The organism is uncultured Microbacterium sp., assembly GCF_964244775.1.
GTDB lineage: Bacteria > Actinomycetota > Actinomycetes > Actinomycetales > Microbacteriaceae > Microbacterium.
Genome location: NZ_CAXTJR010000001.1, coordinates 127,086 through 180,215 on the forward strand (window position 1 = coordinate 127,086; position 53,130 = coordinate 180,215).

At 69.5% G+C, this 53,130-nt stretch carries 49 protein-coding genes and 1 tRNA gene (1 of these 50 cut by a window edge); 38 read left to right on the forward strand and 12 right to left on the reverse strand.

Annotation, left to right across the window (positions count from 1 at the left end; genetic code table 11):
- From ACFE6Z_RS00585 to ACFE6Z_RS00605, 5 genes are all read left to right on the forward strand, one after another.
- On the forward strand, nt 1–401 hold the final stretch of the coding sequence (locus tag ACFE6Z_RS00585) for a ribose-phosphate diphosphokinase (protein WP_375383756.1). It extends 634 nt beyond the left edge of the window; only the last 401 of its 1,035 coding nucleotides appear in the window; its start codon lies beyond the left edge, outside the window; the stop codon is at nt 399–401.
- A gap of 123 nt (nt 402–524) precedes the next feature.
- Nucleotides 525–1,043, forward strand: coding sequence for a hypothetical protein (locus tag ACFE6Z_RS00590; protein WP_375383757.1), 519 nt, complete (start codon nt 525–527; stop codon nt 1,041–1,043).
- Entirely contained in the window at nt 1,043–1,921 is an 879-nt protein-coding gene (locus tag ACFE6Z_RS00595) for an FAD:protein FMN transferase (RefSeq protein ID WP_375383758.1), read from the forward strand. Before ACFE6Z_RS00590 ends, ACFE6Z_RS00595 begins: the two co-directional genes overlap by 1 nt.
- A complete protein-coding gene (locus ACFE6Z_RS00600; RefSeq protein ID WP_375383759.1) occupies nt 1,918–3,486 on the forward strand; it encodes an FAD-dependent oxidoreductase in 1,569 nt (522 codons plus the stop codon). The genes ACFE6Z_RS00595 and ACFE6Z_RS00600 overlap by 4 nt, the downstream gene beginning before the upstream one ends.
- Nucleotides 3,486–4,136, forward strand: coding sequence for a hypothetical protein (locus ACFE6Z_RS00605; RefSeq protein ID WP_375383760.1), 651 nt, complete (start codon nt 3,486–3,488; stop codon nt 4,134–4,136). The genes ACFE6Z_RS00600 and ACFE6Z_RS00605 overlap by 1 nt, the downstream gene beginning before the upstream one ends.
- 163 nt (nt 4,137–4,299) lie before the next feature.
- On the opposite strand, the gene ACFE6Z_RS00610 is transcribed toward ACFE6Z_RS00605, so the two are convergent.
- Complete coding sequence (locus ACFE6Z_RS00610) at nt 4,300–5,772, reverse strand: sensor histidine kinase (RefSeq protein WP_375383761.1); 1,473 nt, start codon at nt 5,770–5,772, stop codon at nt 4,300–4,302.
- Between the two features lie 110 nt (nt 5,773–5,882).
- Nucleotides 5,883–6,617, reverse strand: coding sequence for a response regulator transcription factor (locus tag ACFE6Z_RS00615; RefSeq protein ID WP_375383762.1), 735 nt, complete (start codon nt 6,615–6,617; stop codon nt 5,883–5,885).
- Nucleotides 6,618–6,787: 170 nt separating this feature from the next.
- Here ACFE6Z_RS00615 and ACFE6Z_RS00620 point away from each other — a divergent pair, with 170 nt between their 5' ends.
- The 3 genes from ACFE6Z_RS00620 to ACFE6Z_RS00630 all read left to right on the forward strand — a co-directional run bounded on the left by ACFE6Z_RS00620 (nt 6,788) and on the right by ACFE6Z_RS00630 (nt 10,114).
- Nucleotides 6,788–8,236, forward strand: a complete 1,449-nt coding sequence (locus ACFE6Z_RS00620) for an ABC transporter permease (RefSeq protein ID WP_375383763.1) — start codon at nt 6,788–6,790, stop codon at nt 8,234–8,236.
- Nucleotides 8,237–8,269: 33 nt separating this feature from the next.
- Nucleotides 8,270–8,998 carry an ABC transporter ATP-binding protein gene (locus tag ACFE6Z_RS00625; RefSeq protein WP_375383764.1) on the forward strand — a complete coding sequence of 243 codons (729 nt, stop codon included), beginning with the start codon at nt 8,270–8,272 and terminating at the stop codon, nt 8,996–8,998.
- A 102-nt stretch (nt 8,999–9,100) separates the two neighbouring features.
- Nucleotides 9,101–10,114 (forward strand): magnesium and cobalt transport protein CorA, encoded by a 1,014-nt coding sequence (locus tag ACFE6Z_RS00630; protein WP_375383765.1) that lies wholly within the window; start codon nt 9,101–9,103, stop codon nt 10,112–10,114.
- Here ACFE6Z_RS00630 and ACFE6Z_RS00635 read toward each other — a convergent pair.
- Nucleotides 10,111–11,136 carry an SDR family oxidoreductase gene (locus ACFE6Z_RS00635; RefSeq protein ID WP_375383766.1) on the reverse strand — a complete coding sequence of 342 codons (1,026 nt, stop codon included), beginning with the start codon at nt 11,134–11,136 and terminating at the stop codon, nt 10,111–10,113. The genes ACFE6Z_RS00630 and ACFE6Z_RS00635 overlap by 4 nt on opposite strands.
- Nucleotides 11,137–11,198: 62 nt before the next feature.
- On the reverse strand, nt 11,199–12,689 hold the full coding sequence (gene gndA / locus ACFE6Z_RS00640) for an NADP-dependent phosphogluconate dehydrogenase (protein WP_375383767.1): 1,491 nt from the start codon (nt 12,687–12,689) through the stop codon (nt 11,199–11,201).
- Nucleotides 12,690–12,963: 274 nt separating this feature from the next.
- Between gndA and ACFE6Z_RS00645 the strand changes: the two genes are divergently transcribed.
- The 3 genes from ACFE6Z_RS00645 to ACFE6Z_RS00655 are packed head-to-tail and all read left to right on the forward strand — an operon-like array spanning nt 12,964 to nt 15,889.
- Entirely contained in the window at nt 12,964–14,133 is a 1,170-nt protein-coding gene (locus tag ACFE6Z_RS00645) for a mannitol dehydrogenase family protein (RefSeq protein WP_375383768.1), read from the forward strand.
- Nucleotides 14,130–15,368: a D-mannonate dehydratase ManD gene (gene manD / locus ACFE6Z_RS00650; RefSeq protein ID WP_375383769.1), complete on the forward strand. Its 1,239-nt coding sequence runs from the start codon at nt 14,130–14,132 to the stop codon at nt 15,366–15,368. The genes ACFE6Z_RS00645 and manD overlap by 4 nt, the downstream gene beginning before the upstream one ends.
- Before the next feature lie 14 nt (nt 15,369–15,382).
- A complete protein-coding gene (locus ACFE6Z_RS00655; protein ID WP_375384616.1) occupies nt 15,383–15,889 on the forward strand; it encodes a gluconokinase in 507 nt (168 codons plus the stop codon).
- On the opposite strand, the gene ACFE6Z_RS00660 is transcribed toward ACFE6Z_RS00655, so the two are convergent.
- Nucleotides 15,874–15,996 (reverse strand): hypothetical protein, encoded by a 123-nt coding sequence (locus ACFE6Z_RS00660; protein WP_375383770.1) that lies wholly within the window; start codon nt 15,994–15,996, stop codon nt 15,874–15,876. The genes ACFE6Z_RS00655 and ACFE6Z_RS00660 overlap by 16 nt on opposite strands.
- A 223-nt stretch (nt 15,997–16,219) precedes the next feature.
- Between ACFE6Z_RS00660 and ACFE6Z_RS00665 the strand changes: the two genes are divergently transcribed.
- Together ACFE6Z_RS00665 and pth are read left to right on the forward strand one after the other, a co-directional pair.
- Nucleotides 16,220–16,840 carry a 50S ribosomal protein L25/general stress protein Ctc gene (locus ACFE6Z_RS00665; protein WP_375383771.1) on the forward strand — a complete coding sequence of 207 codons (621 nt, stop codon included), beginning with the start codon at nt 16,220–16,222 and terminating at the stop codon, nt 16,838–16,840.
- 87 nt (nt 16,841–16,927) lie between these two features.
- The gene (gene pth, locus ACFE6Z_RS00670) at nt 16,928–17,512 is read left to right on the forward strand and encodes an aminoacyl-tRNA hydrolase (protein ID WP_375383772.1); all 585 of its coding nucleotides are present in this window, start codon (nt 16,928–16,930) and stop codon (nt 17,510–17,512) included.
- A 234-nt stretch (nt 17,513–17,746) separates the two neighbouring features.
- Here pth and ACFE6Z_RS00675 read toward each other — a convergent pair whose 3' ends face one another.
- Nucleotides 17,747–18,424 (reverse strand): hypothetical protein, encoded by a 678-nt coding sequence (locus ACFE6Z_RS00675; RefSeq protein WP_375383773.1) that lies wholly within the window; start codon nt 18,422–18,424, stop codon nt 17,747–17,749.
- Nucleotides 18,425–18,503: 79 nt separating this feature from the next.
- On the opposite strand from ACFE6Z_RS00675, the gene mfd reads away from it, so the two are divergent.
- Nucleotides 18,504–22,142, forward strand: a complete 3,639-nt coding sequence (gene mfd, locus ACFE6Z_RS00680) for a transcription-repair coupling factor (RefSeq protein WP_375383774.1) — start codon at nt 18,504–18,506, stop codon at nt 22,140–22,142.
- A gap of 66 nt (nt 22,143–22,208) precedes the next feature.
- Nucleotides 22,209–22,511 (forward strand): hypothetical protein, encoded by a 303-nt coding sequence (locus tag ACFE6Z_RS00685; protein WP_375383775.1) that lies wholly within the window; start codon nt 22,209–22,211, stop codon nt 22,509–22,511.
- A gap of 60 nt (nt 22,512–22,571) precedes the next feature.
- On the opposite strand, the gene ACFE6Z_RS00690 is transcribed toward ACFE6Z_RS00685, so the two are convergent.
- Nucleotides 22,572–25,238 carry a phosphoenolpyruvate carboxylase gene (locus ACFE6Z_RS00690; RefSeq protein WP_375383776.1) on the reverse strand — a complete coding sequence of 889 codons (2,667 nt, stop codon included), beginning with the start codon at nt 25,236–25,238 and terminating at the stop codon, nt 22,572–22,574.
- 96 nt (nt 25,239–25,334) lie between these two features.
- Between ACFE6Z_RS00690 and ACFE6Z_RS00695 the strand changes: the two genes are divergently transcribed.
- The 3 genes from ACFE6Z_RS00695 to hisS all read left to right on the forward strand — a co-directional run bounded on the left by ACFE6Z_RS00695 (nt 25,335) and on the right by hisS (nt 28,628).
- Nucleotides 25,335–26,504, forward strand: a complete 1,170-nt coding sequence (locus ACFE6Z_RS00695) for a Na+/H+ antiporter NhaA (RefSeq protein ID WP_375383777.1) — start codon at nt 25,335–25,337, stop codon at nt 26,502–26,504.
- Complete coding sequence (locus ACFE6Z_RS00700) at nt 26,501–27,199, forward strand: MazG family protein (RefSeq protein WP_375383778.1); 699 nt, start codon at nt 26,501–26,503, stop codon at nt 27,197–27,199. The genes ACFE6Z_RS00695 and ACFE6Z_RS00700 overlap by 4 nt, the downstream gene beginning before the upstream one ends.
- A gap of 163 nt (nt 27,200–27,362) precedes the next feature.
- Nucleotides 27,363–28,628, forward strand: a complete 1,266-nt coding sequence (gene hisS / locus ACFE6Z_RS00705; RefSeq protein WP_375384617.1) for a histidine--tRNA ligase — start codon at nt 27,363–27,365, stop codon at nt 28,626–28,628.
- Here hisS and ACFE6Z_RS00710 read toward each other — a convergent pair.
- Nucleotides 28,612–29,853, reverse strand: coding sequence for an APC family permease (locus tag ACFE6Z_RS00710; RefSeq protein ID WP_375383779.1), 1,242 nt, complete (start codon nt 29,851–29,853; stop codon nt 28,612–28,614). The two genes, hisS and ACFE6Z_RS00710, sit on opposite strands and share 17 nt — an antisense overlap.
- 103 nt (nt 29,854–29,956) lie before the next feature.
- Between ACFE6Z_RS00710 and ACFE6Z_RS00715 the strand changes: the two genes are divergently transcribed.
- The 13 genes from ACFE6Z_RS00715 (at nt 29,957) to ACFE6Z_RS00775 (ending at nt 42,487) form a co-directional block, all read left to right on the forward strand.
- Nucleotides 29,957–30,754 (forward strand): SGNH/GDSL hydrolase family protein, encoded by a 798-nt coding sequence (locus ACFE6Z_RS00715; protein WP_375383780.1) that lies wholly within the window; start codon nt 29,957–29,959, stop codon nt 30,752–30,754.
- A 139-nt stretch (nt 30,755–30,893) separates the two neighbouring features.
- Entirely contained in the window at nt 30,894–31,586 is a 693-nt protein-coding gene (locus ACFE6Z_RS00720; protein WP_375383781.1) for an O-methyltransferase, read from the forward strand.
- Nucleotides 31,587–31,674: 88 nt separating this feature from the next.
- Entirely contained in the window at nt 31,675–32,955 is a 1,281-nt protein-coding gene (gene eno, locus ACFE6Z_RS00725; protein WP_375383782.1) for a phosphopyruvate hydratase, read from the forward strand.
- 23 nt (nt 32,956–32,978) lie between these two features.
- Entirely contained in the window at nt 32,979–33,512 is a 534-nt protein-coding gene (locus tag ACFE6Z_RS00730; RefSeq protein WP_375383783.1) for a septum formation initiator family protein, read from the forward strand.
- A 63-nt stretch (nt 33,513–33,575) separates the two neighbouring features.
- Nucleotides 33,576–34,094: a DUF501 domain-containing protein gene (locus ACFE6Z_RS00735; protein ID WP_375383784.1), complete on the forward strand. Its 519-nt coding sequence runs from the start codon at nt 33,576–33,578 to the stop codon at nt 34,092–34,094.
- A complete protein-coding gene (locus tag ACFE6Z_RS00740; protein ID WP_375383785.1) occupies nt 34,091–35,407 on the forward strand; it encodes a S8 family serine peptidase in 1,317 nt (438 codons plus the stop codon). Before ACFE6Z_RS00735 ends, ACFE6Z_RS00740 begins: the two co-directional genes overlap by 4 nt.
- Nucleotides 35,408–35,429: 22 nt before the next feature.
- Nucleotides 35,430–36,893, forward strand: a complete 1,464-nt coding sequence (locus ACFE6Z_RS00745) for an NAD(P)/FAD-dependent oxidoreductase (RefSeq protein WP_375383786.1) — start codon at nt 35,430–35,432, stop codon at nt 36,891–36,893.
- A 78-nt stretch (nt 36,894–36,971) separates the two neighbouring features.
- Nucleotides 36,972–37,045 (forward strand) — tRNA-Leu (locus tag ACFE6Z_RS00750).
- An 84-nt stretch (nt 37,046–37,129) separates the two neighbouring features.
- A complete protein-coding gene (locus ACFE6Z_RS00755; protein ID WP_375383787.1) occupies nt 37,130–38,377 on the forward strand; it encodes an alanine racemase in 1,248 nt (415 codons plus the stop codon).
- A complete protein-coding gene (locus ACFE6Z_RS00760; protein ID WP_375383788.1) occupies nt 38,374–39,687 on the forward strand; it encodes a D-arabinono-1,4-lactone oxidase in 1,314 nt (437 codons plus the stop codon). Before ACFE6Z_RS00755 ends, ACFE6Z_RS00760 begins: the two co-directional genes overlap by 4 nt.
- Nucleotides 39,688–39,770: 83 nt before the next feature.
- Nucleotides 39,771–40,340, forward strand: coding sequence for a LemA family protein (locus tag ACFE6Z_RS00765; RefSeq protein WP_375383789.1), 570 nt, complete (start codon nt 39,771–39,773; stop codon nt 40,338–40,340).
- A 105-nt stretch (nt 40,341–40,445) separates the two neighbouring features.
- Nucleotides 40,446–41,336 carry a M48 family metalloprotease gene (locus ACFE6Z_RS00770; protein WP_375383790.1) on the forward strand — a complete coding sequence of 297 codons (891 nt, stop codon included), beginning with the start codon at nt 40,446–40,448 and terminating at the stop codon, nt 41,334–41,336.
- Between the two features lie 41 nt (nt 41,337–41,377).
- Nucleotides 41,378–42,487: a DNA glycosylase AlkZ-like family protein gene (locus ACFE6Z_RS00775; protein ID WP_375383791.1), complete on the forward strand. Its 1,110-nt coding sequence runs from the start codon at nt 41,378–41,380 to the stop codon at nt 42,485–42,487.
- Nucleotides 42,488–42,496: 9 nt separating this feature from the next.
- On the opposite strand, the gene ACFE6Z_RS00780 is transcribed toward ACFE6Z_RS00775, so the two are convergent.
- On the reverse strand, nt 42,497–43,822 hold the full coding sequence (locus ACFE6Z_RS00780) for a winged helix-turn-helix domain-containing protein (protein ID WP_375383792.1): 1,326 nt from the start codon (nt 43,820–43,822) through the stop codon (nt 42,497–42,499).
- A 106-nt stretch (nt 43,823–43,928) separates the two neighbouring features.
- Here ACFE6Z_RS00780 and ACFE6Z_RS00785 point away from each other — a divergent pair, with 106 nt between their 5' ends.
- The gene (locus ACFE6Z_RS00785; protein ID WP_375383793.1) at nt 43,929–45,113 is read left to right on the forward strand and encodes an AI-2E family transporter; all 1,185 of its coding nucleotides are present in this window, start codon (nt 43,929–43,931) and stop codon (nt 45,111–45,113) included.
- Between the two features lie 44 nt (nt 45,114–45,157).
- Nucleotides 45,158–46,378: a threonine ammonia-lyase gene (gene ilvA / locus ACFE6Z_RS00790; RefSeq protein WP_375384618.1), complete on the forward strand. Its 1,221-nt coding sequence runs from the start codon at nt 45,158–45,160 to the stop codon at nt 46,376–46,378.
- 14 nt (nt 46,379–46,392) lie between these two features.
- Here ilvA and greA read toward each other — a convergent pair whose 3' ends face one another.
- On the reverse strand, nt 46,393–46,884 hold the full coding sequence (greA, locus tag ACFE6Z_RS00795) for a transcription elongation factor GreA (protein ID WP_375383794.1): 492 nt from the start codon (nt 46,882–46,884) through the stop codon (nt 46,393–46,395).
- Nucleotides 46,885–46,969: 85 nt separating this feature from the next.
- On the reverse strand, nt 46,970–47,362 hold the full coding sequence (locus ACFE6Z_RS00800; RefSeq protein ID WP_375383795.1) for a DUF4307 domain-containing protein: 393 nt from the start codon (nt 47,360–47,362) through the stop codon (nt 46,970–46,972).
- Between the two features lie 104 nt (nt 47,363–47,466).
- On the opposite strand from ACFE6Z_RS00800, the gene ACFE6Z_RS00805 reads away from it, so the two are divergent.
- Nucleotides 47,467–47,787, forward strand: coding sequence for a hypothetical protein (locus ACFE6Z_RS00805; protein WP_375383796.1), 321 nt, complete (start codon nt 47,467–47,469; stop codon nt 47,785–47,787).
- An 8-nt stretch (nt 47,788–47,795) separates the two neighbouring features.
- On the opposite strand, the gene ACFE6Z_RS00810 is transcribed toward ACFE6Z_RS00805, so the two are convergent.
- Nucleotides 47,796–48,500 (reverse strand): hemolysin III family protein, encoded by a 705-nt coding sequence (locus ACFE6Z_RS00810; protein ID WP_375384619.1) that lies wholly within the window; start codon nt 48,498–48,500, stop codon nt 47,796–47,798.
- A 114-nt stretch (nt 48,501–48,614) separates the two neighbouring features.
- Here ACFE6Z_RS00810 and ACFE6Z_RS00815 point away from each other — a divergent pair, with 114 nt between their 5' ends.
- The 4 genes from ACFE6Z_RS00815 (at nt 48,615) to ACFE6Z_RS00830 (ending at nt 52,926) form a co-directional block, all read left to right on the forward strand.
- Nucleotides 48,615–49,400: an isoprenyl transferase gene (locus ACFE6Z_RS00815; protein ID WP_375383797.1), complete on the forward strand. Its 786-nt coding sequence runs from the start codon at nt 48,615–48,617 to the stop codon at nt 49,398–49,400.
- Nucleotides 49,401–49,454: 54 nt separating this feature from the next.
- Nucleotides 49,455–50,636: an aminotransferase class V-fold PLP-dependent enzyme gene (locus ACFE6Z_RS00820; RefSeq protein ID WP_375383798.1), complete on the forward strand. Its 1,182-nt coding sequence runs from the start codon at nt 49,455–49,457 to the stop codon at nt 50,634–50,636.
- Nucleotides 50,637–50,821: 185 nt separating this feature from the next.
- Entirely contained in the window at nt 50,822–52,171 is a 1,350-nt protein-coding gene (locus ACFE6Z_RS00825) for a PhoH family protein (RefSeq protein WP_375383799.1), read from the forward strand.
- A 155-nt stretch (nt 52,172–52,326) separates the two neighbouring features.
- Complete coding sequence (locus ACFE6Z_RS00830; RefSeq protein ID WP_375383800.1) at nt 52,327–52,926, forward strand: hypothetical protein; 600 nt, start codon at nt 52,327–52,329, stop codon at nt 52,924–52,926.
- Nucleotides 52,927–53,130: the final 204 nt, after the last annotated feature.

The following is a 53,130-nucleotide window of genomic DNA, read 5'->3' on the forward strand; positions in this document are numbered from 1 at the left end:
GTGCGCCGTTGGCGATCATCCACAAGCGTCGCGACCCGAACGTGGCCAATCAGGTCACCGTGAACGAGATCGTCGGCCACGTCGACGGCCGCGTGTGCCTCCTCGTCGACGACATGATCGACACCGGCGGCACGATCGTGAAGGCTGCCGAGGCGCTCAAGAAGAACGGCGCCGAGCGCGTGATCGTCGCCGCGACGCACGCCATCCTCAGCGACCCGGCGGTAGCCCGGCTCCAGTCGCCGGCGATCGACGAGGTCGTGGTCACCGACACCGTCCCCATCCCCGAAGAGAAGCGGTTCGGCTCGCTCACGATCCTGCCGATCGCGCCTCTCCTTGCCCGCGCGATCCATGAGGTCTTCGAGGACGGCTCCGTCACGAGCATGTTCGACGGCGCCGCCTAGCCCCTTCTCCCCTCCTGCGGTCATAGCGACCTCATAGCCTGAACCGGTCGCCCTCCGAATCCGTGTCGTTAGCGTGGGCATACGTCCCACACGACATCCGGGCACCGCACAAGGAGGACCATCATGCTCCGCACCACCGCAGTACCCCGCCCCGTCCGCACCGGGGCAGCAATCGCAGGAGTCGCAGGAATGCTGGCGCTGGCCGGCTGCGCGGCGACCCCCACCACCACCGGAGGAGCCGCGACCAGCGCGGCGGCACCCCCAACGACCTCCGCGGAGTCGTCGGCCGCGGCGTCCGGCGCCGCGTCCGATGCCGCCACCGAGGCCCCCGCCGCGAGCTCCTCGACGTACAAGGACGGCAGCTACACGGCGGAGGGGTCGTACGTGACGCCCGAGTCCGTCGAGTCGATCACCGTGACCGTCACCCTCGCCGACGACGTCATCACGGCCGTGGAGATCGTGGGCGAACCTCAGAAGGCGGATTCGAAGCAGTACCAGTCGCAGTTCATCGGCGGGGTCTCGGAGGCCGTCGTCGGCAAGGACATCGACGAGATCTCGGTCAGCCGCGTGGCGGGCTCGTCGCTGACCAGCGGCGGATTCAACCAGGCGATCGAGCAGATCAAGGCCGAAGCGGCGGCGTGATGGCCATGGCTTCTGCGCCGCCTCGCGCGAGCTGGCGGTTCGAGGCGATCGGCACCGGGTGGGAGATCGAGACCTCGACCCTCCTGGGGAGCGACGCGCGCAACGCGATAGGGGCGTCGATCGCCGCATTCGATGCAGCCTGGTCGCGCTTCCGGCCCGATTCGCTCGTGTCGCAGCTCGCTCGGGATGCCGGCACAGTGCCCGCTCCCGTCGACGCGGTCGACATGCTCGAGGCCTACGGGGCGCTCGCGGATGCGACCGCCGGTGCGGTCAATCCGCTGATCGGCGCGGCCCTCGAGAGCCGCGGCTACGACGCGGCGTACTCGTTCATCGACCGCGGCCCGCTCGCCACCCCGGCCGACTGGCGTGACCGCCTCACCTGGACGGACGGCGTGCTCACGCTCGATCAGCCCGCGACGATAGACGTCGGTGCGCTCGGCAAGGGCAGGCTGGTCGACCGCGTCGCCGAGATCGTCCGCTCGTTCGTCGACGACGACATCGTGGTAGACGCCAGCGGCGACCTGGCGGTGCGCGGAGCGGGCGTGCGCGTCGGGCTCGAGCATCCCTACGATCCGAAGCGTGCGATCGGGGTGTGGGAAGTGACGGATGCCGCGCTCTGCGCCTCGGCGGTCAACCGGCGCGCCTGGGGCGATGGCCTGCACCACGTGCTCGACGCCCGCACCGGCGCGCCCGTGCACACCGTCGCCGCGACCTGGGCGGTGGCGGGGACCGCGATGCGCGCCGACGCGATCGCGACCGCTCTGTTCTTCGACGGCGGCGAGGCGCTCGCCGCAGAGTGGGGCGTCGAGTGGGTGCGCATGACGACGGACGGGCGCGTGGAGTGGTCGCGCGGGAGTAAGGCAGAGTTGTTCGTGTGATCGGATCCCTCACCTCGCTCTGGAACCGCGTCTTCGCGGTGCTCGGACGCGTCTCGATGTACCGCCTGGTCTACCTCGCGCTCGCGGCGCTGGCGATCGTGGCCTTCGTGCTCTCGTTCTTCGCGCTGGTCTCGCCCGAACCGCGCGAGCTGGTCGTCACGCTCGTCGTGCTCTCGGTGGTGTGCGTGGGGGTGGATGCTGGTGCCCAGCGCGTGCTCAAGCTGCCCTGGCGCCTCGAGTCGTCGCTGATCACCGCCTTGATCCTGCTGTTCGTGCTGCGTCCGTCGCTCGAGCCGCTCGCGCTGCTCGGGATCGCGCTGGCCGCGGCTGTCGCCTCGCTGTCGAAGTACGTGCTCGCGTGGCAGGGGCGGCACATCTTCAATCCCGCCGCCGTGGGTGCCGCGGTGCTCGCCGTCGTCGCGATCTGGGTGCCCGCGCTCGGCACCCCGGGGTGGTGGGTGGGAACGCCCGCGATGGCCGCCCCCGTGATCGTGGCGGGGCTGGCCGTACTGTGGCGCACCGGGAAGGTGCGCGTGATCCTCGTCTTCCTCGTCGTCGCGGTCGCCGTGGCGCTGGTGCGCGCCTCCGCCCAATATCAGGCGGCCGGCGTGGACATCGACGGTCTCACACTGTTCTGGCAGGTGCTCTGGTCGTCGCCGTTCCTGTTCCTCGGAGCGTTCATGCTGTCCGAGCCGCTCACACTCCCGCCGCGGCGCTGGCAGCAGTTCACAGTCGCGGTGGTGGTCGGAGCCCTCGCAGGCTGGCCGATCGATCTGGGCGTCATCAGCCTCGGACAGGAGCGGGCCCTCCTCATCGGCAACGCCATCGCGTTCGCGTTCGCCCTGCGCACCGCGGTCGAGCTGGTCCTGGTCCGGCGCGCGATGCGCACCGACACGGTGCAGGAGCTGACGTTCCGCGCGCGTCGGCCGCTGCGCTTCGTGGCGGGTCAGTATCTCGAGCTCGAGGTGCCCCACCCGCATCCCGACGCCCGCGGCACTCGCCGCGAATTCAGCATCGCGTCCGCCCCGGAAGACCTGCCGATGCTCCGGATCGCGTTTCGTGAGAGCGCCCCCGCCTCCAAAACGCAGAGCAGCTACAAGAGGGCGCTCGCCGAGGTGCCCGACGGCGGCCAGCTGGCCGTGACCGGCATCTGGGGCGACTTCGTGCTGCCCAAGCGGTCGGCGCATGCGCTCCTCATGGTCGCCGCCGGCATCGGGATCACGCCGTTCGTATCGCAGCTGAACCACATCAGGCTCGCCCAAGAGGACCGCGACATCGTGCTCGTCTACGTCGCGACCTCGGCCGCCGAACTGGCATTCCGCGAGGAGCTGGAGGCCTCCGGCATCCCAGTCGTCGTATTCACCCGCGATCGCCCGGCAGACCTGCCCCGGCATTGGGTCTGGGCACAGGGCGTGCGCCTGAATGCCGACGGACTGCTCAAGGTCGTCCCCGACATCTCGGCGCGGCACGCATACATCTCCGGGCCGCCCGGACTCATCGCGGATCTGGCGCCCGCCCTCGAGCGGGCACGCTCGATGACCACCGACGCGTTCAGCGGGTACTGATGGCCGACCGGCGCCTTCGCCTGCGGCGCGAGGCCTCGGCGTTCGGGGTCGGCTCGCTGCTGTTCATGCTCGGCGCGGTGCCGTTGTACGCGACCGCGGTAGGGCCGGTCATCGATTCGCTCACCTTCTTCATCGGCTCGATCTTCTTCACCCTCGGCGGTGCCATCCAGCTCGCCCTGAGCGGTCGCCGCGTGCCACGACGCGACACGAACACCCCCGATCGCCTCGACTGGTGGTCTGCGGCCGTGCAGTCGCTCGGGACGCTCTTCTTCAACGTCAGCACCGCCGCGGTCCTCGTGACCGCACTGAACGCCGACCCGGATGCCCCGAGCGGCTGGCGACCCGATGCGTTCGGCTCGATCGCGTTCCTGGTCTCGGGGGTGTTCGCGGTGGTCGCGACGACCGAGCGCGACCGCCTGTGGGATCCGCACGCGCGCACCTGGCGGTGCAGCTGGATCGGGCTCGCCGGCTGCATCCTGTTCGCGGTCTCCGCCGTCGGCGCCTACGTGATGCCCCTCACCGGCGACCCGGTGAGCCTGTTCTGGGCCAACTTCGGTACATTCACCGGCGCGGCCTGCTTCCTGACCGCGGCGATCCTGAGCCGGCGCGAGGTCGCCGACGCAGAATCCGCCGCGGAAGTCAGTGCGTGAAGAACGGCACCAGACCCTCGGTGCGGAGTGCCCCTGCGTCAGCCGGTGCAGGCGCGCGGTTCGCGGTGCGGATCATCCGCGAGGGATGACGAGAAACCGGATCGCCGTCGAGACACCGCGCGTCGCGTGTTGTCTCGACGCGGATGTGGTTGCTCGCGCCCGGTCAGTCTGCCGCCTCGGCATCGGCGGGGTCGACGGTCGGCTCATCAGCGACAGGAGCGGACGGGTCGGCCGGCCGAGCAGGCAGGGTGACGGTGAACGTCGTATCACCCGGCGCGCTCTGCACCGAGAGGGTGCCGTGGTGGGCCTCGACGATCGCGCGGGCGATCGAGAGTCCCAGGCCCGTCCCGCCGGTCTTGCGCGCCCGAGAGCGGTCGGCGCGCGAGAACCGCTCGAACAGTTCGGGGGCGACATCGGGGTCGACGCCGGGGCCGTCGTCGTGCACGCGCAGGGCGGCGTGAGTGCCCTCGCGCTCGAGCGTCACCGTGACGGTGGTGCCTGGCGGGGTGTGGGTGCGGGCGTTGGCGAGGAGATTGACCGCGACCTGGTGCAGCCGCGCTGTGTCGCCGGCTATCACGATCGGCTGATCGCCGACGTCGATGACCCAGTTGTGGTCGAGGCCGGCGGGGCGTGCGTCGTCCACGGCCTCGATCGCGAGCCTGGTGAGGTCGACCGAGCCGTAGACGAGCTCCTGGCCCTCGTCGAGCCGGGCCAGCAGAAGCAGGTCCTCGACCAGGCTGGTCATGCGGATCGACTGCGCCTGGATGCGCTCCAATGCCGATTCGCTGGTCTCGCTGAGCGTGGGATCCCGGAGCGACAGCTCGGAATACCCCCGGATCGAGGCGAGTGGCGTGCGCAGCTCGTGACTCGCGTCGGCGACGAATCGCCGCATCCGCTCCTCGTTGAGCTGGCGCTCGTCCAGCGAGGCGTCGACGTGGTCCAGCAGTGTGTTCAGAGCGGCTCCGACGCGTCCGATCTCGGTACGATCGTCGGCCTGCTCGTCGGGGACGCGCTCGGCGATCGACACGGCTCCCTGCGACATCGGAACGGATGCCACGCGGGTCGCGGTGTCGGCGACCGCCCGCAGTGGCCGCAGGCCCACGCGGATCACGAGAGCGATCACGAGGGCGAGGACGATGAGGCCGCCCGCGGTGACAGCGAGCACGGTGGAGAGGATCTGCGCGATCGTCGTGTTGACCTCGGTGAGCGGGAGGCCCACTATGCCGATGTAATCACCGGCGCGGAAGGGCAGCAGTCGGTATGACCCGTGGTCATCGACGGACGCCGTCGCCAGAATGGCGCCGCCCGCTCCGTCGATGGCCTGCTGCACCTGGTCATCCGTCAGCGCCGCTACGGTGCCGTCGTTTTCGACCACGGCGCCATCGAGCACACCCACGGGCGACTGCACGATGAGCATCACGCCCGGCGACTGGCGGCCCTCATCGAGCACGCTGTGGGCCGTGCTGTCGACGGATGCCGGGAATTGCGGTCGCGCGAGAGACTGCCACACCTGCTGGTACGTCGTCGTCTGCAGCTTGGCGTCGAGGTTCTCTTGGAGGACGTTGCCGAGGATCGCGCTCGTGGCGAGCGCGACGATCACGAGGATGAGCGAGACGACGCCGATGACGGCCAGCATGAGGCGCGCCTGCAGACTCCAAACCCTTCGCCCGCGTCGTGGTGCTTCCTCCGATGTGGAGGCTGCGATCACTGTGTCACCCTCACGATGTCACCCTCACGGTGCCACTCTCACTGGGGCGCCTTGATCATGTAGCCGACGCCGCGCACCGTGTGAATGAGCGGCTCGTTGCCCTGATCGATCTTCTTGCGCAGGTACGAGATGTACAGCTCGACGACGCTCGAACGGCCGCCGAAGTCGTAGTTCCAGACCCGATCGAGGATCTGAGCCTTCGAGACGACCCTGCGCTGATTGCGCATGAGGTAGCGCAGCAGCTCGAATTCGGTCGCGGTGAGCTCCAGCTCGGTGCCGCTCCGGATGACCTCGTGGCTGTCCTCGTTCAGCGACAGATCGCCGACGCGCAGGATGGGCTCGGCGTCACTCGCGAGAGCCGTGCCGGCGCGGCGCATGAGTCCGCGCAGGCGGGCGACGACCTCTTCGAGGCTGAAGGGCTTGGTGACGTAGTCGTCGCCGCCAGCGGTGAGCCCGGCGACACGGTCGCTCACGGAATCCTTCGCCGTCAGGAACAGCACGGGCACGTCGTTGCCAGACTGGCGGAGCCGCTGCAGGACCGCCATGCCGTCGAGGTCGGGCATCATGATGTCGAGCACCATCGCGTCGGGATCGAAGTCGCGGGCGGCCTGCAGGGCTTGAAAGCCCGACGCGGCGGCGCGCACCTCCCACCCCTCCATGCGCAGCGCCATCGACAGTAGATCGGTCAGCATCTGCTCGTCGTCGACGACGAGCACCCGCAGAGGCGATCCGTCGGGACGCTGAAGGGCTGAGGCGGTGGCGGGCGCGGTCATGGCTCAATTGTGCCCCCGCACCTATGCGGCGCCTATGGGAGAGCCTATGCGTCGGCTGTGAGTCCGTCGCCTCGGTCCATAAGCATCGCATAAGCCGCTCAGGACCGTCGCACGGAACCCGTCTCTAGCGTGTCCACGAAGGTCGGCTCTCCGCCGCCGAAAGGGGACACATGTACTGGACATACCTCTGGCGGGAGCTCGCCGGTCGGAAGCGCCAGACGGCGATCGTCGCCGTCGGGCTGGCGATCGCGATCGCGCTGGTCATCATCGTCAATTCGCTTGCCGCCGGCGTGCGCGACGCGCAGGCGCAGGCACTCGAATCGGTGTACGGAGTAGGAACCGACCTCACCGTGACCGGCGCGGCGGCCACCCCTGGGCAGGCCGGCGGCGCGCAGTTCGACTTCCGCGACGGCGAAGGCCAGAGCGCCGACGGCACGACGACGCTGAGCCAGTCGCGGCTGCGGGTCGAACGCATGCGCGGGACGCTCCCCACCAGCACCGTCGACACGGTCACCGCGATCGACGGGGTGGGCGCGGCATCCGGAGCCCTCAGCCTCACGAACGTGACCTTCTCCGGCCAGGTGCCCACGCGGTCGCAGGGCGGCACGGATGCCGGCACGCCGCGCCAGGGCGGACCGGGCGGTGCAGGAGGCAGCAGCTTCGACCTCAATTCGTTCACCGTCCTGGGCATCGACCCCAGCGACAGTGCGATCGGGCCGCTGGCCTCGGTGACGCTGTCCGAGGGTCGGGCGCTCACGGCCGACGACGACGGACAGAACGTCGCGGTGCTCGACGCCACGTACGCGTCGACCAACAGCCTGGCGGTGGGCGGCACGATCGACGTCGGCGGGACGACGATGCAGATCGTCGGGATCGTCGCGTCGTCCACGAGCGCCGACAGCGCGGCCAACGTCTACCTTCCGCTGGATGTGGCCCAGACCCTCTCGGGCGCGGGAGACGTGGTCTCGACCGTATACGTGCAGGCGTCGTCGTCGAGCGCGATCGACAGCGTGCAGTCCGCTCTGCAGACCGCCCTGCCCGACGCGACTGTGAGCTCCGAGTCCGAGCTGGCGGCGAGCGTCTCGGGTTCGCTCTCGAGCGCATCGACGCTGATCACGAACCTCGGCACGTGGCTCTCGATCATCGTGCTGGCCGTGGCCGTACTGCTCGCGGTGCTCTTCACGATCTCGGGCGTCTCGCGACGCACTCGTGAGTTCGGCACGCTCAAGGCGATCGGCTGGTCCGACGGCCGCGTGGTCGGCCAGGTGGCGGGCGAGTCGATGGTGCAGGGCGTCATCGGAGGAGCGGTGGGACTGGTGATCGGCCTGATCGGCATCTGGATCATCAACATCAGCTCACCCACGATCTCAGCTACGACCACCGCCGCGACCACCGGCCGGGGCGCGGGACGCGCCGGTGGTGCGGGCGGCTTCGGCGGCGGCGGTCCCGGAGGTTTCGCCCAGACGGCATCGGACGTCGTGCTGCATGCCCCGATCAGCGTGTGGGTGATCGCGGCGGCCATCGGTCTGGCGATCCTCGGCGGCCTCGTGGCCGGAGCCTTCGGCGGCTGGCGCGCCGCCCGGCTGCGCCCCGCAGAAGCACTCCGCTCGGTCAGCTGACCCGAGCATCCGAAATAGACGACTGGAGACGACATGAACACCATCACGGATGCTGCGACCCCGCCGTCCGGCGCGGATACGGCCGGCCCCATCTACCGGCTCTCCGGTGTCACGAAGCGCTACACGCAGAAGGGGCGGACGGTGAATGCGCTCGCCGGGATCGACCTGGAACTGCGCGAGGGCGACTTCGTCGCCATCCAGGGCCCGACCGGAGGCGGCAAGTCCACGCTGCTGCAGCTGCTCGGCGCGCTGGACAAGCCGACGGAGGGAACGATCTCGCTCGGCACCACCGAGCTCTCGAACGCCTCGGCACGCGACCTCGGCAGGCTTCGGGCCAAAGAGATCGGATTCGTGTTCCAGGGGTTCAACCTCATCCCGACCCTCACCGCACTGGAGAACGTCGAGATGGCGCTCGAGCCGCTGGGGTTCACGGCGGCCGACCGCCGTGCGCGGGCCACAGAGGCTCTGGAGCAGGTTCAGCTCGCCGACCGGCACGACCACCGGCCGACCGAGCTGTCCGGCGGACAGCAGCAGCGCGTCGCGATCGCCCGTGCGATCGTGAAGAAGCCCCGTGTGCTCCTGGCCGACGAGCCCACCGGCAACCTCGACGAGCACACGCGCGACGAGATCATGGCGGTGCTCGCGGCACTGAACGCGACGGGGCTCACTCTCATCGTGGTCACCCACGACAGCCATGTCGCCCGCATGGCCCACCGGCGGCTGCGCTTGAAGCAGGGGGTCGTCAGCGAGCTGGATAGCTGAGGACACGCCCCGGCAGCGAGTGGTGTGCGGCCACGCCATCCGCGTCACCTAGAGTAAGCGCGGATGCGAGCTTCCGCGGCATCCATTGAAAGGCGGTCGCTCATGCCTCTGGTCGATCTCGCGGTGTACGCGGACGGACATCGCACTCCTGATCCGGTGAGTCTCACCGCGACGTTCGAGGCCATGCACGAGCGCGACGGGCTCGGCTGGATCGGTATGTACCGGCCGTCGGAGAGCGAGGTGCGCGAGATCGCCACCGAGTTCACCCTGCATCCCCTCGCGGTGGAGGACACCCTCCTCGGGCACCAGCGCGCGAAGCTCGAACGCTACGGCGACACGCTCTTCGTCGTGCTGCGCCCGGCGCGCTACATCGACGACGTCGAGGAGGTCGAGTTCGGCGAGGTGCATGTCTTCGTCGGACCCGATTTCGTCGTGACGATCCGCCATGCGGAGTCGCCCGATCTGGGCAAGGTCCGAAGGCGCATGGAGTCGTCGCCGGACCTCCTGCGTCTGGGGCCCCAGGCGATCCTGTACGCGATCCTCGACGAGGTGGTCGACGGCTACGCGCCGGTCATCGCCGGGCTCGAGAACGACATCGACGAGATCGAGGACCAGCTCTTCAATCGCGACCCTGACGTGTCTCGCCGCATCTTCGGTCTCTCGCGCGAGGTCATCGAGTTCCAGCGGGCGGTGGGGCCTCTCGTGCCGATCATCCAGACGCTGCGCGGCGATGGCGAGCACAAGATCGAGCTGGAATTACGCCGCGGTCTTCGCGACGTGCTCGATCACGCCGAACTCGCCGTGCAGCGGGCCGTGGCGTTCCGCGCGATCCTCGAGAACGCGCTCCTGGTGCACTCGACCCTCGTCGCCCAGACGCAGAACGAGGAGATGCGGCGGATGACGGAGTTCGGCCTCGAGCAGAACGATCAGGTCAAGAAGGTCTCCGGGTGGGCCGCAATCCTGTTCGCCCCGACCCTGGTCGGCACGATCTACGGCATGAACTTCGAGAACATGCCCGAGCTGCACTGGGAGTTCGGCTATCCCATGGCGCTCGCCCTCATGCTCGCGACGAGCCTGACCCTGTACTCGGTCTTCAAACGCCGGGGCTGGCTCTAGCGTTCGAGCTCAGCGAAGCGTGCGGCTGCAGCATCCGGCCCTGCGGCAGCGATGAGGCGATCGATGATCGCGTCGCGCTCCGGATCGAACCGCTGCGCGTCGGGGCGAGCGTCGTAGTACTCGATCAGGCGCCGCGCGCCCTCGTCGAAGGTGATCGTCGTGCCGAACTCGGGCACGAGGGCCTTGATCTTGGAGTTGTCGAATACGGCGGAATGCGCCTTGTCGCCGATCAGGCTCGCACTCTGCGCCGGGTCGAGCCGGGCGATCGTCTCGGAGGCGATGTGCACGAATGCGGGGGAGGCGACGCCCGCGGCGTCGGCGACCCAGCCGTAGATCTGATTCCAGGTGGGCACGTGATCGCCCGTGATCGTGAACGCCTCGCCGATCGCGAGCGGGTTCGCCAGGAGCCCGGCGAAACCCACCGCGAAGTCGTCGCTGTGCGTGAGGGTCCACAGGCTCGTCCCGTCGCCGTGGATCACGACGGGGCGTCCTTCCCGCAGCCGCACGATGTCGGTCCACCCGCCTCTGGTCGGGAACAGCGTGTGATCGTACGTGTGCGACGGTCGCACGATCGTGATGGGCAGTGCGCGCTCCCGGTACGCGCCCACGAGCAGGTCTTCGCACGCGATCTTGTCGCGCGCGTACTGCGAGAAGGGGTTGCGGAGCGGCGTGGACTCGGTGATCGGCAACCGTTGGGGCGGCTTCTGGTAGGCGGAGGCCGAGCTGATGAACACGTACTGGCCGACGCGTCCTTCGAACAGGTCGACGTCGGCCAGGACGTGCTTCGGAGTGAAGGCGGTGAACTGCGCGACCGCGTCGAACTCGCGTTCGCCCAGAGCATCCCGGACGGACTGCGCGTCGCGGATGTCGCCGACCACGCTCTCGGCGCCGTCGGGGATCGGGCGCTGCCCGGTGCCGCGGTTGAAGACGGTCACCTCGTCCCCGCGTGAGAGCGACCGTGCGACGCACGATGTGCTGATCGCGCCGGTGCCGCCGATGTAGAGGATGCGCCTGGCTGCCATGGCTTCGACCCTAGCCGCGGCCGGCACGCACGAGTGTCCCCGGACGGTCGTGCGCGCGGGGATCAGTGCGTGTCTTCGGCCTGGATCTCGGTGCGATCGCTCGACCACAGCGTGTGGAAGGTGCCTGGCTTGTCGATGCGCTTGTAGGTGTGCGCTCCGAAGAAGTCGCGCTGTCCCTGGACGAGGGCCGCGGGCAGGCGGTCGGCGCGCAACCCGTCGTAGTACGCGAGCGATGACGCGAACGCAGGAGCCGGGATGCCGACGCGGGCGGACGTGGCGACCACATCGCGCCACGCGTCCTGAGCGCGCTGGAGCGCCTCGACGAAGTAGGGCGCGGTGAGCAGCACGGGCAGGTCGGGAGTCTCGCCGTAGGCGTCTGCGATGCGATTGAGGAACTGCGCGCGGATGATGCAGCCGCCGCGCCAGATCTTCGAGACGGCGCCCAGATCGATCTTCCAGCCGTATTCGGCCGCACCGGCGCGGATCTCGTCGAACCCCTGCGAGTAGGCGACGATCTTCGACGCGTACAGCGCGAGGCGGATCTTCTCGATGAACGCGTCGGGGTCATCCACGGTCCACCCACCCTGTGCGTCGGCCTCGGGACCGGGCAGCCCGCCGGCCACCGAGCGCTGCTCGGGGTGGCTCGACAGCGACCGGGCGAACACGGCCTCGGCGATCCCCGAGACGGGCACGCCCAGGTTGAGCGCGGTCTGCACGGTCCACGCACCGGTGCCCTTGGCGCCGGCCTGATCGACGATGAGGTCCACCAGCGGCGTGCCGGTCGCGGCATCCAACTGGCGCAGCACCTCGGCGGTGATCTCGATGAGGTACGACTCCAGCTCGCCCTTGTTCCACTCGGCGAACACGTCGGCGATCTCGGCCGGACTCTTGCCCGTGCCGCGGCGGATCAGGTCGTACGCCTCGGCGATCAACTGCATGTCGGCGTACTCGATGCCGTTGTGCACCATCTTCACGAAGTGACCGGCACCGTCGTGGCCGATGTGGGTCACGCACGGCTCGCCCTCGGCGATGGCGGCGATCGAGGTGAGGATGGGGCCGAGCGTCACCCACGACTCGTCCGAGCCGCCCGGCATGATCGAGGGGCCGAGGAGGGCGCCCTCCTCACCGCCCGAGATGCCGGCGCCGACGAAGTTGATGCCCGTCTCGCGCACGACCTTCTCGCGGCGGATCGTGTCGGTGAACAGGGCGTTCCCGCCGTCGACGATGATGTCGCCGGGCTCGAACGCGTCGACGAGCGCGTTGATGACGGCATCCGTCCCCGCCCCCGCCTTGACCATGATGATCGCGGCACGCGGCTTCTGCAGCGACGCGGCGAACTCCTCATATGAGAACGCCGGCACGAATTTCGCTTCGGGATGCTCGGCGATCAACTGCTCGGTCTTGTCGTGGCTGCGGTTGTAGACGGCCACGGTGTTGCCCTCGCGGCTCGCGAGGTTGCGGGCGAGGTTCGAGCCCATCACCGCGAGTCCCACGACTCCGATGTTCGCGGTGGGAATGGTGTCGGACGATGTGGTGGCAGCTGCCTCGGTCACACGTGCTCCTCAAGGGCGGTCGATGCGGGGGTCGCAGTCCAGCCTAGGGTTTCGTGGCGCGAGGGGTGGTGGCGAGGCACGTCATGGCAATTTCTGGCAATCGATTGCGAACGTCGAAGCGCCGTGCCTACATTGGCGACGCACCCGCAGCGCGCTCGCTCGAAGGAGAGTCACATGCAGTTCGAGGAGGAGACCGGCGCGTTCGTGTCGCTGGGCGATGCGGAGTGGCTGGACCAGACCCGTGGGGCGTGACGCTCCACGGCGTACGGTGCGAATGGCGCACCTCGGGCTCGGGGCCTTCCATCGTGCGCACCAGGCCTGGTACACGCAGCATGCCGGCGGTGAGCCGTGGGGGATCGCAGCCTTCACGGGCCGTCGCCCGGACGCCGCCGACGCGCTGGTCGCGCAGGGTCTGCGCTACACGCTGATCACCCGGTCGACAGACGGCGACACCGGTGAGGGCATCGACGCGATCGTCGCCGCGCACGACGGCAGATCGGATGCCTGGGCTCGCACGATTGCCGACCCCGAGGTCGGCGTCCTGACGGTGACGGTCACAGAAGCCGGCTATCGGCCCGGGGCCACACCGCCCGAACGCATCGCGCACGCGCTCCGAGCGCGCGCGGACGCCGGCGGCCCGGGCTTGGCGATCGTGTCGTGCGACAACCTCCCTGGGAACGGGCAGGCGCTGCGTCGCGCCGTGCTGGCAGCCGCCGCACCGGATCTGGTGGAGTGGATCGCGGCGAACGCTTCGTTCGTCGACACGATGGTCGATCGGATCACCCCGGCCACGACCGAGGCCGATCGGGTCGTCGCGCGCGCGCTCTCGGGGTGGGACGATCGCGACCCGGTCGTGACCGAGCCGCACGCCGAGTGGTACCTGGCCGGCGGATTCCCGAGCGGCCGACCCGGGTGGGAGGGCGCGGGCGCCCGATTCGTCGACGATGTCGCACCCTACGAGGAGCGAAAGCTGTGGCTGCTCAACGCCGGTCACTCCCTGCTCGCCGCGACCGGGCGCCTGCGCGGCCTCGAGACCATCGACGAGGCGGTCGCCGATCCCGAGCTGGGCGCACTGGTAGAGGCCCTGTGGGCGGAGCAGCGCGTCGTGATCGACCTTCCGGCACACGAGATCGATACCGCCCTCGATGCCCTGCGCACCCGCTTCGCGAACCCCCGCATCCGTCACCGGCTGGACCAGATCTCGCAGGGCGCCGCGCTGAAGCTCGGTGTCCGCATCCTCGATCCGATCGCCCGCCGCCGAGAGGTGGGCCTCGGCCCGGGCGATGCGCAGCTGCAGACCCTGCTCGCCTGGGGGCAGCTGGTCGAGCGCTCGCCGGGCGACGCCGCAGAAGCGGCCCTCGCCCGACGCCTCGCCGGGGCCGGCGACTCGTCCCGCCTCGGTATCGTCATCGATACCCTCACCCCGCACGGAGAGACCCCATGATCATCGAGAAGGCCGAAGTCATCGTCACGAGTCCGGATCGGAATTTCGTGACCCTCAAGCTCACCACGGATGAGGGCCACACCGGGCTCGGTGACGCCACCTTGAACGGTCGCGAGCTGGCTGTCGTCGCCTACCTCACGGAGCACGTCGTGCCGCTCCTGATCGGCATCGACGCGTCGCGCATCGAAGACACGTGGCAGTTTCTGTACCGTTCGGCATACTGGCGGCGAGGACCGGTGACGATGGCGGCGATCGCATCGGTCGACATGGCGCTGTGGGATATCAAGGGCAAGGCTGCGGGGATGCCGGTGTACCAGCTGCTGGGCGGCGCGAGCCGGTCTGGACTGCTCGCATACGGCCACGCGTCCGGGGCCGACCTGCCGTCGCTGTTCGACTCGGTGCACGAGCACCTGGAGCAGGGGTTCAGGGCGATCCGCATCCAGACCGCCGTCCCCGGGTTGAAGGCGATCTACGGGATCGCCTCCCAGTCCGCCTTCACCGGTGGCGGTCAGGCGAGGTACGACCACGAGCCTGCGCGGCGCGGCGCCAAGCCGGTCGAAGAGGACTGGGAGACGAGGCCCTACCTCCTGCACCTGCCGGCCGTCTTCGAAGCCGTGCGCAATGAGTTCGGTCCCGAGATCCCGCTCCTGCACGACGGCCATCACCGCATGACCCCCATCCAGGCCGCGAAACTCGGCAAGTCGCTCGAGCCGTACGACCTGTTCTGGCTCGAGGACTGCACTCCCGCCGAGAACCAGGAGGCGCTGCGCCTCGTGCGCCAGCACACCACGACCCCGCTCGCGATCGGCGAGATCTTCAACACGATCTGGGACTTCAAAGACATCATCCGCGACCAGCTCATCGACTACGTCCGCGGCGCGGTCACGCATATGGGCGGCATCACTGCGTTGAAGAAGACGCTCGACTACGCCGCGATGTACCAGATCAAGTCCGGGATGCACGGCCCGACCGACATCTCACCGGTCGGCATGGCCGCCGCGATGCATCTGGGTCTCGCGATCCACAATTTCGGCATCCAGGAGTACATGAAGCACGGCGCGAAGACCGACCAGGTGTTCGAGCAGTCCTTCACCTGGCAGAACGGACTGCTGCACCCGGGCGCCCAACCCGGGCTCGGTGTCGAGCTCAACGTCGACGAGGCGGGGAAGTACCCGTACGAACAGGCGTACCTGCCCTTCAACCGTCTCTCCGACGGAACGGTGCACGACTGGTGACGGCGGTCGTGGTGATGGGCCCGAGCGGATCGGGCAAGTCTCTGGTGGGCGCCCTGCTCGCCGAGCGGCTCGGGGTGCCGTTCGTCGACGCCGACTCGCTGCATCCTGCGTCCAACGTCGCGAAGATGGCGGCGGGGATCCCGCTCGACGACGCGGATCGATGGCCGTGGCTCGACGCGGTCGGCGCAGCGATGTCGGCGCAGTCTGCCGGAATCGTCGCCGCGTGCTCCGCACTCCGCCGGGCGTATCGCGATCGGCTGCTGCGTACCGAGCCCCGAGCAGTCTTCGTCGAGCTCCTCGTCGACCGTGCGACGCTCGCCGACCGGATGAGCGCGCGAGCGCACTTCATGCCCGCATCGCTGCTGGACTCCCAGCTGCGCGCCTTCGAGCCGCTCGCGTCGGACGAGCCCGGATTCGCGGTACGCAACGAGGGCGACCTCGACGCGCTGCTGAACGAGATCGTGCAGGGATTGCGCAGCCGCCCGGACTCAGACGTGCCGGGAGATCAGTCCTTGCGGTAGGCCTCGCGCCCCATCGACCAGAACGCGAAGACGGTGCCGACCAGCCCCAGCGCGGCGATGAGACCGATGACGCCGAGCAGGATGTCCGAGGCGAGCGTGCTGTCCATCAGTGATCCTCCGGTGCGGGACGGGGTGCGTACTCATCGTAGCGGGGGCGCTGGTAGACTCGATCACTGAACTTCGGCGAGGGATTGCCCGTGCCCCCCTGACCGGCGGATGCGGCATCCGTGATCGACGCGGTGATGCAGGCTCACGGCTTTCCTCACGCGCTCGCGTTCGAGTCGAACCCAGACCCCATCTTGGGCCCGTGTGCCCGCAAGGAGAATCATCATGTCGGAAGACAACAAGGTCCACGCCGAGCTGCGTGAGAACTTCGGCAAGGGCTACGCCCGTCGCCTTCGCGCGGCAGGCAAGATCCCCGCCGTCATCTACGGCCACGGCGCCGAGCCCAAGCACGTCGCCCTCCCGGGTCACCAGGTCGCCCTGCTGATCCGCAAGGCGAACGCCGTGCTCGAGCTCGACGTCGCCGGTTCCCAAGAGCTGACCCTGGTCAAGGACGTCCAGAAGGACCCCGTGCACCAGATCATCGAGCACATCGACCTCCTCGTCGTGAAGAAGGGCGAGAAGATCCAGGTCGACGTGCCCGTCGCGATCGTCGGCGAGTCGGCCCCTGGCACGATCGTCGCGCAGGATGCCAACACGGTTCTGCTCGAGGTCGAGGCGACCCACATCCCCGAGCGCATCGAGGTCGACATCGACGGTCTCGAGGAGGGAACGCACATCTCCGCCGCCGACCTCGTGCTGCCCGCCGGCGCGTCGCTCGTCGTCGACGCCGACACCCTCATCATCGCGATCTCCGCGCCCTCCAGCGAGGCCGACGAGATCGCCGAGGCCGATGCGGCCGTCGCGGCCGTCCAGGCGGAGAGCTCCGAAGAGGCTGCCGCCGAGTAATCGCTCGCCGTTCGACATGCCCGCCCTCGCATATTGTGGGGGCGGGCTTCGTCGTCGCCGAGACGGGGGAGCCGGGAAGGAAGCGGGATGCCGGACACCTGGCTCATCGTCGGTCTGGGCAATCCCGGACCGCGCTACGAACCCACGCGCCACAACGTCGGTCAGCAGGTCATCGACGAGCTCGCCCGCCGGCGCGGCGAGACCTTCCGTGCCCACAAGGCCAACGCCCGTGTCGCCGAGACGTGGCTGCGCCCCGGGGGCGCGAAGCTCGTCCTCGCCAAGCCGAACTCGTTCATGAACGTGTCGGGCGGCCCGGTGTCGGGTCTGGCGAAGTTCTACGGCGTGGATGCCGACCGGGTGGTCGTCGTGCATGACGAGCTCGACATACCGTTCGACACCATCAAGCTGAAGATCGGCGGCGGAAACGGCGGGCACAACGGGGTGCGCGACGTGGCGAAGGCCCTCGGCACACCGGACTTCGCCCGTGTGCGGGTGGGGATCGGCCGGCCCGTCGGGCGACAGGACCCGGCGGACTGGGTGCTCGACCCGTTCGGCTCGAGCGAGCGCGCGAATCTGCCCATCCTCGTCGGCGATGCGGCGGATGCCGTCGAGCAGCTCGTGGACGAGGGGCTCACCGCCGCGCAGCAGAAGCATCACGCGCCGCGGCTCTGAGTTACCGCCTCGCGCGCGAGGCACGCCCCCGGCGGTGATCGAGTAGGCGCGCCAGGCCCGGGCCCCGACGGAGATCGAGTAGGCGCGCCAGCGCCGTATCGAGATCAGGATCTGCGTAGTACGTCGGTTCGACGGATCTCGATACGCTCGCTGGCGCTCGCTACTCGATCACCGCAGGGGGGCTCGCTGGCGCTCGCTACTCGATCACCGCGGGGCGGGTGGGTATCGAGCGCGCTAGACGAAGGGCGCCGCACCGGCGCCGAGCCCTGCGACCACGGAGATGTTCACCGCCACGCCGAAGGCGATGGGCCCGAGCACGGCGATGATGACGGCGGCGATGGCCGGGCCCCGGCCGCGGTTCTTCACGATTGCGACGATGCCCTGCACGAGAGCCCAGATGCCGAGGACGGTGCCGGCCCAGAACGCGATCTCACCGACGAGCACCGAGCCGCGGACAGGGCTCAGCAGGCGCAGGTCGAAGTCGGCCGAGCTCGGTCGAGCAGCGATTTCGTGACCGACGCCCGTGCCGATGTTGTAGCCCGCGATCGCAGCGATGATCGGGGTGACGACGAGAGCGACGATCGCGAGGATGAGCGCGACCACGCCGAGTGTCGAGCCGTGCGGCGTCGAGGCCGGTGCGGGGTACGTGCCGGGGGCCGGGGCGGCGTACGGAGCGGCGAAGACCTGCGGCTCGGGCGCAAGAGGCGCTGCCGGCGGGTAGCCCTGCGTCGCGGGCGGGTACCCGGGTGGCACCGGCGGGTACCCGGGTGGCACCGGCGGGTACCCGGGCGGCACCGGCTGTGCCGGGTACGCGGCTCCCGGGGGCACGGGCGCGGGCGGCCCCGACGGCTGGCCGTAGGCGGCCGCGGGCGGAGGTCCGTACGTCGGATTGCGCTGGTCTGGCTCGCTCACGCTCTCATCCTAGGGAGGGTGGGCTTTCGCGCACGGCGGATCGCGGCACGGTGTCGGTCGCCGCACGTAGACTTTCCCGGTGACAGTTCCCGGGATCGTGCGCGCCCTCGAGCGGGCCGAGTCCTTTCGGGATGCGGTGTCCGCCGCCGCGGTGAACGCCGATTTCTCGCTCGTCGACGGCCTGGATGCTCCGTTGCTGGCCTCTCTGCTGGAGCGTCGACGCGCATCCGGCAGGGGTGGAGTGCTCCTGGTGATCGCGCCGACCGGCCGTCGGGCGGAGTCGCTGGGCCCCGCGCTGTCGGCTGTGCTCCCCGGCGCCCAGGTGCTGCAGTTCCCCGCGTGGGAGACACTCCCGCACGAGCGACTCAGCCCCAGCCCTGAGACCGTGGGGCAGCGACTGGCCGTTCTGCGTGCGATCGCAGCATCCGAAGGCCCCGCCTCCCTCAGCCCGGGTCCGATCGTCGTGACGGCATCGGTGCGCGCCGCTCTGCAGCCGCTGGCCGCCGGACTCACCGATCTCGCGCCGGTGGCCCTCTCGGTCGGCGGCCGCGGGCACGACCTGGGCGCGGTGATCGATCGGCTCGTCGAACTGGCTTACCACCGGGTCGACATGGTGTCGCGCCGCGGCGAGTTCGCGGTGCGCGGCGGCATCCTCGATGTCTTCTCGCCGATAGCCGACCACCCGTACCGCATCGAGTTCTTCGGCGACGAGGTCGAGCAGATGCGGCCGTTCTCGGTCGCCGATCAGCGCTCGCTGCCGGAAGAGGTCGCGAACGTCGTGCTCGACGCGAGCCGCGAGCTGCTGCTCACCGACACCGTGCGGGCGCGCGCCGCACGATTGAAAGACGACTTCCCCGGCATCCGCGGCATGCTCGAGAAGATGGCGGAGGGCATCCCGGTCGAGGGGATGGAGTCGCTCACGCCCGCCCTCGTCGACCGAGTCGTCACCCTCGTCGACTACCTCCCAGAGGGTACGGCCGTCGCGCTCATCGATCCCGAGCGCGCGGTGACCAGGGCGGTCACGCTGAGCGACACGAACCGCGAATTCCTCGAGGCCGCGTGGAGCGCCGCGACCTCCGGCGCGCAGACCCCCGTCGATCTCGGTGCGGGTGACTTCGTGACCCTCCCCGTGCTCCGCGAGGCGGCCGAGGCGCGCGGCGACGTGTGGTGGACGCTGAGTGCGTTCGATTCGGGAGCGGCGGATGCTGCGGCCGAGGGCCTCCTCGACTCCGACATCGAGGTGGCGCTGCAGGCCTCGGCGGCCGTGCGTGTGCCCGGGGCGGGCGTGCCGTCGTTCCAGGGGAACGTCGACGGCGCGACCGCGCACATCGGCACGCTCCTGGCCGACGGGTGGAGCGTCATCGTCGCGGCCTCCGGCGCCGGTCTCGTCGAGCGCGCGCAGGCGGTGCTGGCCGAGCGCGGCATCGCGGCGCGGGTCGTCGACTCGGTGCTGACCCCGCCCGAGCCCGGCGTCGCGCACATCGTAGTCTCCACGCTCGAGCGCGGGTTCGAGGTCGCCGACGCGAAGCTCGCCGTGCTCACCGAAACCGAGTTCTACGGGCGCACCATCGGCAGCGACTCGCGCGTCATCAAGAAGCTCGCATCGCGCCGCCGCAATGTCGTCGACCCGCTGCAGCTGAAGACAGGCGATTTCGTCGTGCACTCCACGCACGGAATCGGGAAGTTCGTCGAGCTCACCCAGCGCGAGGTCTCCAGCGGCGGGCGCAACCCTGTCAAGACGATCCGCGAGTACCTGGTGCTCGAGTACGCGCCGTCCAAGCGGGGTTACCCCGGCGACAAGCTGTTCGTGCCCACCGATCAGCTCGATCTGCTCTCGCGCTACGTCGGAGGCGAGGCCCCGACGCTCTCCAAGATGGGCGGCAGCGACTGGGCGCAGGCGAAGGGCCGCGCCCGCAAAGCGGTGCGCGACATCGCGGTCGAGCTCGTGAAGCTCTACTCGGCGCGCATGGCCGCGAAGGGTCACGCGTTCGGCCCCGACACGCCGTGGCAGCGCGAGCTCGAAGAGGCGTTCCCGTTCGCCGAGACGCCCGATCAGTTGCAGACGATAGACGAGATCAAAGCCGACATGGAGAAGCCGATCCCGATGGACCGCCTGCTCTCGGGCGATGTCGGCTTCGGCAAGACCGAGGTCGCGGTGCGGGCTGCGTTCAAGGCGATCCAGGACGGCAAGCAGGTCGCGATGCTCGTACCCACGACCCTGCTGGTCAAGCAGCACGTCGAGACCTTCACCGAGCGGTTCGCCGGCTTCCCCGTGCAGGTCCGATCGCTCTCGCGCTTCCAGACCGACAAAGAGGCCAAGGCGACGCTCGCCGGGCTCACCGACGGAACCGTCGACATGGTGATCGGCACGCACCGGATCCTCACCGAGAAGGTGATCTTCAAAGACCTGGGCCTCCTGATCATCGATGAGGAGCAGCGGTTCGGCGTCGAGCACAAGGACGCGCTGAAGAAGCTGAAGACCAACGTCGACATCCTCGCGATGAGTGCCACGCCCATCCCGCGCACCCTGGAGATGGCCGTCACCGGCATCCGCGAGATGTCGACGCTGCAGACCCCGCCGGAGGACCGGCATCCGATCCTCACGTATGTCGGGCCGCGCAACGACAAGCAGGTCGCTGCAGCGATCCGCCGTGAGCTGCTCCGCGAGGGGCAGGTGTTCTATGTGCACAACCGCGTGCAGTCGATCCAGCGCGTCGCGGCTGAGCTCGCCGAGCTCGTTCCCGAGGCGCGCATCGCCGTCGCGCACGGCCAGATGGGTGAGCACGCGCTCGAGAACGTCGTCGATGACTTCTGGGAGCGGCGCGCCGACGTGCTCGTCTCCACGACGATCATCGAGACGGGCCTGGACATCTCGAACGCGAACACGATCATCATCGATCGCGCCGACAAGTACGGACTCTCGCAGCTGCACCAGCTGCGCGGGCGCGTGGGTCGCGCCCGCGAGCGGGCCTACGCCTACTTCCTGTACGACGAGCTCAAGCCTCTCTCCGAGCTCGCCGCCGACCGCCTCCAGACGATCGCGGTCAACAACGACCTGGGCAGCGGCATGCAGGTCGCGCTCAAAGACCTCGAGATCCGCGGTGCGGGCAACATGCTGGGCGCCGAGCAGGCAGGTCATATCGCCGGTGTGGGCTTCGACCTGTACCTGCGCATGATCGGCGAGGCCGTGTCGGCGTTCCGCGGCGACGAGATCGAGACCCAGACCGAGCTGCGGCTGGAGCTGCCCGTCGACGCGCGGATCCCCGAGGAGTACATCGACAGCGAGCGTCTGCGCCTCGAGGCGTACCAGAAGCTTTCGGCCGCAGCATCCGCCACCGCCAAGGAGGACGCGCTCGGTATGGTCGCCGACGAGCTGCGCGACCGCTACGGCGAGCCGCCGCGCGAGGTCGAGGGCCTGTTCGCCGTCGCCCGTCTGCGCAGGCGCGCCGCGCAGGCCGGCTTGGCCGATGTCGTCGCCATGGGGCCTAACCTGCGGATCGCCCCCGCACATCTGCCCGACTCGCTGCGCGTGCGTCTGCAGCGCCTCTACCCGAAGGCGAAGCTCCTGGCCGGCGGAGACGCACTCGTGCTTCCGCTTCCCACCGGCGGGGGGGATGCTGTCGAAGACGCCGCGCTCGTCGCCTGGGTCTCGCAGCTCCTGGACCAGCTGTTCCCTGTCCCTGCCGCCGCGGCTGCCGGGCCATCTGTGCAGGCCTGACGCGTCTCGATCAGGGGAGCGTGCGGCCGGTCTGATGCCAGCCTGCCGCCGCTGCGCGCCGTGCGCGTGTCTGCAAGCTGGCGGATATGCGTGCGTCGGGGGACGTTCTTCCGGACACGCGTCGACCCGCCGCCGCTGCGCGCCGTGCGCGTGTCTGCAAGCTGGCGGACATGCGTGTGTCGGGGAACGTTCTGCCGGACACACCTGCCTTCCGAGCGCCACGACGAGATCTGGGCCGCGCAGAAGGAGCTGGACTTTCCCGGCTACGTCTTCGGACTCGACCGCGAGACGCCTGATCTCATGGTGCAGCTCACGGAACGTTACGGCCGCAGCCTCGCGCGGCACGCCGACGACGTGCCACTCGACTGAAAGCTCGGCCGGGGGAGTGGATCTCGATCGCCTCACGATCGCGACCCCGCGAAGCCCCGCTCACCCGGTGTTCTGCAGCCCCGCCGCGACGCCGCTCACCGACAGGAGCAGCAGCCGCTGCTGCTCCGGATCGGCTTTGCCCGGCTCGTCGCGCAGCGCCCGGAGCGCGCGCAGCTGCAGCAGCGACAGCGCATCGACGTAGGGGCTGCGCATCTTGACGGCCCGCTGCAGCACCGGCTTGTTGTCGAGCACTTCGCCGCCGCCGGTGACGCGCATGACCCACGACCGGGTCAGCTCCATCTCCGCCATCACGAGATCGGCGAGGTCATCGCGATCGCCCAGGTCGAGGTAGCGACGGGCGATGCGCGCGTCGGCTTTGGCCAGGCTCATCGCGACGTTGTCGATCATGGTGCGAAACAGCGGCCAGTCCGAGTAGGCCCGGGTGAGCCGCTCGGGGTCGCCGACAGCATCCAGCGCCGTCCCCAGTCCGAACCAGCCGGCGAGGTTGATGCGCGCCTGCGTCCACGCGAACACCCACGGGATCGCACGGAGGTCTTCGAGCGACTCGACCGACAGACCGCGTCGCGCGGGTCGCGAGCCGAGGGCGAGCAGCCCCACCTCCTCCATCGGGGTGACCCGGGCGAACCACGCCGCGAAGCCGGGTGCCTTGACCAGCGAGAAGAAGCGCTCGCGGGATGCTGTGTCCATCGCCGCGGCGACGTCGGCGTACCGCGCGGCGGCGTCGCTGTTGCGCTCCTCGATCGACGGCGCCGAGGCCAGCAGCACGGCCGCGGCGACCTGGTCGATGTGGCGCATCGCGATCGCAGGGTCGCCGTACCGGGCGAAGATCACCTCGCCCTGTTCGGTGAGCTTGAAGCGGCCGTCGACCGAATGCGGCGGCTGGGCGAGGATCGCCGAATTCGCAGGGCCCCCGCCGCGTCCGAGCGCGCCGCCGCGACCGTGGAAGAGCGTGAGCTCGATGTTGTTCTCGTCTGCCCAGGCCGCGATCGCCGCCTGCGCCTCGTACAGCGCGAGGTTCGCCGCGACCGGACCGACGTCCTTCGATGAGTCGGAGTACCCGAGCATGACCTCGAGGCGCCGGCCCGTGGCATCCAGTCGTGTCGAGAATTCGGGATGCGCGACGATCTCGGCGAGGATGCCGGGCCCTGCCTGCAGGTCGGCGAACGTCTCGAACAGCGGGATGACGTCGAGCACGGGCGGAGTGCCGTCGGGACCGGCCGCGTAGCGGGCGAGTTCGTGCACGTTCGCGAGGTCTTCGGCCGACTGCGTGAACGAGACGATGTAGCGGCCGGCGGCACGCGGCCCGAACCGCTTCTGGATGAAGCCGACCGCGCGGAAGACGTCGAGGACCTCCTCGGTGAGTTCGCTGCGCGGCCCTCCCGCACGCAGCTCGGCGAGCACCTTGGCGTGCACGGCCGAGTGCTGGCGCACCTCGAGTTCGGTGAGATGGAACCCGTAGGTCTCGACCTGCCAGATGAGCTGCTGCAGATGGCCGTAAGCCTGCCTCGCAGCGCCGGCTCGAACGAGCGAGTCCTGCACGATCCGCAGATCCACGAGCAGGTCTTCCGGGTCGGCATACCCCAGGTCGGCGTTGCGGGCGAGCGTCGCCGCGATCTTGCGCGCCAGCAGCAGCAGGATGCGGCGGTGGGGCTCGTCCGGTGAGCGCTTGGCGATCTCGGTCGCGGCGTCTTCGTCGGCGGCCTTCAGCCGCTGCCAGAGGGCGGTGAGCGCGTCGCTCGGGGGAGTGCTCGCCGCGTCGAGAGTGAGCCCCCGGCCGATGCGGTTCGCGGTGCGCTCGAGCCCCAGCAGCACGTGCTCGCTCGCGATCGCTGCGGCCTTGCGGGTCACGGAGGCCGTCACGAACGGGTTGCCGTCGCGATCACCCCCGACCCACGAGCCGATGCGCACGAAGGGCTGCACGATCGGTGCGCGTGCGCCCGCGGCCGGGCCCTGCAGCGCGTCGTCGACGCGACGGTAGACGTGGGGCACCGCGGTGTAGAGGGTGTCGTCGAACACGGCCATGACGGCGCGGACCTCGTCGGTCGGCGACGGCTTCTCGCTCCGCAGCGGCGCGGTGCGCCACAGCGTGTCGATCTCTTCGAGCATGCGCCGCTCGGCGCGGCGCGCGTCGGCGCCCGAGCGCAGCGATGCGTCGTGCTCCTCCAGGAGCACGGAGAGCCGTCGGATGCTGGCAGAGATCGCCTTTCGTCGGGCCTCGGTCGGGTGCGCGGTGAAAACCGGCTGGAAGCGCAGCGCCTGCAGGCTCTTCAGCGCCGTGTCGTCGCCGACCTCGGCCGCGAGGCGCACGAATGCGGCGGCGACCGAGTCGTCCGCCGATTCGCGGTCGGGCCGGCCGTCGCGCTCGCGCAGGATGCGCACGCGCTGGTGCTCCTCGGCGAGGTTGACCAGATGGAAGTAGGCCGTGAACGCGCGGGCGACCTCGTCGGCCCGCTCGATCGTCAGCGAGTCGGCGATGCGCGCGGCCCGCTCGAACGCTTCGGAGGTTTCATCGGTGTAGGCCTGGATCGTCGCGGTGCGCAGCCGCTCGACGTCGTCGAAGAGTCCGGGCGAGCCGCTCTCGCGCAGCACCCGCCCGAGCAGCGAGCCCAGCATCCGCACATCCGCGCGCATCTGCTCGGGGATCTCCTGGCCGGCGTCGAACCGCCCGACGAGGTCGATCGCTTCGGTCTGGGTGAGTTCGCGCATGGGCCAACGCTATCGCCGCGGTGTTTCACGGACGTGACGCATCGCACCCCCGGCATCGGTGGTGCCCGCTCGCTAGGATCGAGACCTGGTGAACACATGAGGCTTCTGCGCTCGGCGCGATTCCCGGCGCTGCTGCTGCTCCTGGCGGCCATCGCCGGCATCGTGGTGGCGAACACGCCGCTCGGCGCCCACGTCATCGAATTCATGCAGATCCATGTCGGGATCGCCGGCACCGCGGTGGATATGACGCTCGCGCACTGGGTCTCGGACGGCCTGCTCGCGGTCTTCTTCTTCTCCGTGTCGATCGAGCTGCAGTTCGAGCTCACCCGGGGCGAGCTGCGCAGCTTCCGCAAGGCCGTTCAGCCGGCGATCGCCGCGGCGGGCGGCGTGATCGTCCCGATCGCGATCTACCTCGCGATCACGGCCGGCAGCGGCGTGCAGTCGGGCTGGCCGATCCCGACGGCGACCGACATCGCCTTCGCGCTCGGCGTCCTCGCGGTCTTCGGCCGCGGCCTGCCGCCTGCGGTCCGCGTATTCCTGCTCGCCCTCGCGATCCTCGACGACATCGTCGGGATCATCTTCATCGCCGTGCTCTTCGCGACAGACGTGAACTTCGGGCTGCTCGCGATGGCGCTCGTCGCGGTGGTCGCGTTCGCGATTCTGAGCAGGATGCTCGACACCAGGGCTAACGCGATCATCATCCCGATCCTCGTGGTGCTGGCCGCCGCGACGTGGGTGCTGGTCCTCGCGTCCGGTGTCCATGCGACGATCGCCGGCGTGGCGCTGGGGCTCGCGATGGCGCAGTCGCCCGCCCTGCGCGTGCGGCACGGGATCGAACCGTGGATCAACGGGGTGATCCTGCCGATCTTCGCATTCTCGGCCGCCCTCGTGCCGATCCCGTCGGTGGGCGGATCCGGGCTGTCGCCGGCGTTCTGGGGGATCCTGATCGCGCTGCCCGTAGGGAAGATCATCGGCATCGCCGGCGCCGGATGGATCGCGCAGCGGGTGTTCGCAAGATCCGGCCACGCAAAGATCGCCCTGGGCGATCTGCTGGCGGCCGGTGCGCTCGGCGGGATCGGGTTCACCGTGTCGCTGCTGCTGTCCGAGCTCGCGTTCGCCGGCGACCGGCTCGTGCGCGATGAGGCCGTCCTCGGCGTGATCGGCGGATCGGTGGCATCCGTCGTGATCGCCGCGATCCTCGTATCGTGGCGGGCGCGGCATCATCGGATGCTCGCCATCGGCGCGGCAGCGGAGGCAGGGGCATGACCGATCCGGATCCATCAGGACCTGATGTCGACCCGCTCCGCGGGGACGTCGATCCGCTCCGCGGGGCAGCGGAGGCGATGCAGCAGGTGCGCGATCGCTGCGTGTGGACGCAGCAGATCGACCATCGTGCACTCGTGCCCTACCTCGTCGAGGAGAGCGCCGAGCTGATCGACGCGGTCGAGACGGGCGATCGCGCCGAACTGCGCGAAGAGCTCGGCGATCTGCTCTGGCAGGTCCTCTTCCACGCCGAGATCGCGTCGCGCGATGAGCGCGATCCCTTCGACATCGACGATGTCGCACGTGGGCTGACGGAGAAGATGGTGCGCCGGCATCCGCATGTCTTCGGCGATGCCGTGGCCACCACGCCCGAACAGGTGCTCGTGCTGTGGAACGCCGCCAAGGCCGCCGAGAAGCACGAGCGGACGAGCGTGCTGGACGGCGTATCCGAGCACATGCCCGCGCTCGCGCTCGCGCAGAAGCTGCTCGGCAAGGCCGCTCATGTCGGGATCGGCTCGGCCGTCGAGCGGCCACAGCGAGGCGAAACGTCACTCCAGCCGCGCAATGAGGCCGAGCTGGGCGACGCGCTCCTCGCGCTCGTCGCCATGGCCCGCGACAACGGCTGGGACGCCGAGCGGGCCCTTCGCGCGCGCTTGCGCGGATTCGAGGGCGAGATCCGCGCCGCCGAGGCCGGCTGAGCGCCGCTCCGCTACAGGAGAACGCGCGGAGAAAGGACGTTCTCGCGAGGAAACGTCCTGTCCTGGTGATTGGTCCTGTGCTCTTGCGGACCGACGCCGGGTCGCAGCAGGTGGAGCCACCTGAGAGGATGTGTGCGTGGCATCCGTGAACCCGCCGCGCGGCATGCGCGACTTCCTCCCCGCCGAGAAGACCCGCCGCGAGCGGGTGCTCGCCGTCATCCGCGACCGCTATCGCGCGCACGGTTTCGACGAGATCGAGACGCCCGTGATGGAAGATTACGAGCGACTCCACGCGGGCATCGGCGGAGACAACGAGAAGCTCGCCTACAACGTGCTGCGGCGGGGGCTCGACGCCGACGCGGTGCGCGAGGCGGCCGCCGATCCGGCGGCTCTGGCCGACCTGGGTCTGCGCTACGACCTGACCGTGCCGCTCGCGAGGTTTTACGCGAGCCACCGCTCGGAACTCCCGACGGTGTTCCGATCCGTGCAGGCGGCGCCGGTGTGGCGCGCCGAGCGCCCGCAGAAGGGGCGCTACCGGCAGTTCGTGCAGTGCGACATCGACATCATCGGGGATGCCTCGACCCGCGCCGAGGCGGAGCTCATCGTCGCGACACTCGACGCCGTCGACGCGCTCGGGCTGCAGGATGCGACCGTGCGGATCAACGACCGGCGCGCCCTGGACGCGATGCTCGACACGTTCGGCTTCCCGGCGGCAGAGCGCCCCGGAGTGCTCATCACGATCGACAAGCTCGACAAGGTCGGGCCGGCGGGTGTCGTCGCGGAGCTGCGCGAGCGCGGTGTCCACGGCCGTGCCGTGGATACGTTCGAGGCGTTCATGAACCGCCCCCAGACCCTCGAGTACCTCCCGTACGGAGAGGGTCAGATCCGCAAGGCGCTGCCCGACGGCGTACCCGACGAGGTGATCGCAGACCTGGTCGCGATCGGCGAGGCGGTCGCCGCCACGCAGCCGGCGAGCGAGCCGGACGGCGCCCCGCTCGTGTTCGACCCCTTCCTCGTGCGGGGGATGGGCTATTACACCGGCACGATCTTCGAGCTCGCCCATCCGTCGGTGGCGTATTCGCTCGGCGGCGGAGGCCGATACGACGGCATGATCGGCCGGTTCCTCGGCACCGACATGCCCGCGGTCGGCTTCTCGATCGGCTTCGAACGCCTGGTGGATCTGCTCGAGACGAGTGAGGCGGATGCTGCAGCATCCGTCGTCCTCATCCATGATGCCGACGTTCCCCTTGGCGGCCTCCTCGCGCTGAAGGCAGACCTCGTCGCGGAGGGCATGCGGGTGCGGCTGGAGCGGCGCACCAAGAACGTCAAGGCACTGCTCGAACGGGCGGAGTCGGACGGGTTCTCGTCGTTCGCGACAGTGAATGCGGGCACGAAGCGCGCCGACCTCGAGGTCAAGCCGCTCGGCTGAATCGCAGTCGAACGGCGCGGATGACGACGCCCAGCGCCACGACGGCGGCGCCCGCGACGACGCTCTGCCAGGGCAGGGAGAACGCCAGGACGAGGCATCCGATCGCTCCCAGCACCTGGAGCACGCGCGGGTAGCGCCGGGCCTGGCCACGCTGGCGGAACGCCGACAGGTTCGCGACGAGGTAGTACAGCAGCACGCCGAACGACGAGAAGCCGATGACTCCGCGCACGTCGACCAGCGTGAGCGCCGCGATGACGATCAGGCCCGTGGCGAGCTCTGCGCGATGCGGGACGTGAGAGCGCGGGTGCACCGCTGCCAGGAACCGGGGCAGATCGCCCTCCCGCGCCATCGCGAGCGTGGTGCGCCCGATGCCGGCGATGAGAGCCAGGAGAGCCCCGAGCGAGGCTGCCGCGGCCGAGATCCGCACGATCGGCAACGCCCATGACCAGCCGGCCGCCTCGACGACGTCGGCGAGGGGCGCCGCCGACTCGGCGGTGGCGGCACCGAGCGTGGTCAGGACGATGATGCCCACGGCCGTGTAGATCACCACCGCACCTGCGAAGGCGAGCACGATCGCTCGCGGAATCGTGCGGCGCGGGTCTTTGACCTCCTCGCCCATCGTCGCGATGCGCGCATAGCCGGCGAACGCGAAGAACAGCAGCCCGGCGGACTGCAGAACGCCGTACGGGCCGCTGGGGACCAGAGCCGCCGGGTGCGCAGACCCTGCCGTCGACACTCCGGCCGAAACGACGACCGCGAGCCCGAGCAGCGCCACGACGACGATGATCCGCGTCAGCTGCGCCGTGCGCGTCACGCCGAACAGGTTCACGGTGACGAGCGCGACCACCGCGACGATCGCGACGGGCCGCTCCCAGCCTGGGGGCGCGGCGTACGCGGCGAAGATCAGGGCCATCGCGGCGCAGCTGGCGAGCTTGCCGATCACGAAGCACCAGCCGGCGATGAAGCCCCACCATTCGCCGAGTTCTGCGCGGCCGTAGGCGTACGTGCCGCCCGACGTCGGATACGCGGCGGCGAGCTGCCCCGACGACGTAGCGTTGCAGTACGCCACCACCGCTGCCACGGCGAGTCCGGCGAGCAGCCAGGCGCCTGCGGCCTGCGCGGCGGGCGCCCACACCGCGAACACGCCGGCCCCGATCATCGAGCCCAGACCGATGAACACGGCGTCACCGAGGCCGAGGCGGCGTTGCAGGGCGGGAAGGCTCACGCAGCGAACCTTAGCGGCGGCCCGCGAACATCGCGTGAACCGTGCACCCCGCACGTCACCCGTTCGTCGCGCGGTGTTCACTGAAAGGGGGTGCAATCGAAGCATGAGTCGCACGAGCGTTGCGGTCCGCGTCACGGCGGCGGGCGTGGCGACGGTGGCCGCGGTCGGGATCACCGTGCTCGCGGGAGGATCGCTGCTGCGCCGCCAGGCGGCGATCGCCCGGCGCCGGATCGGCAAACCGCTCGGCGAGCAGGCTCCCGACGCCGACCGGATCTGGCGGCGAGCCCACGAGGGCGAGCCCATCGAGCTGCTCATGGTGGGCGACTCGATCGCGGCGGGGCTAGGTGCCGAGCGCCGCAAGGACACCCTCGGCGGGCGGCTCGCGAAAGGCCTCGCCCATCGCACGCATCGGCCCGTGCGCCTGCGGACGGCCGCCGTCGTGGGGTCGGAGACCTCGAAGCTCGGCGCGCAGCTCGACGCGCTCCCCGATGACTACCGGCCGGACGTGGCCGTGATCGTGGTCGGGGGCAACGACATCACCCACCGGGTTCCGGTCTCGGTCTCGATCGCCCACCTCGAACGCGCGATCGCCCGCCTGCAGGAGCGCGGCACCGCCGTCGTGGTGGGGACCTGCCCCGACCTCGGGGCGCTCCGACCCGTGCCGCAGCCGCTGCGCTCGCTCGGCGCACGTCTTTCGCGCCAGCTCGCCGCGGCACAGGCCGAAGCGGCATCGCGCGCAGGGGCACGGGCGGTCGACCTGCGGCGCGCCGTAGGGGCGGTCTTCATCTCGCAGCCCGACGAGATGTTCAGCCTCGACCGCTTCCACCCGAGCGCGCTGGGCTACCGCCGCACCGCCGACGCGCTGCTGCCCGCCGTCAGCGCGGCGGTCGAGACTGCGTGAGGCCTGCGCCCCGCCCCCACCCGAAGCGCAATGCACCCTCGATCGTCGCAATGCACCCTCGTCGAGGGTGCATTGCGACGATCGAGGGTGCATTGCGGAGCGCGTTGACGCCGAGCGGGCAGGCGGGTTGGCTGGAGGCATGACAGACCCCGATCCCGATGCCTGGCGTCGCGTGGACGCCTACCTCACCGACACCCTGGTCGGCCACGACGATGCGCTCGATGCGGCCCTGCGCGCGCAGCACGCCGCAGGACTTCGGGCGATCGAAGTCTCCCCGGTGTCGGGCAAGCTCCTGAACCTGCTGGTGCGGATCTCGGGCGCGCGCCGGGTGCTGGAGATCGGCACCCTCGGCGCGTATTCGACGATCTGGATGGCGCGCGCCATCCCCGACGACGGCATCGTCGTGACGGTCGAGGCGGAGCCGGCGATCGCGGCCATCGCCCGTCAGAACGTCGATGACGCCGGGGTCGGAGAGAAAGTCGAGATCCGGATCGGTCGCGGCGAGCACGTGCTGCCCACGCTCGAGCAGCCCATCCTCGACGGCGCAGTCCCTCCGTTCGACCTCGTGTTCATCGATGCCGACAAGGAGTCGAACACGATCTACCTCGACTGGGCAGCGCGCCTCGGCCGGCCCGGCACCGTCATCGTGGTCGACAACATCGGACGCGGGGGAGATGTCGCCAACCCCGCGACGACCGAATCGAATGTGATCGGCACGCAGCGCGGACTCGAGATGCTCGCGCGCGATCCTCGCTTCGACGCGACCGCGCTGCAGACCCTTGATTCGAAGGGCTGGGACGGTGTCGCCATCGCGATCGTGACCGGCGCGTAACCGCCCTGTCGCGCGGCACCCGCGTCGATAGACTGACGACGGACCGACGACGCTCCCGATCCACCCTCCACCACACAAGGAGTCCCCTGTGGCACTTATCGAGGCTGTCAACGCGCGCGAGATCTTGGATTCGCGCGGAAACCCGACCGTCGAAGTGGAGGTGCTCCTCGACGACGGAATCGTCCAGCGGGCGGCCGTCCCCTCCGGCGCATCCACCGGCGCGTTCGAGGCGTACGAACTGCGCGACGGCGACAAGAGCCGCTACGGCGGAAAGGGTGTGCTGAAGGCAGTCGACGCCGTCGTCGACGAGCTCGGTCCTGCACTGGAGGGCGTCGAGGCGAGCGAACAGCGCATCGTCGACGAGATCCTCATCGAGGTCGACGGCACCGAGAACAAGAAGCGTGTCGGCGCGAACGCGATCCTGGGTGTGAGCCTCGCCGTCGCCAAGGCCGCCTCCGACAGTGCTGACCTCCCGCTGTTCCGCTACCTCGGCGGCCCGAACGCTCACGTGCTGCCGGTGCCGCTGTTCAACGTGATCAACGGCGGATCCCACGCCGACAACGGCATCGACTTCCAGGAGTACTTCCTCGCGCCGATCGGCGCGGAGACTTTCTCGGAGTCGCTGCGCTGGGGCACCGAGGTCTACCACGTCCTGAAGGGCGAGCTGAAGAGCGCGGGCTTCGCGACGGGCCTCGGCGACGAGGGCGGCTTCGCCCCCGACCTGCCGAGCAACCGCGAGGGGCTGGACTTCCTCATCAAGGCCATCGAGAAGGCGGGCTTCACGCCCGGTTCCGACATCGCGGTGGGTCTGGATGTCGCAGCCACCGAGTTCTTCGACAACGGCGTGTACACGGTCGAGGGCCAGTCGTGGTCGGCAGACAAGCTGACCGACTACTTCGCCGACCTCGTCGCGAACTACCCGATCGTCACGATCGAGGATGCTCTGGCCGAAGACGACTGGGACGCGTGGAAGGCGCTGACCGACGCGATCGGCACGAAGGTGCAGCTCGTCGGCGACGACCTGTTCGTCACGAACCCGACCCGTCTGCAGCGCGGCATCGACCTGGGCGTGGCGAACGCGCTGCTGGTCAAGGTGAACCAGATCGGCACGCTGTCGGAGACCCTCGACGCGATCTCGCTGGCTACCCAGAACGGCTACCGTTCGATGCTCTCGCACCGTTCCGGTGAGACGGAAGACACGACGATCGCCGATCTGGCCGTTGCAGTGAACGCCGGTCAGATCAAGACCGGTGCGCCTGCTCGCAGCGAGCGCGTCGCGAAATACAATCAGCTTCTGCGCATCGAGGAAGAGCTCGGCGACGCTGCGGTCTTCGCAGGTCGTGGAGCGTTCCCGAGGTTCCAGGCTTAGCAGGACGACGTAGAGGGGGAGCCGTGGCGAGGAAGGCGGCTCCCCCTCGGCGTGCGCCGGAGACCTCGCCGCGCAGGCCTCCGCGACGCCCGGTCGACGTGCGGGGCTGGCTCGGCGGCATCCGCTTGTCGGGCTTCATGGCGATCATGATGGGTCTGGTGGTCCTCGCCGCGTTCGTGCTCGTGCCGACGATGGGGACCTACCTCGATCAGCGCCAGCAGATCGCGGCCCTCGCCCAGGCGGTCGAGGTGAGTCAGGCCGACATCGCCGCGCTCCAGTCGCAGCGCGAGCGCTGGAAAGACCCGGCGTACATCACCACCCAGGCGCGCGAGCGGCTGTACTACGTCAAGCCCGGTGAGGTCGTCTACCTCGTGGACAACGACCTCGCGCCCGAGCAGATCCCGCAGGACGCCACTCCTGTCAGCAGCACGGTCGAGCAGACCCGGACCGACTGGATGGCGCAGCTCGTTCGCTCGGTCACCGCTGCCGGGCTCGCCCAGACGGTGAAGGCGCCGACGATCGGCGTTCCCGACCCGACGCCCACTCCTTCGGGCTGAGATTCGCGTCGTACGGCGTCGCGCTTCCAGTCGGGGTCCAGCCGCCGCCGGTAGCCTGGCGGAGTGACCACTCCGCCGTTCGCGCCCGTGACCGACGCCGACCTCGCGGTGCTGCGTGCACAGCTCGGTCGGCCCGCTCGCGGCGTCGTCGGCATCGCCGCCCGTTGCGTGTGCGGCAATCCCACGGTGGCTGCGACACTGCCGCGCCTGCCGGATGGGACGCCGTTCCCGACGTTCTACTACCTGACGCATCCTGCGGCGACGGCCGCCCTGTCGGTGCTCGAGGCCGACCACGTCATGAAAGAGCTCTCGGACGAGCTCGCGCGCGATGACGACATGACGGAGGCGTACACGCGCGCGCACGAGTCGTACCTGCGGGATCGCGCCGTGTTCGGCGATGTCGCCGAGATCGAGGGCATCTCCGCCGGTGGCATGCCCACGCGCGTCAAGTGCCTCCATGCGGTCGCCGCGCACGCTCTTGCCGCCGGACCCGGCGTCAACCCGATCGGCGACCTGGCCCTCGCGCGCTCGACGTGGTCGCCGGCGCGCTGCGTCTGCCTCGACCCCGGGGCGGCAGGATGACGAGGCGGCGTGCGGGGGTCGGCTCCGCGCTCGCCGCTGTCGGAGTGGTCACCGCGCTGGTGACGACAGCTCTGCTGAGCGGGGGTGCGGCGGCTCCGGCATCCGCCCTCGATGTCCGCACGGCGGATGACCCGGTGCGCGCGGCCGAGTACTGGCTCGACGCCTACGGCATCCGCGCCGCGTGGGCGACATCGCGGGGCGCGGGGGTGCGCATCGCCGTCATCGACACCGGTATCGGCAAGGGTCCCGTCGAATTCGAGGGCGCCGTGGTCGGCGGCACCGACGTCTCGGGTACCGGTGCGGCCGACGGCCGCTCGCCCGTCGGCGTGGTGGACGCGAACCACGGCAGCTGGGTCGCGTCGCTGGCTGCCGGTCGCGGCACGGGCCCGGATGCCGGGATGATCGGCGTGGCTCCCGAAGCCGAGCTGCTGTCGATCTCGGTCGGCTTCGGCACCTCGGCGAAGGTGCCGTTCACGTCGCAGGTCGCCGATGCGATGCGATGGGCGGTCGACCACGGCGCCCAGATCATCAACCTCTCGCTCACGACGAACACCCCCGACTGGGACCCGAGCTGGGACAGCGCATTCACGTACGCCTACGACCACGACGTGGTCGTGATCGCCGCCGCAGGCAACCGGGGGAGCGGCACGACACGCGTGGGCGCGCCTGCGACGATCCCGGGCGTCCTCACCGTCGGCGGCGTCGATCGTCAGGGCAGAGCGAGCGTCGAGGCCTCGACGCAGGGCATCACGATCGGCGTATCCGCGCCGAGTGAGGATCTCATCGGCGTTTCGGCCGACGGCAGACTCGTCCAGTGGGACGGCACGAGCGGCGCCGCGCCGATCATCGCCGGAGTCGCCGCCCTGGTGCGGTCCGCGCATCCCGAGATGGACGCGAACAACGTCATCAACCAGATCATCCGCACCGCCAAACCCTCCGCCGGTGCGACGGCCGTCCCCGATCCGCTCTACGGATACGGACTCGTGGATGCTGCGGCCGCCGTGAGCGCCGACATCCCGCCCGTCACGATCAATCCGATGGGGAGCCTGCGCGAGTGGATCCGGGTCTACCGGCGGGCGGAAGTGCAGCCCGCACCCGAGCCGACGGTGGGGCCGGTGACCGTCGCGCCCCTTCCGGACGCGGATTCCGTCACCCGCCCCGACTCGCCTCTCATCCCGTCGACAGAGACGCTGCTGTACGGGTCGCTTCCGCTGTTCGGGGTGACCCTCACCGCTATACTGGTGGCGCTCGGCGTCACCGCTGCTGTCCGACGCGTCAGATCGGCCCGTGCTCCTCGCGGGCCGAGCCCATGACCCGCAAGGAGATCTCCCCATCGTGGCAAGCACCGTTTCCAGCGCCGTCACTGACACGGCTACCAGCACGGCGAAGACCGCCGTACCCAGGATCCTGGTGGTCGGCGGGGGTTACGCGGGGTTCTACACCGCGTGGAAGCTGGAGAAGCTCCTGCGCAAGGGCGAGGCCGAGGTCACGATCGTCGACCCGCTTCCCTACATGACCTACCAGCCGTTCCTCCCCGAGGTCGCGGCCGGCTCGATCGAGGCCCGGCACTCCGTCGTCGCCCTCCGCCGGCACCTGAAGAAGACCACCGTCGTCGCGGCGAAGGTCACCAGCATCCGTCACGCCGACAAGACGGCGACGATCACGCCGATCGCCGGTGAGCCGTATGAGCTCGAATACGACCAGATCGTGGTCACGGCGGGTGCCGTATCGCGCACATTCCCGATTCCGGGCATCGCCGACAACGCGATCGGGCTCAAGACGATCGAAGAGGCCGTCGCGATCCGCGACCGGCTCATGTCGAACTTCGACAAGGCGTCCACCCTTCCTCCCGGCCCCGCCCGCGACCGCCTGCTGACGGTCGTCGTGGTCGGCGGCGGATTCGCGGGCATCGAGGTCTTCGCCGAACTTCGCTCCGCCGCATCCGCCCTCGTCAAGAGCTACCCGCAGATCACGTTCGACGACACCCACTTCCACCTGGTCGAGGCCATGGGCCGCATCATGCCCGAGGTTTCGCTCAAGACGAGCGAGTGGGTCCTCAAAGATCTCGCGAAGCGCGGCGCGTACGTGCACCTCGATACGCAGCTGACCGGCGCGATCGACGGCAACGTCGAGCTGTCCACCGGTGAGGTCATCCCCACCGACCTCATCATCTGGACGGCCGGTGTCATGGCCAACCCCACGGTCGTGCGCGGTGGCGACCTCCCGGTCGAGGAGCGCGGTCGCATCCGCACGCGCGCCGACTTGCGCGTCGGCACCCCCGAAGAGGTGGTCGAAGGCGCATGGGCCGCCGGCGACGTGTCGGCGGTGCCCGACCTGACCGGTGGAGGCGTCGGTGGGTATTGCGTGCCCAACGCGCAGCACGCCGTGCGTCAGGCGAAGCTGCTCGCGAAGAACCTCATCGCCGTGCTCCGCGGCGAGGAGCCCCGCGAGTACTTCCACAAGAACCTGGGCGCCGTCGCCGGTCTCGGCCTGTACAACGGCGTCTTCCAGTCCGGCAACCTCGCCCTCAAGGGCCTCATCGCCTGGTTCGCCCACCGCGGCTATCACGGCCTGGCGATGCCGTCGTGGGAGCGCAAGTGGCGCGTCATCTGGGGCTGGTGGAACAACTTCTGGCTCGGCCGCGACATGGTGAACCTCGAGGCGGTGCAGAACCCCCGTTACGTGTTCGAGGAGTTCGCGGCACGCCCGCGCCCGGCCCAGCCGGTCGAGGCGGCCGCGCCGAGGGCCGAGGCGCCCGCCGCAGCGGCGCCGGCGCCCGCGAAGGTCGCCGCCGGCTGAGCATCCCTCGCGGTGCGAGGGGATGCCGGGGCTGCGGGCTAGTCTGGGCGTTGAGCCCGGGCCGCGCCGCGGTACCTTGCCCCCGTAGCCCAACCGGCAGAGGCAGGCGACTTAAAATCGCCCGAGTGTGGGTTCGAATCCCACCGGGGGCACCCGACTCAACGTCACCTGAGGCTGGGCGCGCCCGCGCTCCGTCGTAGGCTGGAACCCATGTGTGCACACGCACCGAGGCAACGATGAGCCTCGACCTTCTCGCCGCCCCGGCAGCCTCGTCGTCAGTCGCCGCAACGACGCCGTGGACCGATCCCGCCGCCTACTGGAACGATATGACGGCGGCTGTCGCGCATCTGTCCGGTCCGGTGGCGGCGATCAACCTCGCCGCCCTTCGCTACAACGCGCTGGACATGACCGTCCGGGCCAGCGGAGTGCCGATCCGCGTCGCGAGCAAGTCGGTCCGCGTGCGCGAAGTCATCGACGCGACGCTGGCGCTCGCGGGGTATCAGGGCATCCTGGCGTTCACGCTGCCCGAGGCGCTCTGGCTCGCGCAGACCCACGACGACGTCGTGGTCGGCTATCCCAGCGTCGATCGCGCGGCGATCGCGCAGCTTGCCGCCGACCCGGATGCCGCGCAGCGCGTCACCCTCATGGTCGACGACCTCGCGCAGCTCGACGTCATCGACGCGGTCGCCGGGCCGGGCAGCCGTGCAGTGATCCGGCTGGCGATCGACGCCGACGCCTCGTGGCGCGCCCCGGGCCTCGGCCACATCGGCGTGCGCCGCTCGCCGGTGCACGACCCTGCCGAGGTCGCGACGCTCGCCCGGGGCATCGCCGCGCGGCCGGGTTTCCGGCTCGTCGGTCTCATGATGTACGAAGCGCAGATCGCCGGTCAGGGCGACGCCACCGGCTCTGGGGATGGTGTGGTGCGATGGATGCAGCGGCGCTCCGGTCATGAGTTGCTCGCACGCCGCGCGGCCATCGTCGCTGCGCTGCGCGACATCGCCCCGCTCGAATTCGTCAACGGCGGCGGGACGGGCTCGCTCGAGCTGACAGCATCCGATCAGGCGGTCACCGAGGTCACCGCCGGGAGCGGTCTGCTCGCGGGGCACCTGTTCGACGGCTACCGGGGCTTCGACCTCGCGCCCGCAGCGGCATTCGCGCTGGAGGTGGTGCGCAAGCCCACCGACGACATCGCGACGGTCCTCGGCGGCGGTTGGATCGCCTCCGGGCCGCCCGTGGCCTCGCGCCAGCCGCTTCCGGTGTGGCCGGCGGGGCTCAAGACCCTGGGCCGTGAAGGCGCGGGCGAAGTGCAGACGCCGCTGCAGGGCGAATCGGCGCGCGCGCTGAAGGTGGGCGACCGCGTGTGGTTCCGCCACTCCAAGAGCGGCGAGCTCGCCGAACGCGTGGACGCCTACCAGCTGGTCGACGGTGCTCACGTCGTCGGGACGGCGCCGACCTATCGCGGCGAAGGCAAGGCGTTCCTGTGACTCGCCCCGGCGGTAAGTGGGAGAACTGGGGCCGATCCGAGTCGGTGCGCCCGCAGCGCGTCGAATACCCGGCCAGCGTCGCTGCGGTGCAGCGCGCGGTCGAGGCGGCCGCACGCCGGCGCATGCGCATCAAGGCGGTCGGCGCGGGGCACAGCTTCACGGGGATCGCCGTGGCGCCGGGGGTGCTGCTCGAGCTCGACGATCTGTCCGGCCTGGTCGAGGTCGACGTGGCGCGCAGCCGCGTCCGGCTGCTCGCCGGCACGCGACTGCACCAGATCCCTGCGCTCCTGGAGCCGTACGGCCTGGCGATGCAGAACCTCGGCGATATCGACCGCCAGTCGATCGCCGGGGCGATCTCGACCGGAACGCACGGAACCGGGGCGGCCTTCGGAGGCATCGCGACCCAGGTCGTCGGGGTGACGCTGGTGACAGCATCCGGAGAGCTCCTCACCGTGAACGACGATGAGAACGCCGACCTGCTGCCTGCGGTCGCGCTCGGCCTCGGCGCCCTCGGCATCCTCGTCGACGTCACGATCCAGTGCGTCCCGCAGTTCGTGCTGCGCGCGGTCGAGCACCCCGAGCCGCTGCCCGATGTGCTCGCGACGCTCGACGCGCGGGCCGTGGCATCCGACCATTTCGAGTTCTACTGGTTTCCGCACACCGATGTCGCCCTCACCAAGACGAACACGCGACTGCCTGCGAGCGCCGCGCGCGAACCGCTGCCGCGGGTGGGGAAGTGGATCGACGAGTCGCTGCTCTCGAACGGCGTCTACCGCGTGGTGTGCGCCGCCGGTCGGGTCGCCCCGAAGATCGTGCCGCCGTTCGCGCGCCTCGCCGTCACGCTGACGGGCGACCGCGAGTACTCCGAGGTCTCGACCCGAGTGCTCACCCAGAGCCGTACCGTGCGGTTCCGCGAGATGGAGTACGCGCTCCCGGCCGAGAAGGTGCGACCCGCGTTCGAGGCCCTGCGCGCGCTCATCGAGCAGCGCGGCTGGCGCATCTCGTTCCCCGTCGAGGTGCGCTTCGCGGCGGCAGACGACCTGTGGCTCTCGACGGCGCACGGCAGGGCCTCGGGCTACATCGCCGTGCATCGCTATTGGCGTGAAGACCCCACCGAGTACTTCGAGGCGGTCGAAGAGATCATGGTCTCGTTCGGCGGGCGCCCCCACTGGGGCAAGATGCACACGCTGGATGCTGCGACCCTCCGTGAGCGCTACCCCCGGTTCGACGACTTCACGGCGCTGCGCGATCGGCTCGATCCCGACCGCATGTTCCAGAATCTCTACCTGGAGCGCGTGATCGGTGAGTAACCGCTGGGAGTCCTCCACAGCATCCTGTCGGCTCTCGCCCTCTTGGTTAGGATGAGGACACATCTCGAACGGAGTGCAGGTACATGTGGGAATGGCTGATCCCGGTTCTCATCGTCGTCGCGCTCCTCGCCATCGTCGGCATCTACCTGTGGGCGACGTACAACTCGCTCGTGCAGCTGAATGTGCGCGTCGACGAGGCGTGGAGCGACATCACGGTGCAACTCAAGCGGCGGGCTGATCTGCTGCCGAACCTGATCGAGTCGGTCAAGGGCTACGCAGCGCACGAGAAGGCCGTCTTCGAGAACGTCACCCGCGCCCGTGCCGAGACGCTGACGGCGGCCAGTCCGGCGGATGCGGGCGTCGCAGAAGGCCACATGCAGCAGGCGCTCAAATCGCTCTTCGCGGTGGCCGAGGCGTATCCCCAGCTGCAGGCCAGTCAGAACTTCCTCCAGCTGCAGCAGTCGATCGTCGACACCGAAGACAAGATCCAGGCCTCGCGACGCTTCTACAACGGCGGGGTGCGCGAACTGAACACCAAGATCAAGGTGTTCCCCAACAACCTCTTCGCGCGCAACCTCGGCTTCCACGAGCGCGAGTTCTTCGAGGTCGTCGACGGTGCCGCGATCAGCGAACCGCCCCGCGTACAGTTTTGAGCCGAGCCGGATCAATGCGAGCGCAGCCCGCGTCGATGCGGCTGCAGGTCAAGGTCAAGTAGCGAGCGTGCGAGCGTATCGAGACCCGGACCGCGAGGAAGACTGATGTACAGCGCCATCGCGCGCAACAAGCGCAACACGTGGTTCATCCTCATCGCCTTCGTTCTTCTGCTGGGCGCGATCGGGGTGCTCGCGGGATGGCTCGCCGGGAACAACTGGTGGATCACCGCGTTCATCCTCGTCTTCGCCGCGGGGTACGCCACTTTCCAGTACTTCTTCGCCGCCCGCGAGGCGATCGCGCTGTCGGGCGCCGTCGAAGTCACGCAGGCCGACGCCCCGCGCTTCTACCGTCTCGTCGAGAACCTCTGCATCACGACCGGCACGCCCATGCCGAAGCTCTACGTCGTGGACGACGCCGCACCGAACGCGTTCGCCACCGGACGCAAGCCCGAAGAGGCCTCGATCACCGTCACCACCGGGCTGTTCGAGCTCATGACCGATCGCGAGCTCGAGGGGGTGCTCGGGCACGAACTCGGTCACATCCGCAACTACGACATCCGCGTCTCGTTGATCGTGTTCGGCCTCGTCGTAGCCGTCGGCATCCTCGCCGACCTGCTGTTGCGCGTCGCGTTCTTCGGTGGCCGCGGTCGCGGAAACGGCAACGGCCAGGCGCAGCTGTTCCTGCTGATCTTCGGAGTGGTCGCCGCGCTCGTCGCACCGCTGCTGGCCGGCGCCGTGCAGGCCGCCATCTCACGGCAGCGCGAGTATCTGGCCGACGCGACGAGTGCGATGACCACCCGTGACCCCGAGGGGCTGTCGTCGGCGCTGGCCAAGCTCGGCGAGTACGGAAAGCCCCTCCAGCGTGCGAACACGTCGATGGCGCATCTATGGATCGCCGATCCGCTGCGCCCGAACGCCCTGGAGCGGATGTTCTCCACCCACCCGCCGATCCCCGACCGCATCGCCCGGCTCGAGAAGATGGGCGGCACGTTCTGAGGCCATGTCGTGGCGTCGGGGGCGCGCGGTAGCGTCTGACCATGGTGCTGCGGCTGACGAGGCATGAGGCATGCCGCATCGCGGTGACCGCTCAGCGCCTCGCGGCAGACCGCCCGGGCGACGTCGTGGAGGTGCTCGAAGAGCTCGCGATCGTCAACATCGATCCCACTGCGGCGATCATGCCCAGCGCCGACCACATCCTGTGGAGCCGGATCGGCTGGGCATATGAGGCCGGGATGCTGAAGACCGCCGTCGAGACCGACCGCACCGTGTTCGAGCTCGACGGATTCTTTCGTCCGATGAGCGCACTGCCGATGATGCTGCCGTCGATGCGGGCGTGGCCTTCGCCGCAGTGGCAGAAGCATCGCCGCTGGCTCGAGGCGAACGATCGGTTCCGTCGCGACATTCTCGAGCGACTCGCGGCCGAGGGCGCGCTGGTCGCGCGCGAGATTCCCGACACGAGTCAGGAGCCGTGGCCGTCGACGGGCTGGACGAACAACCGCAACGTCACTCAGATGCTCGAATTCCTCGCGCGGCGGGGAGAACTGGCTATCGCCGGCAGGCGGGGCCGCGATCGGGTGTGGGATCTGGCCGAACGGGTCTATCCCCCCGACGTGCCCGTCTACCGCCTGGCGGAAGCCGAGCGCATGCGTGCGCTGGGGAGGCTGCGGTCGCAGGGGATCGCACGCGAGAAGGCGGTCGCCCAGCCCGTCGAGCCGATGGATGTCGGTGAGGTGGGAGTGCCCGTCGAAGTGGAGGGCGTTGCGGGGGAGTGGCGGGTCGACCCCGATGCGCTGGCGGCGCTGAACGCCTCAAACGGTGCCTTCGAGGGCCGCACGGCGCTGCTCTCGCCGTTCGATCGGCTCGTGTTCGACCGCGTTCGGGCGCAGGAGCTGTTCGATTTCGAGTACATCGTCGAGATGTACAAGCCGGCCGCCGCACGGAGATGGGGCTACTTCGCACTGCCGATCCTGCACGGCGACCGATTGGTCGGAAAGCTCGATGCCGCCGCCGATCGCAAAGCGGGAGTCCTGCGCGTCGCGGCGATCCACGAGGACTCGCCTTTCGACGCCGAGATGACCGCGGCCGTGGACGCCGAGATTAGATCCCTCGGCCAATGGCTCGGCCTCTCGGTCGAGGGCCTCGCGTGACCCGGCCGCTCAGACCGGTTCTTCGACGCCCGATTCTTGGACGCGCGGCGCGTCGAGTGACGATTCGATGAGGGTCGCCTCGGTGGCGGGTCCGGCCTCGTGACGGGATGCCTCGGGCAGCACGTCGCCGAGATCATCGGCCGCGTCGCCCCAGCGTGATACCGAGATGGCATCGAGCCCCTGCCATCGCGCTGCCGCGCGGATCTCATCGGCCAGGCGGGCCGCAGCATCCGATGGGCGTTGCTGCTCCCACCACGCGGATTGCACCCGAAGCGTGGAGGCGGCCCGATCGGCCTTGAGGTCGACTCGACCGACGATGTCGTCGCCGATCAGCACCGGCAGGGAGTAATAGCCGTATCTGCGCAGCGGCGCGGGGGTGTAGATCTCGATGCGGTAGTCGAACGCGAACAGGCGCTCCGCGCGGCTGCGAAACCATACGACCGGGTCGAACGGGGTGAGGAGGGCTGCGGCGTCCACCCGTCGCGGGACCGCAGCGTCGCGATGCATCCACGCCTTTGCCGGCCGCGCGGCGCTCAGCCAGCCCGCCACGGTGACCGGGGCGAGTTCGCCGGTGTCGACGAGATCGGATATCGCGGCGTTCACGGCGGGCCGGTCTTTGATGCGCCAGTAGTCGGCGAGATCGGATGCGGTCGCCACCCCGTATGCGCGCGCAGCGCGGCGGATCAGCTCGCGGATCGCGTCGTATCGCTCGACAGGGGCGGCGAGAACCTCTGCCGGGATGACCTGCTCGGCCAGCGCGTACCGCCGCTCGAATCCGCGTCGCCCGGCGATCGCGACCTCGCCGAAGAGGAAGAGGTATTCGAGGGCGTGCTTGACGACGTCCCAGTCCCACCACTGTCCGCGCGCGCCCCTCTGGGCGTCGTGCTCGATCTGCGCGGGCCGCAGCGGCCCGCGGGCGGCGAGCTCGGCGCGCACCCAATCGACGATCTCGAGATGCTGCCGGAACCAGCCGTCGGGCGCGGTGCCGTACTTGGCGCGGTTGTCGTCCATCCGGAACCGGAAGAGGTTCCAGTCTTCGGACCGGATGAACGCCGCGACGTGCGCCCACGACTCCACGTACGGCGCCCGGCGGGTGAACAGCAGGCGATCGAGCGCCGCGGTGTCGTACGGGCCGAGGCGCGAGAACAGCGGCATGTAGTGCGACCGCGCGAACACGTTGACCGAGTCGATCTGGAGTACGCCCATCCGCGCGATCGCGGAGTTGAGCTGCCGGGTTCCCGGCGCCGCCGGCCGCGCACGGGCGAACCCCTGCGCGGCCAAGGCGATGCGGCGCGCCTCTGCGGCGCTGAGTGTCTGCCGCGTGCTTTTCGCCATCCGCTCAGCCTAGGCGCGGCATCCGACACTCCTGCGTGGTGCGGAGGAGGGGAACGATCCATGGACGGTGACCGGGCCCCGCGCACGCGGGACCTAAACTGGCGGGATGAGCGGCTCCGAAGAAAAGCCCCGCAGCTCGTTCCTCGACACGATCCGAAACCGGACCGTGACCTCGGAACTGTCCGGATCGGTTCCGCGCGGCCTGCGTCTGGCCACGGCCTTCTCGTGGCGCCTTCTTGTCGTGGCGGCCGCCGCCGGAGTGGCGATCTGGTTGGTGATCCAGCTCAAGCTCCTGGTGATTCCGCTGCTGATCGGGGTGCTGATCGCAGCCCTCCTCTGGCCCGCCTTCTCCTGGATGCTGCGCCACCGCGTACCCCGCTGGCTCGCGATCGTCATCTCGCTGATCGCGACGATCGCGATCGTCGGCGGTCTCCTGTGGCTCGCCGTATGGCAGATCACCCGCGAATGGAGTTCGGTGCAGGCGAGGACCGTCGAGGCGGTCGCGCAGTTCCGCCAGTACCTCATCGATGGGCCCCTGCACCTGACCGAATCCCAGATCGACGGCCTCCTCGATCAGGGATGGACGTTCTTGCAGCAGCAGACCTCGGAGCTGTGGAGTGGAGCCCTGGCGATCGGCACGACCGTCGGGCATGTCGCCACGGGTGCGCTGCTGTCGTTCTTCATCCTGCTGTGCCTGCTCGCCGATGGCGCCGGCATCTGGCGATGGACGACCCGGCTGTTCCCGAAGGACGCCCGACCCGCGGTCGATGGTGCCGGCCGCGCAGGCTGGAAGACGGTCATCAACTACACGCGGACCCAGCTGCTCGTCGCCACGATCGATGCGATCGGCATCGGGCTGGGAGCGTTCTTCCTCGGAGTGCCGCTGGCGATCCCGGTGGCGGTCCTGGTCTTCCTCGGTTCGTTCATCCCCATCGTCGGCGCGGTCGTGACCGGAGCGCTCGCCGTCTTCCTCGCGCTCGTCTACAACGGCCCGTGGATAGCGCTGTGGATGCTGGTGGTGGTCCTCGGGGTACAGCAGCTCGAGGGGCACGTGCTCCAGCCGCTCCTGATGGGCTCGGCGGTCAAGGTTCATCCGCTCGCGGTCGTGCTCGTGGTCGCCGGGGGCGCCATGATCGCCGGCATCCCCGGTGCCCTGTTCGCGGTGCCCATCGCGGCATTCATCAATGTCGTCGCGGTCTATCTCAGCTCGCAGAGTTGGCGCACCGGCGATGATCCTCAGAACGCCGATCTGATCTGGAACACCGTTCCCAGGAGAAGGAACCCCGCGTGAGCTTGCCCGAACAGAACGTGCCCGAAGCAATCCGGCTCGACACGATGCCCACCCTCGCCGAATTCGAAGACGCTGCCGCGTTGCTCGACGGCGTCGTCTCCCACACCCCGCTCGAGGAGTCGCAGCACCTCTCCGATGTGCTCGGCGTGCCGGTGTACCTCAAGCTCGAGAACCTGCAGCGCACGGGCTCGTTCAAGATCCGCGGCGCGACCTACCGCCTGTCGCGGCTGACGGCCGAGGAGCGCGCTCGCGGCGTGGTGGCGGCGTCGGCCGGCAACCACGCCCAGGGCGTCGCCCTGGCCGCGCAGAAGCTCGGCATCGCGGCGACGATCTTCATGCCGCTGGGTGTGCCGGTGCCGAAGCTCCTGGCCACCCGGGGATACGGCGCGGACGTGGTGCTGGAAGGCGCGACGGTCGAGACGCCGCTGCGCCTCGCCGCCGAGTTCGCCGAGCGGACGGGTGCGGTGCTCATCCACCCGTTCAATCACCGCGACATCATCATCGGCCAAGGCACCCTGGGCCTCGAGCTCATCGACGACCTCCCCGAGGTCGACACGATCCTCGTCGGCATCGGCGGCGGGGGCCTCGCCGCCGGCGTCGCAGCCGCCACCCGCGCACGCGCCGCAGCCGTGGGGCGCACCGTGCACATCATCGGCGTGCAGGCGGAGAATTCGGCCGCGTACCCGGCATCCATGAATGCCGGGCACCCCATCGAAGTCGCGACCCGTCCGACGATCGCCGACGGCATCGCGGTAGCCCGGCCGGGCGACATCCCGTTCGGCATCATCCGCGAACTGGTCGACGAGGTCGTCACGGTCACCGAAGATGACATCGCCCGCGCACTTCTCGTGCTTCTCGAGCGCGCGAAAGTGGTCGTCGAGCCTGCGGGAGCCGTCGGAGTGGCCGCGATCCTGGCCGGAAAGGTGCGGGCAACCGGGCCGACGATCTCGATCCTGTCGGGCGGCAACATCGACCCGCTGTTGCTGCAGCGCGTGGTCGCCCACGGGCTCGCCGCATCCGGGCGATACATGTCGCTCGCGATCCCGCTGCCCGATCGACCCGGTCAGCTCGCCCGGGTGTCGGAACTGCTCGCGCAGGCGGGAGCGAACGTCATCGAGGTGCTGCACACCCGGCACGGCCAGGGGCTGCAGATCAGTGAGGTGATCCTCCAGCTCAGCGTCGAGACGCGGGGCGAGGACCACCGCGCCCACGTCATCCAGACGCTCGTGGACGCCGGGTTCACCCCGACCGTCGTCGCCGACTGAGCGGAGCCGGAGCGCTACTGACCCGAGTAGGTCTGGACCTTCACGATCTCCACGCCGATCTCGCGGCCGTTCGGGGCGGTGTAGGAAGTCTTCTCGCCCTCCTTGAGGCCGAGGATCGCGGAACCTAACGGGGAGGCCTCGCTGTAGACGTCGAGTTCCGATCCGACCGCGATCTCGCGGTTGCCGAGGAGGAACACCTCTTCCCCACCCGCGACGACCGCGGTGATGACGGTTCCGGATTCCACGACGCCGTGGCTCTCGGGTGCCGTGCTCACGGTCGCGGTCTTGAGCAGGTGCTGAAGCGTGCGGATGCGCGCCTCCTGCTTTCCCTGCTCGTCCTTCGCGGCGTGGTACCCGCCGTTCTCCTTGAGGTCGCCCTCTTCGCGCGCCGCTTCGATGCGCTTGGCGATCTCTTCGCGTCCGGTCGTCGAGAGCCGCTCGAGCTCGTTCGCGAGCCGGTCGTACGCATCCTGCGTGAGAAAGGTCTCAGGCGCTTCGCTGGACACGGTTGTCTCCTTCGGTCAAGGGCCGATGATATGTCAAAACGCCCCGGCTCTTGCCGGGGCGTCGGTGTCGACTGTGTCCGCCAGGCTACGTCACCCAGCAGGTGTTGACAAAACCTGTGGTCGCGAGCCCCAGCGTCGGGATCGTCTCGCGGAAGGCTCGAGCGTGCACCTCGGAGGCGTCGTACGCGACGATCTTCCAGCCCACCACACCGTGCTGCTCATCCTGTGCCTCGAGGGCGCACGCGACCGACGAACCGGCCACCGCCGAGATCTGAAAGCTCAACGTCACGCTGTGCTCGTCATCGATCGAATACCCGGTCGTGTCGACGCCGACATCGTCGAGCGCATTCGAGACGGTCAGCCAGGCGAATGCCGCCGCCGCGAGGGTAATCACGGTCACCACGATGATCAGCGCCCATCGACGACCTGCCGACGGCACGCGGCCGTACCGCACATCGAGTCTGTCGGGGGTGGTCATCGCGCTGTCGGCCGGTTTCGCTGGGAAGATTTAGGCTGGAGACTCCAGGCTAAGCGCTCCAGCGCAGAACCCGGTCCACGCGCTCCCGCGCAGAACGAGGACACATGCACGCTGCGCTCGCGCGATCCGTACCGATGGGGCTCCTGCCCCCTTCCCCGGACCCGAGTGTCGACCCGACGCTGGTCACACCAGGCCCCTGGGGGTTCGTGGCGATCGCGTTCGTCGCGGTCACCGTGATCCTGCTCGTGTGGGACATGCTCCGACGCATCCGGCGTGGGCGTTACCGCGCCGAGGTGCGCGAGGAACTCGACGCCGAAGCGCAGGCGCAGGCCGCGATGGCGGCGACGAACGTCGACGACCAGGACATCGATCCCGAGTCGGACGTGACGGGCGACGGACCCACGGACGCCCCTCGAACTGGCTGAGCAGTGGGTCAGGCCGGTGCGCCGAGCGAGGGCACGAAGGGGTGCAGCGCGATGAGCAGGCACGCCGTCCAGTGGCAGAGGAATGCCAGCACGGTGCACGCGTGGAAGATCTCGTGGAACCCGAAATGCCCTGGCCACGGGTTCGGGCGCTTCAGCGCGTAGGCGATCGCGCCGCCCGTATAGAGCAGTCCGCCGATCACGACGAGGATCATCATCGCGGCGTTCGCGGTGAACAGCGGCACGAGGTACATCACCGCGGCCCACCCGAGCACGAGATACAGCGCGACGTACAGCCAGCGCGGCGCGTCGATCCAGAAGACGCGGAACAGGATGCCCAGGAGCGCGCCGCTCCAGACGACCACGAGCAGCACAGTGCCCTCGCGAGGAGGAAGTGCCAGCGCGGCGATGGGGGTGTAGGTGCCCGCGATCAGCAGCAGGATGTTCGCGTGGTCGATGCGCTTGAGCAGGGCCTTGGTCTTCGGGCCCCAGTCGAGCCGGTGGTACAGCGCGGAGGTGCCGAAGAGCAGCAGTGATGTCACCATGAAGACCGCGCACGCCCACTTGGCCGGCGCGCCCTGGGCCGCCACGATGAGTACGATCCCCGCGACTATCGCGACCGGGAAGGTGGCCGCGTGGAGCCAGCCGCGCCATGTGGGCTTGAGCTCCTCCTGAGCCCCGACGGCGGCCGCCTCCAAAAGGGGCAGCTGGGGCATCTCGACGCCCTCTTCGGGCTTCGCGCGTCGGGCCATTCGTCGAGCCTACGCGCCCTTCATACGCTCGGCGGAACACGTTGCGGCGCCCGAGCGCGTGGGCGGTACCGTAGGCATGTGGCAAGCGTCTGGTCGAACGAGGGCAGGGGCCTGCTCTACCGGCTGTACATCCGGCGGCTGCGCACCCACCTGGTCCCCGGCAACGTTCCGCACCATGTGGCGATGATGATCGATGGCAACCGGCGCTGGGCCAAGCAGCTCGGCTTCCAGACCGCCGCGCACGGTCACCGCGCAGGCGCGGCGAAGATGCGGGAATTCCTGCAGTGGTGCGACGAACTCGGCATCAAGGTCGTGTCGCTCTATCTGCTCTCGATGGACAATCTGCACAAGCGCGACTCCAAAGAGCTCGAAGACCTCATCGAGATCATCGCCGAACTCGCCGAGGGGCTCTCGCACGAGCCGGACTGGCGCGTGCAGGCGGTCGGACGGATCGAACTTCTCCCGCCGGATCTGGCTCGCGTGCTCGGTGAGGCCCAGACGCGCACCAAAGACCACACCGGCCTGCACGTGAACCTCGCCGTGGGCTACGGCGGTCGGGGCGAGATCGTCGACGCGGTGCGCAGCATCATCGCCAAGCACGATGAACTCGGCGGATCGCTCGAAGAGCTCGCCGCGAGCCTGACTCCCGAGCAGATCGGCGAGCACCTGTACACCGGCGGCCAGCCCGACCCGGACCTCGTGATCCGCACATCGGGGGAGCAGCGCCTCAGCGATTTCCTACTCTGGCAGTCTGCGCACAGCGAGTTCTACTTCGTCGAGGCGCTCGGCCCGGATCTGCGCGAAGTCGACTTCCTGCGCGCGATCCGTGATTTCGCTTCGCGCGACCGGCGGTACGGCGGCTGACCTCTTACCGGTGCGCGCCTCGCACGCACGCGTCCGCGATGCCAGACTATGACGATGTCAGACGAATATCCGCGTGAATACACATCGGGAAAAGCTCCGGTCGCTGCCGCAGATGTGACCAGCCTCGGCGCGTATCTCGAGTCCTTCGACGGCGAAGCGGGCTATCTGGACTGGGCCGCGTTCGGGCCCCTGTCGCCATCGGTGCGCAACGACTCGCACGCGGACGCCGAGCTGCTGGGCACCGGGCGTGCGGCCGGCCTCGACCTCGTGGGCGACAACGTGCGCGAGGCACGCGAGCTCGTAGCCCAGGTGATGGCCGCCGAGCCCGAGCAGGTCGTCTTGCAGCCGTCGACGACGTACGGGCTGATGCAGGCGATGTACGGGCTTGCCGGGGGCGTCCTCATATCGCGCGCCGAGTTTCCGAGCCTGACCGTCTCGGCGACCCGTGCGGCGGATTCGTTGGGGTCGATGCACGTCGAGTGGCTCGAGCCGCAGGATGGTTTCGTCACCCCGGACTTGGTGCGAGCAGCCCTGACCGACGACACTCGTGCTCTCGCGGTCAGCCTCGTCGATTTCCGCACCGGGTACCGCGCAGACCTGAGCGCACTGCGGGAGGTGATCGGAGACCGGCTCCTCATCGTCGACGCGATCCAGGGGTTCGGGGTCGTGCAGGCAGACTACGCCGCTGCCGACGTCGTTTGCGGGAACGGTTACAAATGGCTGCGCGCCGGCCGCGGCACCGGGTTCGCCCGCTTCAGCCAACGCGCCGTCGATCGCATCGCACCCGTGCTGTCGGGCTTTGACGGCACCGACGGCGACCTCCCGGTGGATGCTGTGCCCGCCCCGTCGGGTTCGGCGCAGGCGTTCACCGTGAGCGGGGCAGACGAGCTCGCCGCCGGCCGGCTGGCCATCGCCCTGCGCGAGATCGTGGGTGTCGGCATCGACGTGATCGAAGCCGAACTCGCCGACCGTGCCGACCAGATCATGTTCCACGCCGGCCGATACGACATCGCCGTGGTGACGCCGCACGAACCCGAGCGGCGCGCGGGCATCGTCGCTCTCGCGCCGGCGCCCGCGGATGCCGCCGCGCTGGCAGCATCCCTCACCAACCACGGGATCACCGTCACCGTGCGCGGGGGATCCGTGCGGGTCGCTCCGCACGTGGGGACGACCGCCGACACGCTGCGCCTCTTCGGCGACGCGCTGGCGGAGTTCGCTTCCACCCGCGTCCGGTGAGCCGACACCGGGAATTTACGCGCGCGTAACCCTCGCACTGCGTGTCGGAAACGCCACTAGTGCTCAGCGGACGTAGCTTCGTGTCATCGGGCAAAGAGCTCGGTCGGGTCGGCCTTTCGGACCACGACTCGTGACCCCTGGTCGACTCGTGACTGCCGGGATTGATCCCGGGTCGGGAGTGGGTTGTGACCACACGAGCACCAGAGCAGCAGCACATCCAGCACACGGACGGCGGGGTCGATCAGGACCTGCGCACCTATGTGCTGGACACCTCCGTACTGCTGAGCGATCCACGGGCGTTCTTCCGCTTCGCCGAGCACAATGTCGTGATCCCCGTCGTGGTGATCACCGAGCTCGAAGGCAAGCGGCACGACCCCGAGATCGGCTATTTCGCACGGCAGGCCCTCCGTCACCTCGATGAACTGCGCATCGAGCACGGCCGGCTGGACTTCCCCGTCCCGGTCGGCGAGGGCGGCACGCTGCGCGTGGAGCTCAACAACACCGACGCGGGCGTGCTGCCTTCGGGCCTGCGCCTGGGCGACAACGACAGCCGCATCCTGGCGGTGGCGATGCACCTCGCCCAGGATGGCCAGGAGGTCACAGTCGTCTCCAAAGACCTCCCGATGCGCGTGAAGGCGGCATCCCTCGGTATCTCGGCGGAGGAGTACCTGGCCGAACAGGCCGTCGACTCCGGCTGGACCGGTATCGCGCAGCTGGATGTGTCGGGCGATGACCTGAGCGACCTCTACGAGAGCGACATCGCCGTCAGCGAGGACGTCAAGGGGCTCCCGGTGAACACCGGCCTCATCATCCACTCCGAACGCGGCTCCGCGCTCGGACGGGTGACGGGCGGCGGGGCGTATCGTCTCGTCCGCGGCGACCGCGACGTGTTCGGACTCCATGGGCGCTCCGCCGAGCAGCGCATCGCGATCGACCTGCTCCTCGATCCGGAGGTGGGCATCGTGTCGCTGGGCGGGCGCGCCGGCACCGGCAAGTCGGCCCTCGCTCTGTGCGCGGGTCTGGAGGCCGTGCTGGAGCGCCAGCAGCAGCGCAAGATCATCGTCTTCCGCCCGTTGTTCGCGGTCGGCGGTCAGGAGCTCGGATACCTCCCCGGCGACCAGGGCGAGAAGATGGGCCCGTGGGGCCAGGCGGTCTTCGACACCCTCGGCTCGGTCGTCACGGGCAACGTCATCGAAGAAGTCATCGCCCGCGGGCTGCTGGAGGTGCTGCCGCTCACCCACATCCGCGGCCGCTCGCTGCACGATGCGTTCGTGATCGTCGATGAGGCCCAGTCGCTCGAGCGCAACGTGCTGCTGACGGTGCTCAGCCGCATGGGGCAGAACTCTCGCGTCGTCCTGACCCACGATGTGGGTCAGCGCGACAACCTGCGCGTCGGCCGTCACGATGGTGTCGCCTCGGTGATCGAGACGCTCAAGGGCCACGACCTGTTCGGCCACGTCACCCTCATGCGTTCGGAGCGCTCCGCCATCGCGGCGCTCGTCACCGAGCTGCTGGAGGCCGGCGAACTCGCCTGATCCTGAATCGACGGAGGGGCCGGGATGCTGCATCCCGGCCCCTCCGCCTTGTCATACGCATGAGAAGAGTCTCATCGGATGCACCGTCGATTCTCATGCGCCTCTGCAAACATGGTTACAGGCCTTCTGTGGCCCGGATCGGCGAAGGGATCGCGATGGACGCACGTGTGCGGCTGGCCTTCGGTGGCGCGGTCACCGTGGCGGCGAGCATCGCAGTCGTCTGCGCGGTCGCGGTGAGCAATTCCGCCGCGCTGGCCGACAGTGCTGGCGTTCCGGTCGCGCTCGCTCGCATCGACGTTCCGGCCGCCGCTCCCTCGGCGTCGCCCAGCCCCGCGGCGCAGGCTCCTGTCGCTCCGCCGGCGGTCGTCGCCCCTGCGGCCGAGACAGTACCGGCTCCCGCGCCCGAGGACGTCGCCCCGGAGGCCACGCCAGATCCGCAGCCGGTTTCCACCCCCGCTGCCGCTGAGGCACCGGCACCCACGATCACCGTCGGTACGGCCGAACAGGACATCGTCGCGGGCGCAGCCAAGGCCGGCGGCTGGGATCAGCTCGTCGAGTGGGCCCGCTCCCGAGGATGGACGGATGCCGACATCGCCCGGTGGAAGGCGCGCCACCAGGACGTGCTCGCCGAGTTCGAGGCGCGCTGGCGCGCCGCACAGACCCCCGCACACGGTGCGGGTTCCCCATCCGTCGGCGCGTCGCGCGACGGATCGAAGAAAGATCAATCGCCCTCCTCCCCGGATAGGCGCGGTTGACAAAGGTCGGAGTTCCCCCCAGCTCCGCACCTCCAGCCCCCGGTGTTCCCCCAGCACCGGGGGTTTCTTCGTGCCCTCGGAGCGCTGAAGGCGGCCCCGCGGTGATCGAGTAGCGAGCTTGCGAGCGTATCGAGATCGCCCGAGCCGATGCACGACGCAGGCTCTGCGGGTCTCGAGCCGGCGCTGGCGCGCCTACTCGACCTG

Bases quoted from the DNA above. Each gene is read 5' to 3' on its own strand.
- ACFE6Z_RS00665 (WP_375383771.1), top strand. From the start codon at position 16,220: ATGTCGGAAGACAACAAGGTCCACGCCGAGCTGCGTGAGAACTTCGGC.
- ACFE6Z_RS00715 (WP_375383780.1), top strand. From the start codon at position 29,957: ATGAGTCGCACGAGCGTTGCGGTCCGCGTCACGGCGGCGGGCGTGGCG.
- ACFE6Z_RS00830 (WP_375383800.1), top strand. From the start codon at position 52,327: ATGGACGCACGTGTGCGGCTGGCCTTCGGTGGCGCGGTCACCGTGGCG.
- ACFE6Z_RS00695 (WP_375383777.1), top strand. From the start codon at position 25,335: ATGAGGCTTCTGCGCTCGGCGCGATTCCCGGCGCTGCTGCTGCTCCTG.
- ACFE6Z_RS00625 (WP_375383764.1), top strand. From the start codon at position 8,270: ATGAACACCATCACGGATGCTGCGACCCCGCCGTCCGGCGCGGATACG.
- ACFE6Z_RS00800 (WP_375383795.1), bottom strand. From the start codon at position 47,362: ATGACCACCCCCGACAGACTCGATGTGCGGTACGGCCGCGTGCCGTCG.
- ACFE6Z_RS00590 (WP_375383757.1), top strand. From the start codon at position 525: ATGCTCCGCACCACCGCAGTACCCCGCCCCGTCCGCACCGGGGCAGCA.
- ACFE6Z_RS00660 (WP_375383770.1), bottom strand. From the start codon at position 15,996: ATGGACAGCACGCTCGCCTCGGACATCCTGCTCGGCGTCATCGGTCTC.
- ACFE6Z_RS00775 (WP_375383791.1), top strand. From the start codon at position 41,378: ATGGTGCTGCGGCTGACGAGGCATGAGGCATGCCGCATCGCGGTGACC.
- ACFE6Z_RS00770 (WP_375383790.1), top strand. From the start codon at position 40,446: ATGTACAGCGCCATCGCGCGCAACAAGCGCAACACGTGGTTCATCCTC.
- ACFE6Z_RS00780 (WP_375383792.1), bottom strand. From the start codon at position 43,822: ATGGCGAAAAGCACGCGGCAGACACTCAGCGCCGCAGAGGCGCGCCGC.
- ACFE6Z_RS00610 (WP_375383761.1), bottom strand. From the start codon at position 5,772: ATGCTGGCCGTCATCGGCGTCGTCTCGCTCATCCTCGTGATCGTCGCG.
- ACFE6Z_RS00615 (WP_375383762.1), bottom strand. From the start codon at position 6,617: ATGACCGCGCCCGCCACCGCCTCAGCCCTTCAGCGTCCCGACGGATCG.
- ACFE6Z_RS00635 (WP_375383766.1), bottom strand. From the start codon at position 11,136: ATGGCAGCCAGGCGCATCCTCTACATCGGCGGCACCGGCGCGATCAGC.
- ACFE6Z_RS00605 (WP_375383760.1), top strand. From the start codon at position 3,486: ATGGCCGACCGGCGCCTTCGCCTGCGGCGCGAGGCCTCGGCGTTCGGG.
- ACFE6Z_RS00595 (WP_375383758.1), top strand. From the start codon at position 1,043: ATGGCCATGGCTTCTGCGCCGCCTCGCGCGAGCTGGCGGTTCGAGGCG.
- ACFE6Z_RS00655 (WP_375384616.1), top strand. From the start codon at position 15,383: ATGGGCCCGAGCGGATCGGGCAAGTCTCTGGTGGGCGCCCTGCTCGCC.
- manD (WP_375383769.1), top strand. From the start codon at position 14,130: ATGATCATCGAGAAGGCCGAAGTCATCGTCACGAGTCCGGATCGGAAT.
- pth (WP_375383772.1), top strand. From the start codon at position 16,928: ATGCCGGACACCTGGCTCATCGTCGGTCTGGGCAATCCCGGACCGCGC.
- ilvA (WP_375384618.1), top strand. From the start codon at position 45,158: ATGCCCACCCTCGCCGAATTCGAAGACGCTGCCGCGTTGCTCGACGGC.
- ACFE6Z_RS00755 (WP_375383787.1), top strand. From the start codon at position 37,130: ATGAGCCTCGACCTTCTCGCCGCCCCGGCAGCCTCGTCGTCAGTCGCC.
- ACFE6Z_RS00765 (WP_375383789.1), top strand. From the start codon at position 39,771: ATGTGGGAATGGCTGATCCCGGTTCTCATCGTCGTCGCGCTCCTCGCC.
- ACFE6Z_RS00700 (WP_375383778.1), top strand. From the start codon at position 26,501: ATGACCGATCCGGATCCATCAGGACCTGATGTCGACCCGCTCCGCGGG.
- ACFE6Z_RS00785 (WP_375383793.1), top strand. From the start codon at position 43,929: ATGAGCGGCTCCGAAGAAAAGCCCCGCAGCTCGTTCCTCGACACGATC.
- ACFE6Z_RS00720 (WP_375383781.1), top strand. From the start codon at position 30,894: ATGACAGACCCCGATCCCGATGCCTGGCGTCGCGTGGACGCCTACCTC.
- ACFE6Z_RS00645 (WP_375383768.1), top strand. From the start codon at position 12,964: ATGGCGCACCTCGGGCTCGGGGCCTTCCATCGTGCGCACCAGGCCTGG.
- ACFE6Z_RS00620 (WP_375383763.1), top strand. From the start codon at position 6,788: ATGTACTGGACATACCTCTGGCGGGAGCTCGCCGGTCGGAAGCGCCAG.
- ACFE6Z_RS00810 (WP_375384619.1), bottom strand. From the start codon at position 48,500: ATGCCCCAGCTGCCCCTTTTGGAGGCGGCCGCCGTCGGGGCTCAGGAG.
- ACFE6Z_RS00740 (WP_375383785.1), top strand. From the start codon at position 34,091: ATGACGAGGCGGCGTGCGGGGGTCGGCTCCGCGCTCGCCGCTGTCGGA.
- hisS (WP_375384617.1), top strand. From the start codon at position 27,363: ATGCGCGACTTCCTCCCCGCCGAGAAGACCCGCCGCGAGCGGGTGCTC.
- ACFE6Z_RS00805 (WP_375383796.1), top strand. From the start codon at position 47,467: ATGCACGCTGCGCTCGCGCGATCCGTACCGATGGGGCTCCTGCCCCCT.
- ACFE6Z_RS00690 (WP_375383776.1), bottom strand. From the start codon at position 25,238: ATGCGCGAACTCACCCAGACCGAAGCGATCGACCTCGTCGGGCGGTTC.
- ACFE6Z_RS00820 (WP_375383798.1), top strand. From the start codon at position 49,455: ATGTCAGACGAATATCCGCGTGAATACACATCGGGAAAAGCTCCGGTC.
- ACFE6Z_RS00630 (WP_375383765.1), top strand. From the start codon at position 9,101: ATGCCTCTGGTCGATCTCGCGGTGTACGCGGACGGACATCGCACTCCT.